General features: G+C 47.7%; 25 protein-coding genes. 10 read left to right on the top strand and 15 right to left on the bottom strand.

Going from position 1 to position 40829, the window contains the following annotated elements:
* On the bottom strand, window positions 1–680 hold a 680-nt coding region (locus NE536_RS19395), incomplete at its 3' end, for a tyrosine-type recombinase/integrase (RefSeq protein WP_483414585.1).
* 173 nt (window positions 681–853) lie between these two features.
* On the opposite strand from NE536_RS19395, the gene NE536_RS19400 reads away from it, so the two are divergent.
* Window positions 854–3943, top strand: coding sequence for an efflux RND transporter permease subunit (locus NE536_RS19400; RefSeq protein ID WP_261273718.1), 3090 nt, complete (start codon window positions 854–856; stop codon window positions 3941–3943).
* A 196-nt stretch (window positions 3944–4139) separates the two neighbouring features.
* Window positions 4140–4676, top strand: a complete 537-nt coding sequence (locus NE536_RS19405; RefSeq protein WP_063883606.1) for a hypothetical protein — start codon at window positions 4140–4142, stop codon at window positions 4674–4676.
* Window positions 4677–4801: 125 nt separating this feature from the next.
* Here the strand turns inward: NE536_RS19405 and NE536_RS19410 are convergent, their stop codons facing one another.
* Window positions 4802–5410 carry an FxsA family protein gene (locus tag NE536_RS19410; protein WP_261273719.1) on the bottom strand — a complete coding sequence of 203 codons (609 nt, stop codon included), beginning with the start codon at window positions 5408–5410 and terminating at the stop codon, window positions 4802–4804.
* A gap of 251 nt (window positions 5411–5661) precedes the next feature.
* Between NE536_RS19410 and cutA the strand changes: the two genes are divergently transcribed.
* From cutA to NE536_RS19435, 5 genes are all read left to right on the top strand, one after another.
* Window positions 5662–5985, top strand: coding sequence for a divalent-cation tolerance protein CutA (cutA, locus tag NE536_RS19415; protein WP_006086120.1), 324 nt, complete (start codon window positions 5662–5664; stop codon window positions 5983–5985).
* On the top strand, window positions 5982–7841 hold the full coding sequence (locus NE536_RS19420; RefSeq protein WP_261273720.1) for a protein-disulfide reductase DsbD: 1860 nt from the start codon (window positions 5982–5984) through the stop codon (window positions 7839–7841). The genes cutA and NE536_RS19420 overlap by 4 nt, the downstream gene beginning before the upstream one ends.
* Before the next feature lie 181 nt (window positions 7842–8022).
* Window positions 8023–9678 (top strand): cation:proton antiporter family protein, encoded by a 1656-nt coding sequence (locus NE536_RS19425; RefSeq protein ID WP_006086122.1) that lies wholly within the window; start codon window positions 8023–8025, stop codon window positions 9676–9678.
* Window positions 9679–9973: 295 nt separating this feature from the next.
* On the top strand, window positions 9974–11119 hold the full coding sequence (galK, locus tag NE536_RS19430) for a galactokinase (RefSeq protein ID WP_006086123.1): 1146 nt from the start codon (window positions 9974–9976) through the stop codon (window positions 11117–11119).
* Window positions 11120–11279: 160 nt separating this feature from the next.
* A complete protein-coding gene (locus tag NE536_RS19435; protein ID WP_261273721.1) occupies window positions 11280–12314 on the top strand; it encodes an aldose epimerase family protein in 1035 nt (344 codons plus the stop codon).
* Window positions 12315–12483: 169 nt separating this feature from the next.
* Here NE536_RS19435 and NE536_RS19440 read toward each other — a convergent pair whose 3' ends face one another.
* Window positions 12484–12888, bottom strand: a complete 405-nt coding sequence (locus NE536_RS19440) for a hypothetical protein (protein WP_220591940.1) — start codon at window positions 12886–12888, stop codon at window positions 12484–12486.
* 499 nt (window positions 12889–13387) lie between these two features.
* Complete coding sequence (locus NE536_RS19445) at window positions 13388–14389, bottom strand: NAD(P)H-quinone oxidoreductase (protein ID WP_259521114.1); 1002 nt, start codon at window positions 14387–14389, stop codon at window positions 13388–13390.
* Between the two features lie 521 nt (window positions 14390–14910).
* Here NE536_RS19445 and NE536_RS19450 point away from each other — a divergent pair.
* On the top strand, window positions 14911–18036 hold the full coding sequence (locus tag NE536_RS19450) for a M9 family metallopeptidase (RefSeq protein ID WP_261273722.1): 3126 nt from the start codon (window positions 14911–14913) through the stop codon (window positions 18034–18036).
* 165 nt (window positions 18037–18201) lie between these two features.
* Here the strand turns inward: NE536_RS19450 and NE536_RS19455 are convergent, their stop codons facing one another.
* The 4 genes from NE536_RS19455 to NE536_RS19470 all read right to left on the bottom strand — a co-directional run bounded on the left by NE536_RS19455 (window position 18202) and on the right by NE536_RS19470 (window position 26145).
* Window positions 18202–20019 (bottom strand): SEL1-like repeat protein, encoded by a 1818-nt coding sequence (locus NE536_RS19455; protein ID WP_261273723.1) that lies wholly within the window; start codon window positions 20017–20019, stop codon window positions 18202–18204.
* A gap of 184 nt (window positions 20020–20203) precedes the next feature.
* On the bottom strand, window positions 20204–23281 hold the full coding sequence (locus NE536_RS19460) for an efflux RND transporter permease subunit (protein ID WP_261273724.1): 3078 nt from the start codon (window positions 23279–23281) through the stop codon (window positions 20204–20206).
* Complete coding sequence (locus tag NE536_RS19465) at window positions 23281–24513, bottom strand: efflux RND transporter periplasmic adaptor subunit (protein WP_261273725.1); 1233 nt, start codon at window positions 24511–24513, stop codon at window positions 23281–23283. Before NE536_RS19465 ends, NE536_RS19460 begins: the two co-directional genes overlap by 1 nt.
* 294 nt (window positions 24514–24807) lie before the next feature.
* Window positions 24808–26145: a leucine-rich repeat-containing protein kinase family protein gene (locus NE536_RS19470; protein WP_261273726.1), complete on the bottom strand. Its 1338-nt coding sequence runs from the start codon at window positions 26143–26145 to the stop codon at window positions 24808–24810.
* 220 nt (window positions 26146–26365) lie between these two features.
* Here NE536_RS19470 and NE536_RS19475 point away from each other — a divergent pair, with 220 nt between their 5' ends.
* Complete coding sequence (locus NE536_RS19475; protein ID WP_261273727.1) at window positions 26366–27814, top strand: LysM peptidoglycan-binding domain-containing protein; 1449 nt, start codon at window positions 26366–26368, stop codon at window positions 27812–27814.
* A 175-nt stretch (window positions 27815–27989) separates the two neighbouring features.
* Here NE536_RS19475 and NE536_RS19480 read toward each other — a convergent pair whose 3' ends face one another.
* The gene (locus NE536_RS19480) at window positions 27990–29111 is read right to left on the bottom strand and encodes a sterol desaturase family protein (RefSeq protein ID WP_106651750.1); all 1122 of its coding nucleotides are present in this window, start codon (window positions 29109–29111) and stop codon (window positions 27990–27992) included.
* A gap of 158 nt (window positions 29112–29269) precedes the next feature.
* Window positions 29270–30643, bottom strand: coding sequence for a DUF4397 domain-containing protein (locus NE536_RS19485; RefSeq protein ID WP_242326198.1), 1374 nt, complete (start codon window positions 30641–30643; stop codon window positions 29270–29272).
* A gap of 375 nt (window positions 30644–31018) precedes the next feature.
* Between NE536_RS19485 and NE536_RS19490 the strand changes: the two genes are divergently transcribed.
* Window positions 31019–33736, top strand: a complete 2718-nt coding sequence (locus NE536_RS19490; protein WP_261273728.1) for a DEAD/DEAH box helicase — start codon at window positions 31019–31021, stop codon at window positions 33734–33736.
* Between the two features lie 17 nt (window positions 33737–33753).
* On the opposite strand, the gene yidZ is transcribed toward NE536_RS19490, so the two are convergent.
* The 5 genes from yidZ to NE536_RS19515 form a co-directional block, all read right to left on the bottom strand.
* Entirely contained in the window at window positions 33754–34719 is a 966-nt protein-coding gene (gene yidZ / locus NE536_RS19495; RefSeq protein WP_261273729.1) for an HTH-type transcriptional regulator YidZ, read from the bottom strand.
* The gene (locus NE536_RS19500; protein WP_261273730.1) at window positions 34694–35887 is read right to left on the bottom strand and encodes an MFS transporter; all 1194 of its coding nucleotides are present in this window, start codon (window positions 35885–35887) and stop codon (window positions 34694–34696) included. Before NE536_RS19500 ends, yidZ begins: the two co-directional genes overlap by 26 nt.
* A 233-nt stretch (window positions 35888–36120) precedes the next feature.
* Window positions 36121–38928 (bottom strand): M16 family metallopeptidase, encoded by a 2808-nt coding sequence (locus tag NE536_RS19505; RefSeq protein WP_261273733.1) that lies wholly within the window; start codon window positions 38926–38928, stop codon window positions 36121–36123.
* A 209-nt stretch (window positions 38929–39137) separates the two neighbouring features.
* Window positions 39138–39701 carry an imm11 family protein gene (locus tag NE536_RS19510; RefSeq protein WP_261273731.1) on the bottom strand — a complete coding sequence of 188 codons (564 nt, stop codon included), beginning with the start codon at window positions 39699–39701 and terminating at the stop codon, window positions 39138–39140.
* A gap of 686 nt (window positions 39702–40387) precedes the next feature.
* Window positions 40388–40829 (bottom strand): hypothetical protein (locus tag NE536_RS19515; protein ID WP_261273732.1); only part of this gene is annotated, 442 nt, incomplete at its 5' end.

Raw genomic sequence — 40829 nt, forward strand, 5'->3', positions numbered from 1 at the left:
AGTAACCGTAAGACCATCACCGCAACGGGTGACGCTTTTTCATGGCTATCTAAAGCCAACCATAGCCGCTTGAGTTCTTCCTCAGATAAATAACGCTCACTGTGCGTAGACTTATACCGCTTAAAGCCTTTGCAAGGGTTACTTTGCGCTGGACGATACTCATATACTTCGGCTTGCTGCATCATTACCGACAACAACGGCAACAAGCGATTAGCCATGCCTTTCGAGGCATGCATACCATCAAACCACTGCTCTATGTGTTGTCGTGTCAATGCTGCAAGTGGAACATCACCCAACACAGGGGCGATATGCCGCGTAAAACCACGCTGGCTATTGAGTAATGTTGAGGGCTTCCAATGACGGGCATATCTTGGAAAAAACTCTTCAGCGAACGCACAGAGCGTAAGAGAGGGCGCAGGTTCACGCACCACCCCATAACGTAACGCATCTATCTGCTTTCTTGCCTCAAGTCGCGCATCATCAAGCGTGATATCATTTGCATTGCCGATAACATGAAGTTGTCGCAAACCTTGATACTGGAAGCGAACGTAATAACACCGAATACCAGAGGGATAGGCTCGCATAAAAAAAGCGGGAAAATATTTATCGTAAAACACCGTTATTTTCTGTGGTGTGGGTAAATTATCAATCATTGACTGTTGTAGTTTAATACTCGGCATAGGTTTTCCTCGTTCAGTAAGGTGGCATTCAAGAGGTGTTTTCGAACCATTTTCGGGCTAAAAACACGTAAAAAACGCATTAAATTTCACTGAGCGAAAATCAATAAAACACATTTAAATCAATGCACTAAACTCAACAAACAACCACCCCCTTGGAGCGTGGGGTGTAATTGATGAACATTGCAGAGTATTCGATACGCCACAAAGTCATCAGTTGGATGTTTGTGTTGCTGCTACTCGTGGGTGGCGGAGTGAGTTTTACCGGTTTGGGGCAATTAGAATTCCCCGAATTCACCATTAAAGAAGCCCTAGTGATCACGGCTTACCCCGGCGCATCACCTGAACAAGTTGAAGAAGAAGTCACACTGCCGCTCGAAGATGCCCTGCAGCAACTCGATGCCATTAAGCATGTGACCTCGATTAACAGTGCGGGCCTGTCACAAATCCAAATTGAGATTAAAGAAAGCTACGACAAAACCACGCTGCCACAGGTGTGGGATGAAGTGCGTCGTAAGGTCAACGACACGGCGGGCAACTTGCCTCCGGGCACCACTGCGCCGCAGGTGATGGACGACTTTGGTGATGTGTATGGCATTTTATTTAATCTCTCAGGCCCTGATTACAGTAACCGCGAGTTGAGCAATTACGCCGACTATCTGCGCCGTGAACTCGTGCTCGTGCCCGGGGTTAAAAAGGTCTCGGTTGCAGGCAGCGTCACCGAGCAAGTCGTGATTGAAATCTCCCAGCAAAAGCTGTCGGCACTAGGATTAGATCAAAGCTATATCTATGGTTTAGTGAACAATCAAAACGTGGTCTCCAACGCGGGCAGCTTAGTGATTGGCGATAACCGTATTCGCATTCATCCCACGGGCGAATTTAGCAATGTGCAGGATCTGGCGCGCTTGATTGTCAGCCCACCGGGTAGCACTGAGCTAATTTACCTTGGCGACATTGCTAATATTGAAAAGGATTACGACGAAACCCCGAATGTGCTTTACCACAATAAGGGCGAAGCGGCGTTATCACTGGGGATTTCTTTCTCTAGTGGCGTGAACGTGGTCGAAGTCGGACAAAAGGTCAGTGACCGCTTAGCCGAGCTTGAATCCCAACGCCCAATCGGCATGAATTTAGCGACGGTTTACAACCAGAGTCAGGCGGTCGATGAGACAGTCAACGGCTTCTTAATCAACTTATTAGAATCCATTGCTATCGTGATCGCCGTGCTCCTGCTGTTTATGGGGCTGCGCTCAGGCATGTTGATGGGCCTGATCTTACTGCTGACGATTCTAGGTACCTTTATCGTGATGAAAGTGCTGGGGATTGAGCTACAACTTATCTCCCTCGGCGCACTCATTATCGCCCTCGGCATGTTGGTCGATAACGCGATTGTGGTCACAGAAGGTATTTTGATTGGTCTTCGCCGTGGTAAAACGCGCCTCGAAGCCGCCAAGCAAATTGTGGCTCAAACCCAATGGCCGCTCTTAGGGGCGACTGTAATTGCCATTATTGCCTTTGCGCCCATTGGCCTATCGCAAAATGCCGCCGGTGAGTTCTGCCGCTCTTTATTCCAAGTGTTGATGATTTCGCTGTTTATCAGCTGGATAACCGCCATCACCTTAACGCCATTCTTCTGCCATCTGTTATTTAAGGATGCGCCGAGCGATGAAGAAGCCCAAGACCCCTACAAGGGCTGGTTTTTCAGCTTATATCGCGCAAGTTTAACCCTAGCGCTGCGCTTTAGATTGGTGAGTATTCTGCTGGTTATAGCCATGCTGTTCAGCGCTGTGGTGGGCTTTGGTCATATCAAGAATGTGTTCTTCCCTGCCTCTAACACGCCGATTTTCTTTGTGGATATCTGGATGCCAGAAGGGACAGATATTAAAGCGACCGAACGCTTTACCGCTGATATCGAAAAGTTAATGCTCTCGCTGAACGAGCAAAAAGACGTAGGGCTAAAACACTTAACAACCGTTATTGGTCAAGGTTCGCAGCGTTTCGTCCTGCCCTATCAACCAGAAAAAGGCTATCCCGCCTTTGCGCAGTTGATAGTCGAAATGCAGGATCTCGCCGCCGTTAAAGCCTATATGCCAGAGTTAGAAACCTTGTTAAATCAACGTTTCCCACAGGCGCAATATCGCTTGAAAAACATGGAGAACGGCCCTTCGCCCGCCGCCAAAATTGAGGCACGCTTCTATGGCGATAATCCTGAAGTGCTACGCGCTTTAGGCGACCAAGCCGAAGCCATTTTCCACGCCGAACCGAGCATGGATGGCATACGCCACAACTGGCGCAACCAAGTGCCCTTGATCCGACCACAGTTAGAAAACGCCCAAGCGCGGGAAACGGGGATCAGCAAACAAGATCTGGACAATGCCCTATTGGTTAACTTTAGCGGTAAGCAAATTGGTTTATATCGAGAAACCAGCCACTTGTTGCCGATCGTCGCCAGAGCGCCCGCCGAAGAACGTTTGCAAGCAGACAGCCTATGGAAGCTGCAAATTTGGAGTAGCGAACACAATACCTTTGTACCAGCCACACAAGTGGTGAGTAACTTCAACACTGAGTGGGAAAATCCGCTGGTGATGCGCCGCGATCGCATGCGTATGCTCGCTGTGATGGCCGATCCTAAGCTTGGCAGTGATGAAACCGCCGACTCTGTGCTGCATAAAGTGAAAGACAAGGTCGAAGCGATCAGCTTGCCCGCAGGTTATCACTTGGAATGGGGCGGTGAATTTGAAACCGCAGGCGAAGCACAAACCGCAGTATTCAGCTCGATTCCTATGGGTTATCTGGCGATGTTCTTGATCACTGTATTCTTGTTCAACTCAGTGCGTCAGCCCTTAGTGATCTGGTTTACTGTGCCCTTGGCCCTGATTGGGGTGTCTGCGGGACTCTTGTTATTCGACGCCCCTTTTAGCTTTATGGCGCTACTCGGCCTGCTGAGTTTGTCGGGTATGGTGATTAAAAACGGTATCGTCTTGGTCGATCAAATCAACCTCGAACTCAGTGAAGGCAAACCCGCTTATTTCGCCTTGGTCGACTCCTGTGTCAGCCGTGTGCGCCCCGTCATGATGGCGGCGATTACCACTATGCTCGGGATGATCCCACTGATCTCTGACGCCTTTTTCGGTTCAATGGCGATTACGATTATTTTCGGTCTCGGTTTTGCGTCACTGCTAACACTCATAGTACTGCCAGTGATGTACAGCCTAGTATTCAATATTAAAGCGACAGCGATAGGAGGTGAGTCACCTAACAAATAACACTCAACGTATAGCTCCGCAATTGATCCAAAAACGCTTCCCGGCGCGGCCGGTCAGTCACTCGTGGCTGGCTGGTCATTTCTAATTACATGTCCCACCCCTAGCTATTGCGATCTGTTGCGCTTATCTGACTTGCCATTTACACTTGATGGCGAGCGACAGGCTCAAGGAAGTGATTATTAAATAAGGAAGTTATATGAAGCTCATCAAGCTAGCTGTGCTGCTCGGCCTCGTTTTTATGGCGTATCAAAAATGGTATGCAGTCAAACCCCTCGAATCCCATTTATTAACTTCTGTCCCCGTAAAAGTGCACATGTTACCTAATCCCAAGGCGCTACATAAAAACTCGGGACAGGTCAGCGTTGAAACCATCACCACTCAAAAACAACCTCAAGAACCGCTGGTATTGAGCGTTATCGCCTACAGCTCCCAGTTTGAAACCATAGACGAGGAAGACATTACCGAGCTTTCCTTCGATGACACCAACACGCTAGCGAAAAAGTTTAAAGAGATGCAGGGAACAGATGAGCTGAAATTGACGCGCGGTTATATTGAACACGGCGGGCAGCGGGGTTATGAGATCAGTATGGATATGGGTAAAGATCTTGGCACTTTAGTGCAGCATGCCTATGCCTACAATAATCACCTGCTGATTTTAACCGCCAGCTATGATGACAACGGCCAAAACCGCCGCACCGCAGAAGCCTTTCTCAACTCAGTGGAATTTTTATAACGAGTGGAAGAAGTACACCAGCGGCGCAGCTCAGAGGATTCTGAAGGCCGCTGGTATTGAAGCGAGGTTTGGGTAGAAGCTCAAACGAATAAACGCGTAAATCAAATTAGCTAGACCATAACAGACTAAGGCTTAGGATCTTTATCCTGCGCGTTATCTTGTTCTTTATTCTGATCTTTATCAGGCAGCTGATGGCTCGCCGGCTTGACATCACTCGGATCGACTTTATGTTCGAAGTCGCCCTCAAACACATTACCGTCTTTCTTCACGCTATGATCAAACGGCGCTTGGCCAAATGGGTCCTGCGGCTTAGGCCCAAAAGGACTTTGGCCCGCTTGAAAGCCACCGTGCATTCCGCCCTGTAATCCCGCCACAACCCTTAACTGCATGCGCTTGAACAGCAAGGCAGCAATGGGACGACGAGTGAATGGCGTCAGCAATAACAGGCCAATAGCATCGGTTACAAAACCGGGGATCACCAGTAAAATACCCGCCATGGCTAACATCATGCCTTCGACGATTTCTTGCCCCGGCGCTTCACCGCGAGCGAGTTTTTGTTGTACTTGCATTAAGGTGCTTAAACCTTGGCTGCGAACCAAGGAGACCCCGAGCACAGCGGTAAACAGCACTAAACCTATGGTAGTCCAAGTGCCAAGCACTTCACCCACACGGATCAGCACCGACAGCTCTATTACTGGGATCAGCACAAAGAGTAAAAATATAATGAAAAACATACCGACCTCAGGTTTATCTGACTATCTGTGTAAACTAAATGGGGACTATCCGGTCTTAATTCAAGTCAGGCTAAGCATAGCGACAGACTCAGGGGCGAATCACCACAGATTTAGCAATGGATATCACAACTGATATTTAGCTCACCCTTTTGTTAACGCGCTAATGTATGAGACCATTAAAACACGTAAAGTAGCCTAACTCAGTTGGCTTAAGCGAACTTTAAGATTCTTAAGAGACGATACCTAACACCATGCAGCATCAGTATTTAGTGGTTAGCACTACCTGCCCCGATGAAGTACAAGCCAATACCTTGGCTCGGGCTTTAGTTGAGTCGCGTATTGCCGCTTGTGTTCATATCTCCGCCCCAATACGTTCAATTTATGCTTGGGAAGGGAAAATCTGTGACGAACAAGAATTTAGTTTACAGATTAAATGTTTACAAAGTCGATATTCAGAGTTAGAACAACTTGTGCTTAGACTTCACCCTTATCAAGTACCCGAAATTATTGCCGTGCCTGTGACTCACGGGCTACCAGCCTACTTAGATTGGATAAAAGACAACACTCAGCCATGAAAAAACTACTCAGCCTTATTTTCACGTCTTTATTGCTCCTCACGCCCTTAGCGCACAGTGAAGGGGTTTTCGGTAACAAATTCGACTTCATGAAGAGTGAACCGGAATTGATGCCTGTCGATCAAGCATTTGCCTTCGATTTCAAGCAAGAAGGTAATCAGGTCAAACTCAATTGGGTGATTGCCGACGGTTACTACATGTACCGCGACAAGCTTAAGTTTACTGTCAATGGCGCCGAGCTAGGCACAGTGGCGCTGCCCAAGGGCAAGCCCCATGAAGATGAGTATTTTGGCGAGCAAGAAGTCTATTACACCTATGTGGATATTCCCGTTGCGTTAAAGCAGGCCGATGAAAATGCCACGCTTACCGTCACTTTTATGGGCTGCGCCGAAGGCAAGTTGTGTTATCCACCGACCAAACGTGACGTGGTGCTAAAAGCGATTGCCGCCAACGATGGCTTAATCGCAGGTGCCGAAGCGAGCGAATCGACCGCCGCAGCAAAGCCAACAAGCACTGAGTCAGCCAGCATTGAACCGAACACGGCCGATAAAGCCAATACCCAACCTATTACTCAGCAAGATACCCTGAGCCAAATGCTGTCAAACGACAGCCTGATTTGGACCTTAGTGATCTTCTTTGGTCTAGGTGTCGGTCTGGCATTAACGCCCTGCGTGTTCCCTATGTACCCGATTTTGTCTGGCATTATTGTTGGCCAAGGGCAAAAACTCTCAACCGCGAAAGCCTTTACCTTGTCTATGGCTTACGTCCAAGGTATGGCAATCACTTACTCTATCTTAGGGTTAGTGGTCGCATCGGCGGGACTGAAATACCAAGCGGCATTGCAACATCCCGCCGTGTTAGTGGTATTGGCGATTCTATTCTTTGTGCTCAGCTTATCTATGTTTGGCCTGTACGATTTAAAACTGCCATCGAGCTGGCAAGAAAAGATGAACTCAGTATCGAACAACCAAAAAGGCGGCAACTTAGTTGGCGTATTCTTGATGGGCGTGATTTCAGGTCTGGTCGCATCACCTTGCACTACCGCGCCACTATCGGGTGCGCTCGTTTATGTGGCCCAAACCGGCGACTTACTCCAAGGCTTCCTAGCCCTGTATGTGCTGAGTATGGGCATGGGTTTACCTCTGCTGATTATCGGCACCTCAGGCGGTAAATTATTACCCAGAGCGGGCGCTTGGATGGACATCATCAAGACCGTCTTCGGCTTCCTGTTGATCGCTGTGTCTATCGTAATGCTCGGTCGTATTTGGACGGGCGTGGTATCCGATGTGCTTTGGTCACTATGGGGCGTGAGCTTCACCGGCTACTTGATGCATCAGAACAAACTCAGTCCCTTCAACTGGAAACAAACTGTCCGTTCAGTGCTATTAACTCTGACGCTACTGGCGAGTTTCTCCTACGGATTCCAAGCTGTGATGGGCCACTTTGGTTTTAATCACAATCCCGTAGGCACTGCGGCGACGACCGAAGAAGCCCATGGCTTTAAACGGATTAAATCCATTGAAGATCTTGAGCAAGAAATCGCTGCCGCTGCCGCCCAAGGTAAGCCTGTGATGCTGGATCTCTACGCCGATTGGTGTGTTGCCTGTAAAGAGTTTGAAGCCATCACCTTTAAGGATGCCGACGTGTTAGCCCGCATGAATAAAATCGTGCTGCTGCAAGCGGATGTGACTAAGAGTGACAAGGTTGATGTGGCCTTACTCGAAAAATACAATGTGCTCGGTTTACCTACGTTGTTAATGTTTAACGAACAAGGTGAGCAAAGGGAAGATTTACGTGTGACTGGTTTTATGGGCCCTAAAGATTTTGCCGCCCATTTAGATCATCTGGTGAAATAGTCACGGTTTAGACTTAGACCACTAAAGCAATTTCACTCTCGCAGGTTTTAACCAGCAAGTGTATTTGCCGCAACACCAATAGAAAGCGGACTTTTTTCATTAAAAGTCCGCTTTTTTGTTCCAGTGTCATAGATTTCTTATACAATCACTCATAATTTTGGACTTTTTAGATTGGAGCATCATGGAACCCGGTATCCTCATTATCACACTCATCTGCGGCATGCTCGTCAGCCGTATAGGACTACCACCGCTCATCGGCTACTTAGTGGCAGGCTTTGTACTATTCGTCCTCGGGATAGATAAAGAAAGCCTGCCATTGCTGCAAGAACTCGCCAGCCTAGGCGTGACTTTGCTGCTGTTTGCTATTGGTTTGAAACTCGATATTCGTAGCCTGTTCAAGGCCGAAGTGTGGGCGGGTTCGAGTGTGCACTTAGTACTCTCAATCGTGGTTTTTGTGCCGATTCTGAAACTCTTCGGCTTACTGGGTTTAAGCCAACTCACGAGTCTTAACCTTGAGCAACTGACGTTAATCGCCTTTGCGTTAAGCTTCTCCAGTACCGTATTTGCGGTCAAAGTGTTAGAAGATAAGGGCGATGTCCAATCCCTCTACGGCCGGGTCGCCATTGGTATCTTGATTATGCAGGATATCTTCGCCGTACTGTTTTTAACAATTTCTAAGGGCGATGTACCTTCGGTATGGGCCTTCGCATTACTCTTACTGCCACTGGCTAAGCCTCTCATTTATAAAGCCTTCGACCGTGTCGGCCACGGTGAACTGTTAGTCCTTTTCGGCCTAGTGATGGCACTCGTGGTTGGCGCTTGGTTATTTGAATCTGTTGGCCTGAAACCCGATCTCGGCGCACTGATCATAGGTATCTTGTTGGCGGGCCACAAAAAGTCCTCAGAGCTGGCAAAATCCCTATTCTATTTTAAAGAACTCTTCCTCGTGGCCTTCTTCTTAACGATTGGTCTCAACGGCTTACCTACGGTATCGGATATCGTTCTCGCGGCACTGTTAGTGCTGCTAGTACCACTTAAAATCCTGCTGTTTGTTTACATTCTTACCCGCTTTAAGCTGCGTTCACGTACCTCTATGTTGGGCTCGTTCAACCTAGGTAACTTCAGTGAATTCGGTTTGATTGTCGCCGCCGTCGCCACCTATAAAGGCTGGTTACCTCCCGAGTGGCTAGTGATCATCGCCGTAGCATTAAGCTTTAGTTTTTTACTCGCCGCGCCGCTTAACGCTACCGTAGGTAACATCTATCAACGATTCCAGCAGCGTTTAATCAAGCTTGAAAAAAGCCCGTTACACCCAGAAGACAGACCGATAGCCATTGGCAATCCACGCTTCTTAATCTTAGGCATGGGCCGCATTGGTAGCGGCGCCTACGATGAACTCAGGGAACAATTTGACGGCGAAATTCTCGGCATTGAGCACAAGCAAGACTTAGTCGATTTACACAAAGCCAAGGGCCGCAACGTAGTGCAAGGTGACGCCGCGGATACCGACTTTTGGGAGAAACTCGATAGAGCCCCTAACCTTGAGTTAGTGCTGCTGGCCATGCCGCACCACGCGGGAAATATGTTTGCAGTTGAGCAACTTAAAAAACTGAATTATCAAGGCAAGATCAGTGCGATTGTGCAGTACAGTGACGATGCCGCGGCACTTCGCGAATCCGGCGTACACAGTGTTTACAACCTGTACGAAGCCGCCGGTGCCGGTTTTGTGGATCATGTGATTTATGAGCTGTTGCAAGACTCAGAGAAAAACGCCGCGCAAGCGGAAGAAACAGCGCAAGTGGCTGATCCTAAAATTAATGCAGAGTCCAATAGTTAAGTGCCTGCTAATGCTGCATTGAATTAAAATCACGCCATAATAGGCCGCACAAACGGGCAGTTACCTCCTCTGCAAGTTTGTGCGGCATCCAACTAACTACTGACTAATCTTTACAAATCAATCGACTAGATAACGCACTGAATACGTTATTTTGACTTCCTATCACAGTATCGATTTTCTCATTGCCGCCCATCGCCATTTCAGCAAAAAATCTCAGTTACATCACCGACTCAGTCGTGATATAAATCGATGACGGTAACGAAATTAGCTCAGCTTTTTTGGAATTTTTTACAGCATGTCAAACCCTGCGCAGCGCGCCACAAAGTTATTTGTCCAAACCTTTGGCACTAAAGCCGACGATTTATATCAAGCCCCTGGGCGCGTCAATCTGATCGGTGAATACACGGATTACAACGACGGTTTTGTACTCCCGGCAGCCATTAATTTTCATACAGTGATTGCGGTAAAACGCCGTGACGACACTAAGTTTCGTGCCGTTGCCGATGCCTTTCCCGGACAAATTAAAGAGTGGACCTTCGGTCAAGAAAACGACATGGACCCGCAAGATGGCTGGGTGAATTACCTCAAAGGTTTTACTGCGGCTATGGCGCAAACAGGTTTATTAGCCAAGGGTTTAGACTTAGCCATTGTGGGCGATGTACCACTTGCAGCAGGTTTATCCTCATCGGGCGCCCTCGTTGTCGCCTTCGGCACTGCCATCAGTGATACCAGCCAATTGCATTTATCGCCAATGGCGGTAGCGCAACTGGCCCAACGTGGTGAGCACAGATATGTCGAATCGGCCTGTGGCATCATGGATCAAATGTGCAGCGCCATGGGTGAGCAAGACCACGCGCTGCTGATTGACTGCTTAGATCTGGACAGCGAAGCCATTCCCATCCCAGAAAACCTAAGCCTTATCATCATAGATGCCCATATTGAGAAACAACGTTTAGCCGCCACCAATCAACAACGTCGCAACGAATGCGCCCAAGCGGCAGAATACTTTGGCTTAGATGCGCTGCGTCACCTCGATTTACGTCGATTAGAAAGCGCAAAAGCCGATTTAGATGAAGTGTTATATCGCAGAGCAAAACACGTCGTCACAGAAAATCAAAGAACCCAGAGTGCAGCCCGCGCGTTAGAGCAAAATAACATTCAAAAATTCAGCCGCTTAATGGCGGAATCCCATGCTTCACTGCGGGATGATTTTGAAGTCACACTGCCCGAATTTGATACCTTAGTTGAGATTGTCAGCCAAGTGATTGGCGAGCGTGGCGGCATCCGCATGACCGACGGCTGCGTGGTCGCTTTAGTCGATCATGAACTGACCGACGCTGTCGTGGCCGCCGTTGAACATGAGTTTTTCGACAAAACCGCAATTGATGCCACTGTCTATTTATGTTCTGCCAGCGCGGGCGCGGGCCGCATAGACAATTAGCCAGAACACGCTTAAAACAAAGAAAACCAATACAGTGACAAGGCCGTCGATAACATACGAATTCATCGCTGAACTTTATGGTGTTGATGGCAAATAATAGGGTTAACATACTCATTTAACACAATAAGCAGTGAGCATTTTCAACACAGAGGGAAGCTAAATGGTACGTTTCAGTGTTTTGGATCCTTGGACCGATCCCCGCGGCGGCGAAATCGAACGGGTGAGGATCGACAATGGCATACTCGCATTAGAAGTCATCAGCTTAGGCGGAATTATCCGTGCTCTGTGGACCCCAGATAAACACGGCGAACGTGCCAATATCGTCCTTGGTTGCGACAGCGCCGAAGACTACCTGACGCAATCGGCTCACTTAGGCGCCATTGCTGGCCGCTTTGCGAATCGTATCGCTAACGGCAAAATGCACTATCAAGGTCAAGATTATCAACTCGATGTCAACCAAGCGACTAACTGTTTGCACGGCGGCCGTGAAGGGTTTAATCGTAAAAACTGGCACTTAGGCCAACTGCCCGATGGTGTGCGCTTGACCTTAATGAGTCCAGACGGCGACATGGGTTTCCCCGGTAATTGCACGGTTCAACTAGATTATCGCCTCGCAGGGAATAATCTCTATGTGGAAATTTTAGCTTCGGTGGATAAAGCCTGTCCCGTGAGCTTAACCCAGCACAGTTATTTCAACCTCGATGGTTCAGAGACCAATCACGAGCATCTGATACAAATCGATGCCAAGCGTTATCTCACCATGAATGATGTCAGTGTTCCCACTGGGATTGCCAATACTGCAGGGTCGATTTTCGACTTGAGTCAGCCGATACGCTTAGGCGACAAACTGCATGCCGCAGAATTGGCGAGCACGCGCGGTTATGATCACTGTTATATGATGAATGACCCCGACGGTTCACTCGCCCGCTTTGGCTGTTTAAGCAGCCCAGTGAGTGGTCGCGCTATGACGGTTTATACCAATCAACCGAGCGTGCAGCTCTACTGCGCTAACTTTTTAGATGGCACTGTAGGTCGCAATCAACAGGTATTAAATCAACATCATGGCGTGTGTTTAGAGCCGCAGATGCTGCCAGACTCACCGAATCAAGGCGAGCGCTTTGGTGATGATGTTTGGTTAGTACCTGGCAAGGTTTATCACCACATCAGCCGATATCAGTTCGATGCCGATGCGTAACATTAGCTATAAATTAGCGGTATATTAGCGGGTAAATCGAGTCGCGATAAAATAGCGATGAATTGAGGTTAACACTCGGTTTCGCGGAAGGAAATAAAGCGATAAGGAATAAAATAAGCCCTATTTTATTCCTTACACTCACAGTGTTAGCCCTTAAGCCGACACTGTGTTAATCATCAAAATCATCGCCCCAATCATCGTCAAAATCCACGCCTACGGCATCGGATTCCACTTCTGGTTCAACTTCAGGCTTTGCCTTACGTACAGGCGCAGTTTCCTTCACGTTGTTTAGGTCAATACGAGCTTGATGCTTACTCATGAATTGAGCTCTAGCCGCCTTCCATGCACCACTAAACTTAGCCTCAGCAGCTTTTAACGCAGCCTCATCTAAGTCGTATAGGTTCACTTTGACTATATCTTCCACATACTCAATGATCGCATCGCGATCGGTATTGTATAGGTAGATACGTCCTGGGGAGGCATCGGGCAGCTGGTTGTCATGGACGACAATCGCGTTGCCTTTCGATGTTCTCAGCTCACCATACCAAACCTGTTTCTTTGCTGTGTTATACATATATGCTAATACCCTTAAATCAACACATACACTATGAGTTTTTTAGCCTGAATAAGCGAAGCATCGCTTGCTTTGATCCACGAATAGCGCCGGAAAGTCTCTGACGTTTTCAACTGGGTATTTTTACAGAATATTTCCGATAATCAATGCCTCATACCATGAAATTTTCACTAATTACGTATTAATTTCTGCCAAAGTACCCAAAAAGTTTAATCATTAACGACTTTAGTCTAAAAAATCGACGCGGCAAGTTTTATTCCCAATAAAAAGCAATCATATCGACTATGTTCGATGGGCTTAAACTTTGCGATTCGAAGTTGCCGTTCGAGGTTACTGCAAGGTTAAGCATCAGGTTTAACCATGACGATTTAACGACAGTCGCGCAAACGGCTATTTACCACTGCGTTACTCAGCCACGCTTTTGCCAGAAAAAAGATCGCAGACTGGCATCGAATGGTAGCGACCTAAACCAGCTCGCTGCCAAGCCAACGTGCCTAATCTAAATAACAGTCAGTACCACCTTGCCCCTGTGCTCACCCGACTCCATCAGCGCATGGGCTTTCGCGGCTTCGCCTAATGGGAAGGTCGCAAAAATATTCGGCACAATTTTATGGGCGTTTAACAGCGGCCAGACTTTCTCAAATAATTCGGCGGCAATAGCGGCTTTAGCCTCCACGCTTTGTGGTCTTAGGGTCGACCCTGTCCACATAATACGTTTTGCCATCAGGCGGAAAATCTCGACTTCGGCCTTAGGGCCACGCTGCATCGCCACCGACACCATACGGCCGTCCATCGCTAAGGCTTGTAAATCGAGATTAATAAAATCGCCACCCGCGATATCAAAGACCACGTTCACGCCCTTATCTTGGGTGAGTGCCATGACGGGCTCAACAAAGTTGTGGGTGCGATAATTGATGACTTCAGCGGCGCCAAGGCTCAAGCAATAATCGCGCTTCTCATCTTGCCCCGTCGTGGCAATGACTTTTGAGCCTAAGGCGCTGGCAAGTTGAATGGCCGTACTGCCGATACCGCCCGAGCCGCCGTGGATCAACACAGTCTCGCCCGCTTTCAGTCCCGCACGCATAAACAGGTTGCCCCATACGGTGAAGAAGGTTTCTGGCAGCGCGGCGGCCTGCACATAACTAAAGCCCGTTGGAATAGGTAAACAGTGGGCGGCATAGGTGAGCACGTACTCACCATAGCCCCCGCCCGGTACTAAGGCGCAAACCTTGTCGCCGATTTGCCATTGGCTCACGCCGTCACCGAGGGCACAAATATCACCCGCGACTTCAAGACCAATAATCGGTGATGCACCCGGTGGTGGTGGATAAGCACCCACCCTTTGTTTGACATCGGGGCCATTTACTCCTGCTGCATGCACGCGGATCAACACTTGGCCAGACGCTGGCACAGGCAAAGGCGAGCGCGATAGCTGCATCACCTCGGGCGTCCCGGGTTGCTCAACATGGATATGGGTGTATTCGCTTGGTAAAGCTGACATAAAAGCTCCTTTGGGAATGGCATCGACCTCATCGCAGATGGCTTAGCATCTCAGGGTTCGAGTGCTAACTGCGGAAAAGTGCATCTAACCTTAATGCGGCTAAGCTAGCGCGAATTCAAGCCAAATAGCCACTCTTATTCCACAAGGTATTCAATCAGGTATTTCATAAGGCATTCAATCAGGTATTTCATAAAGCATTCAATTAGGCCTTTCTAAGCTGTGGAGTCCCACAGACTCAGCTTCTGGCGCGAGTCCTTTGAGCAATAAGCTGAACCTAAGCTGAACCTAAGCTGAACCTAAGCTGAACAGAAAAGATGTATCAAACAAATTTACAGGTAAATACTAGATATATTAAAAACTTACAGCCATCATTTGAACGCATTATTTGCCAGCTGCGATGTTTGTCGCGCTATTGTTATCACGCAAATAATCCAATGAGGTTTGATGCAAGCTTAGGTTCCACGCATCAAATAACGCCCAAGGAAGATCTGCTTTGCAGACTAGATAACTACGGATACACAATGAAAAACACACTGCTCTTCGCAGCTATTAGCTTAGCTTTTGCGACTCCCGTTCTCGCCCATGACACTCATACGAGTCACCCATTAGGCAGCAACACACTCAGTAATCCACAAGCACAACCGGCACCACGACCACCCTCGGCGCCCATTAGCCAAATAGAATCCCATAGACCGCTACTGCGGGAGACGCCATTGATGGCATCCCCGAATGAGCCAACTATGACAGAACAGACAATGACAGAACCGCCTAAGATGCATTCACGCAAGAAGCGAGAAGTATCTGAGCAACCGCCACTTAAGTTACAGAGTCGCAGCGCCGCACTGCAGAGCAATGACTGCAGTGACTTTGTCGGTAAATCGGGCCAAGCCCTAGTGGATCAATTGAGCCAATCGACACCCGAGTGCGTCGGTAAGCTCTATAGCCTCAAAGGCAGTGCTGCGACCGCGCTATTTAGCGAGGCCAATGTGCTCAGTGTCGCCAACGCCATTGCCACTAAAGCCAAGGACTACACTGGGGTCGATGTTCAGCATCTTGAATCGCATATTTACTTTGTCCGCGCCGCCCTCTATGTGCAGTTTTACAGCCCAAATGATGTACCCGCTTACAGCAGCGCCGCTAAGGCCAGCTTAAAATCGGCCCTCAACGCTTTATTTGCCAACGCTGCAATTTGGACTGTTTCCGATGACAATGCTGGCGTGTTGAAAGAAGCCTTAATCCTGATTGACTCTGCCGAGCTCGGCGCCGATTTTAATCATGTCACCATAAAAGTGCTAACGGACTACGACGCTAACTGGCAAGCCAGTTTCGCCATGAACGCCGCAGCAAACTCAGTGTTTACCACCTTATTCCGCGCCCAGTGGAATGATGAGATGCAGGCGCTGTTCGCTCGTGACCAAGGCATTTTAGATGCGCTAAATAACTTCCAGCTCGAACACCGTGACTTGTTAGGCACCAATGCAGAGTATCTGTTAGTCAACTCAGTCAAAGAGTTATCTAGGCTGTATTACATTGATGCCATGCGCCCGCGAGTGACTCAGCTAGTTAAAAACATCCTCAGCAGCACCAGTAAAACCGAACCGAGCAAAGTGCTTTGGTACGCGGCGGCTGAAATGGCCGACTATTACGATCGCAGCCATTGTAACGATTACAATATCTGTGGCTTTAAGGCGCAGTTAGAAGCCGATACCCTACCGTTCAACTGGAAATGCTCCGACAGTCTCAAGATCCGCGCCCAAGATCTCTATCAAGATCAAGCCAAGTGGGCCTGTGATGTGCTGACCAGCCAAGAGAGCTATTTCCACAGCAAACTTGAAACGGGCATGCAACCTGTAGGGCAAGATAACAACGATGATTTAGAGCTAGTGATCTTTGGCAGCTCGTCTGAGTATAAATCCTTAGCCAACAGTATCTTTGGCATCAATACCGACAACGGCGGCATGTACCTTGAAGGCTCGCCCGCCGGACTCAAAAATCAGGCGCGTTTTATCGCCTATGAAGCCGAATGGCGCACGCCGGATTTCCATGTCTGGAACCTGCAACACGAATATGTGCACTACCTCGACGGGCGCTATAACCTGTTTGGTGACTTTAGCCGCGGCACGTCGGCCAATACCATTTGGTGGATTGAAGGTCTAGCGGAATACATTTCTTACCGTGATGCCAATACCGCGGCGATTGCCATGGGCGAAACCGGTGAGTTTATGTTGTCGACCATATTCAAAAACAACTATGAATCGGGCCAAGACCGTATCTACCGTTGGGGTTATCTGGCGGTGCGCTTTATGTTTGAGCATCACAGGGACGATGTAAGACAGATTCTCGCCTACCTACGTAACGACCAATACGCGGAATATCAAACCTTTATGGATGGCATCGGTACACGTTACGACAACGAGTGGCAAGGTTGGCTCGCCAGCGGCTTGAGCACGGCTGACGATGGCATAGTCGATAAAGGCCCAAGTGATGTCGATGCTGAGCCCAGTGGCCGTGAAGGTCATTGGAGTGGTCCTGCGGGCACTATCAGTAAGGATTACTCGCCTTGCCAAGTGACGAACGAAGCCTACCGTTACACAGAATCGGCCAGCCTTAAAATCGATGTGCCGATGGAATGCATCGACTCTAAACTCGGTCGCGCCAGTTTCAGTTTCACTAATACCGATCGCTCGGCCCAAGATCTGTGGATCAAGATTGGCGGCGGTTGGGGTGATGCCGACATTTATTTCAATTCTAAAGGTTGGGCAAGCCCAGAGCAAAACCAAGGCGCGGGGATCGGCAACGGTAACTATCAAGTCATTAAAGTGCAGTTAAACCCTGACGAATATTGGCATTACATTACCTTGTCGGGAGATTTTGGCGGCGTTGATATGCAAGTTAGCACCACTGAGCTGTTCGCTGATGTTGATCCCGATCTGGGAGATGGCGGCGTGGATCCTGAGCCACCAGCAAATTGCGGTGCAGTAACCTTAGACTATGGCCAGCTCACACTGGGCAAAAACGAGTGTATCAGTGGTGGACGCAACAGCTTCTACTTCTGGGTTGAGGAAGATAATACTCAGTTCACCGTCACCACTAAGGGCGGCTCTGGGGATGCCAATCTCTACTTCAATGCCAGTCAGTGGGCCGACGCCGATAATGCCGATGCCAAGAGCACTCAAGTGGGTAATCAAGAGTCGCTAAGTTTTAGTGCCAATCGCGGCTGGCGTTATATCACAGTAGATACTGCCACTGAGTTTAGCGGCGTAACACTCACCCTCAATACAGGCGCGAGCAATACGCCTACGCCAGCTCTAATCGCTAATGCCTGCACGACGCAATCGCCCTTGAGTCATGGTGAGCTGAGTTCAGGCAAAGCCATCTGCACCGCCGATGGCCGCAGCGATTACTATCTTTGGGTGCCAGAAGGTACGAGTCAGTTAAGCATCAACTCGGCCCATGGCAGTGGTGATGTGAGCCTGTTTTCGGGGACGACTTGGGCCAATGCTCAGCACTTCGATGCAGCGTCTGTCACGCCCGCCAACACGCGGGAAAGTATCACAGTCACTGCACCAAGCCTAGGTTGGTATTACATCACAGTGCAGAGTGAACCCCAGAGTTCGGGTGTCGCACTGCAAGTCGATTTACGCTAGTTGGCTGTCGTTGTTTAAGCCAGATCGTTTAAATCAGCTTTTGAACTCTAGCCACTTAACACTAAAGGCTTAAATCAAGTACTTGAATAAATAGCAAAATCCCTGCCATGGCAGGGATTTTTATTGGCTAAATGCTAACGAATACTCTTTTATATAAACATGAGGTTATAAGCGCAGCTGTTCAAGCACTTGCACTCTGTCCTTGGCCTTTGCTTCATAGTCGTTTGAAAATCGCTCTGCCATTTCAATGCTCTGCTGATAAAGCGTTAACGCTGTTTTCGCATCGACCGCGCCGCCCTCGCCTTTATCTAACAAGGTTGCGAGCTGAAAGTAAGCATTGCCTAAAATGTCCGCCTGCAAACCTTGCTTGGCACCCAGCGTCGTCACTCTTGTTAACCAGTAGCGCGCGTTAACTGCATCTCGATGGGCTTCCGATAACAAGATATTGGCAAGTTCGGCTGCGGCGTAGAGATCCCGCTCGGCGGCAATCTGCCAAAACTGCGCACCCGCCGCAAAATTATCTGCCAAATAGTAATAATCGCTGGCCGCCGCATGGGCCAGTTCAGGCTTAGCCTTCACACTTAGACGATAATTTTCCAGCGCGGCGTTAGCATCAAAATACGGTGAATAGGGTAACAGTTGATAGAAAGCCATAAGGCTGCTTGCCTCTGGCATTCCTTGGTCAACTAATTGATTTAACTGCTGCCACGCTTGCGTTTCTCTAACCTTATCTTCACCCGTATTAACGAGGCCACGCTCAATAACCGATAAAGGTAAACGGATTAACTCAAGCTTTGCCGTGTTATCACCAAAGCTTGCGGCGCGCCCGAGCCAATAGGTTTTTTCATCATTTCGCCCCGCGTAACCGGCTTGAGCACGCATCCAGTGCAAGGCTTCAATATCGCCCGCCTCTGCGGCTTCACGGTAATACTTTAGCGCCTTAGCCTCGTCCTTAGGCAAGGCGTGGCCCAACTCATAGATACGCGCCAATAAGCGCTTATCTTCGGCCTTGGCACTTTGAGCTAAGGTCTTGATTTGTGATTCAGGTTTACCATAGGCATACAGTTTCACATCACCGTTAGCATAAGCATATTGAGTGCCGTCGGGATACTTCACCTCAACCGTATCGGGCTGATACCAGACATCGACCTCGTAATGCTCGGCAATCTGTGGATTGAAGTTCACCCGCATCACCGCCTCATCGCCACGCCGAACGGCCTGAGTATACGGGCTGGCCCACAGGCTAGAAGTGCGCTGCAGGCTACTCTTCAGCCGTGCCTCGAAGGGCTTATCTTCCTCTGGATAATGAATAAAAACCGGATAGTAAACTGGGGCTAACGACAACGGCGTGGTCGCCAGCAGTGAGTTATCTGTCTCGCTGCCTGCATGAATAGGATCGATATTAAGCTCATGACTTAAATAAAAATCATCGTGGGATGACACTTGAGTCGGCAACGCCGTTTGGCTGGCAAGCTGAGCCGCAGAAGCCGAGGTGCCCTGCAACTTGGCGAGGTAATCCCGTTGCAGCGTTTTAGCTCTCTGCCACAACGGATGGTTCGGCAGTATTGTCACATCGAGCATTAAATCCTCGAGATGCCACTGGCAATCACCGCCACCATTTAAGGCTAAGGGCAGCGAAAACTCACTCGCTTCACTGCCGCTACTGATTACTTGCCGTAGCACTGAGGTTTCTTCGAGTGTGGCGCGGTAGGGATTAGCAAGATCGCCACTGGGAAAACGGATTTCCTTGCGGGTACAAATCGATGAAGCGTAATAACCGACGAGTTCTAATTGCGTATTGGCGGGCAACACACCGACAAATTCGAAACGCTGGCTGTCCGCCGGCGCCGTTACTTGATCGACTGGCAACTCACTGCGAAACAAGGACTGCCAAAAAGAGGCCATGACCGGAGAGGCAAACATCAGCCCAGCCGAGCAAGCCAGATACAGGGGCGCCCGATGAAAACACTGTAACAAACTCATAATGCCAGCTCTCCGTCGCTGATGAGGCCCACTCGCACTCAACACTCTCTCAAATACTACAATGATCACTCGACAAAAAAATTAAGCCAACGCGCTTAGCTATTGGCTTAAATCATAACGTATTTATGGGCAAGTTGAACACATATAGTGGATCTAGGCTCGATCAACCCCAACCAACCTGCGACTAAGCTTTAGCACTGCGCAGCCCAGCAAGCACATCCTTCGCTTTGAGTTCGGCCATAGCAACATAGGCCACAGGCACTACAAATAACGAGAAGAAGGTCCCCGCTAACAGGCCACCGACTAAGACTAATCCTATGTTGGCTAACCCTAATGAGCCAGGCCCAGAAGCCAGCGCTAAAGGAATGGCACTTAAAATCATGGTTAAAGAGGTCATTAGAATCGGTCTTAAGCGAGATTTAGCACTGCTTCGCGCCGCCTCAATCGCACTTAAGCCTTGGTCTTGTTGCTTATTGGCAAACTCCACCAGCAAGATGCCGTGCTTGGTCACTAGCCCCACTAAGGTTAATAACCCTATCTGCGAGTAGATATTCACGCTCTGGCCAAACAAGGTTAAGGTCAACAGCGCGCCAACAATACACAAAGGTACAGTCAGTAAGATGATCAAAGGATCAACGAAGCTTTCAAACTGCGCGGCCAAAATCAAATAGATAAACACCAGTGCCAGCAAAAATAGCGACTGGGTACCCGCCTGTGAATCCATTAAATCTTTCACTACCCCATTGTATTTAAAGCCTTGGGCATCGTTGAGCAGTGTTGGCAGTTGCTCGTCTAAGTAAGCTTTGATTTCATCGGTGGAATAGCCGGGCATAACGTCCGCCGTTAGCTCGGCGCTATCAAGGCCCATAAAGGTCTTAATATTCGACTCTGCCGTGGTCTGCTTAATCGACACAAACTGCGATAACGGCAATGCTTGCCCCGATTCTGAGGTGACGTACAGCTTATTCAATACTTTGAAATCACTGAGCTTATCTAAGTTTACTTGCACTTGAATGGGATAGGTAAAGCCATCGGTGGCATGTAAGTCCGCCGCCTTGACTGAGCCAAGGAAGGTAGAAAGCGCATTCGTCACATCGCCATAACTCACCCCCGAGAGGATAATCGCATTGCGATCGATAGATAAATCGTAACGCAGTTGATCCCTCAGTACCGAGTTACCGACGTTGTTCAGCCCAGGATAATCCTCGAGTAACTTTTGCACTTTGGCGGCTGTGTCATTGAGCTCGTCCTTGTTGCGATCTAAGGTCGTTAACTCTAAGCGTAGATTATTGGCAATGCTGAGATTATTCGCCGAGCGAATACTAAAGGACATGTTATAGGCAGAAACGCTTTCCTTTGATTTTGTCATTAAGTCGCTGATCACATCATCTATGCCCTCGCTGCGCTCACCCCAAGGTTTAAGCAGCACATGGTTCACTGGCTCGCCCTCGATGTAAGACAGGTTCGCTCCAACGGCGGGATGCTCATCCATCACGCCATTAAGCTCAGCGTTATGGTTCAGATGATACTGGCGACCCACACCGGTTGGGCCATTCGACGCCACATCGATAAAGCCTGAATCTTCCGCGGGTAAAAGCATTTTCGGCAACTGCCAGTAGGCGATGCCCGCAAGACCAATAAGCACCACTGCCGCGCCGAGCATTAAACGCTTACGACCGAACCACTTATCCAGCTCTTTGATATACAAATCGTTTAACTGCTGCAGCGCATGCTCGACTCGGCTAAACCATTTCGGCTGCTGCTCAGTGGTATTGATAAGATAGGCGCTCATCATAGGCGACAAAGTCAACGCCACCACACCAGAGATCATCACGGCAGCGGCCAAGGTGAAGGAGAATTGCCGAAACAGATCGGCGGTTAACCCCGACATGAGTCCTATCGGCAAATACACGGCGGCGAGCGTTAAGGTCATGGCAATGATAGGGAAAATGATTTCCTGACAGCCTTTAATCGCCGCGTTAAAAGGGGTTTCACCGTTTTCGATATGGCGATAACAGTTCTCCACCACCACAATAGCGTCGTCCACCACCAGACCGATAGCCAAGATTATCGCCAGAATAGTGAGCACATTGATGCTAAAACCCAGCGCCGACATCACGGCAAACACGCCGATCACACACACAGGAATGGTAATGATCGGGATTGACGCCGCCCGCAGGCTACCTAAAAATAACACCACAATTAAGGATACTAAGATCACCGCCTCAATCAGCGCGGAAAAACCTTCGTCGATGGAAGCCTCGATAAAATCGGCCTGATTGTAGGCCAAGGTCATTTCTAACCCTTGGGGCAAATGCTGCTGCATGCGCGCAATTTCGGCCTTAATGTTCGAGGCCACTGTCACAGGATTAGCATTACTCAAAGGTAAAATTTGCAGCGACATGGCACTGTGTCCGCCAATGGACAACAGACTCGGCGACAGGCTTTCTTCGCCCATCACCACATCGGCGACATCGGCCACACGGATGATCTTGCCCTCGCTGACCTTGATCACTAAGTCCTTCACATCTTCGAGCGTTTCAACTTGATTCAAAGGGTTGATCGAGAAATCCCGCGACTTACCTTTAATCGCCCCCGAGGTGAAGCTGGCATTGTAAGAACCTAAGGTGCCCACCACATCGGCGGCTTTAATGTTGAGCGCCTTCATCTGCTCGGGGTTGAGCCAGACTCTAACCGCCTTTTGTGAGCCGCCATAGGGGCCCCACACGGCGCCAACGCCTTGCACTTGCTTGAGCTGCGGCACTAGCTGCTGGCTAATGTAGTCGTACATGGCCTGCTTTTCCATGCCACCCGCGTTCACAAAGGTAATGATATTACTGGCAGCATCTGTGGCCGAGGTATCGTCGGTGACCGTTGGCTTATCTATCATGCTCTGGGGGAAATCGTTAATCCCTTCGACGCTGCTACGCAACTTATTCATTAAGTTGGTGTATTCGATATCGCTGGTATCGTCATTGAATTTAATGGTTAACGAGCAGCGACCTTCGCTACAGTCGGTCGACATAGTATCGACCTTGTCTATGCCCGAAGCCGCCGCAATTAACTTATCGGCCACATTGCTCGACATAAAATCGGCGCTCGCCCCTGCAATCGATGCATTCACAGATGCCGAGTGGGTGGTGTGCTCAGGAAAATATCGGATATCGAGTTTTTGAAAGGCAATCAAGCCCAGTAACACTGCCATGATGCTGAGCACGGAGGCGAAGATAGGATGGCGAATACAGACTTCGGGTAAACGCATTATTCGGCCCCCTCAGTGCTGGGCTCAGCGCTTAGCGCTACGGCCGCACCAGAGTTAGCACTGGAGACAGTGGCTTTATCTGCCGCGCTTTTGTCCTGAATGACTTTGATCTTGCTATCGGCCTTGAGGTTTTGCATACCCGTTTTAACCACGAGATCGCCTTCGGCTAAACCTTCGGTTACAACCGCATAGCCATCATTAGTGTTTTGCGCGAGTTTAACCACTTGTTTTACGGCGCTATCGCCGCGCACTAACCAGACAAAGCGTTCGTCATTATTGGCGATAATTGAATTTTGCGGCACTAATAAGTGTTTAATATCATTGCTGTAGAATTGCTTAATATTGGCGAACATACCGGGCGCCAGTTTGAACTCAGGGTTATCGAGGGCGGCGTGTACCTCAACTCGTCCTGAACTTTCATCCACCGCAGGGGCCACATAGTTAACTAACCCATTGAACACCTTATTACCATAGGCTTCAACGGTGACATTCACCTTCTGGCCTTTTTGTGCCTTACCTAAATCCTTCTGGCTAATGGCATAACGGACTTCGACCGGATTTAAACTATAGAGGGTGACTAAGGCGGTACCTGCGCCAATTTGGCTGCCGATGGACTGGCTAAAGCTTGTTAGCTGACCGTCGAAGGGGGCTTTGATCAAGTAGTCGTTCATGGTTGCTTGTTTCTGACGAAAATCGGCATCAGCCAGATTCACATTTTCCCGCAGTTCATCCACATCTTGCTTGGAGAGTGCAAATGGCTCTTTGATTAACAGGTCTTCAATCCGTTCAAGCTTTGTTTTTGCCAGTGCTAAGGTGCTTTTGGCCTTGTCTAAATCTGCCTTGGCCTTAGTGTTATCTTGCTCGGCAATCACTTGACCCTTCGTCACTTTGTCGCCGTTACTAAAATGGATAGCACTGATTTTTTCACTGGCATTAAAGTTGAGGATCGCCGAGTCGATGGCGTTAATTTTACCGACTTCGTTGACCACATCGGCAAAGGCAGTTTCTTGAATGGCCTCAACCGTCACAGGGATAACGTCGATCTTATCCGCCGCTGATACAGCTATAGGGGTTAAGGTGAAAAGACTCGCCAGTAGAAACGTCAAAGGCGCGATTAAGGGCGCCTTTGGGAGATGATGAGAGCTTTTTAATGAAATATCGCATGCACTGCGTGCTCGTTCAGTCACTCTTTGTATAAACAGCGTTTGTGTAAACAGCGTTCGTGTAAACATAGTATGCAAACCTATTGTTCTTACTATTCAACGGACATCCTATCCGACAACAGCAAACCGGATTGAACCCAAGACTAATACCCAGTCCTCCAAAGTGCTTATTCAGCAATTTGAGGTTATTTGGGTATACAGCCTATAGGCATAATCCCTGTCAGTGCCAGTAAAAATACTGTTACACATTCAAACAAAACAATGAGTTAACGCAAAACCTAATCGACAAAACCTAAATCACACAAAATCACATAAACCACAACAAACTAGAAACAGATGTAAAGCCAGCCTGTTAGCAAGCCACTATTTGCCTTTTAGCAGGGCTCCGATGGCCTTTTTCACGTCTGCAAAACAGGGGCGCTGAGTCACATCTAACTGCATACATTCGTCTTTAATCGCACTCAATTTTTTATAGTATTCAGGGCCAACCGAGCCACTCACATAAGCCAACAGATCTTCAATTAAGCAGCCCAGCGCCCGCACTTCAATCGCCTCCATCGCCAAGCGTTCGACTGTAGACAGATTGCGTAAATTGGATGCCGCACCAAAATCACCAAACAACAAGTTCATCTGTTGATTAACCATAATGTTATGGGCGTAGACATCGCCATGGCTCACTTGCTTAGCGTGCATGTGCGCCATTGCATCGGCCAATTGGAGTGCAACCTTAGCCACATCATCAAGGCTAAACTGAGTACCTGCGTTAAAGGTATCACGGGTGCAGGTTGCCAAGCTTGGCGGTAAACCTAAATTGCTAAACCCGGGCGGGATGAGCTCCATCACTAAGCCCAATTGATCCTTCTGGCTGATGTGCGCCACCACCTTGATAAGGCTCGGGTGATCTCCCGTTGTGAGGCAGCAATCTAACTCGTCGGCGGGATAACCATCGCTGGTCACTTCACCCTTAAAGAGTTTTACTGCAATCTGCGATGACCCAGTCGCGGCGACCATGGCCTGATTCAACCAATCACCACGGTAAATCACCCCAGAGGCGCCTTCACCCAGTTTTTCTGCCAACTTAATATCATCCAGAGTCACATTCGCCACTGTGGCCACATCGGCATGGGGATCGACTAAGGTATGGCTGAACGGATTACCCGCAAACGCGAGCCAAGTTAACTTAGGCAAACCCAATAGCCAAGCTGGCAGCGCTTGCAGTTGATTGGCCGATAGGCGCACTAATTCTAAGTTACGGCAATTAGCCATCGACTCGGGCAAAGCCGTTAACCGGTTGCCCGCTAAGGCTAATTTTTGTAGACGAGGTAAATCGCCCATAGCCGCAGGCAAGGTTTCGATTTGGTTATCGGTAAGGATAAGCCAGCGAGTTTGCAGCGGTAACGCGGCGGCAGTCACAGTACGGATTTGATTCGCCTTAAAGCCAATCATCTCTAAACTTTCACAGCGTCCTAATGCCTCGGGTAAATGCTCGAAGCGGTTATTAGAAGCAAAGATGATCTTTAAACGCGATAATCGGTACAGGTCCTCGGGCAAAGCATTCAATTGATTATTCGATAAATCGAGGATTTCGAGGGTATCGGCTAAGTCAAAAATCTCCCGCGGAAACTCGGTTAACTCCTCGACCAATTGTAAACGCGTGATCCCTTGTAACTGCCCTGCTCTTAACTGCGCTAACGTCTGCACTTTGCTACCCAAGTCAATGAAAAATCGCCGCTATGGTAGCGCATTAATAGCTAAAGCTAAACGCAAGATATGCAGCCAAAAGGCGACGCGATCGGCGCTAAACGGACGTTAAGCGGGCATTGCAAATAGGGGGAAACCGTGGGGAGCTATCCAGAAACGCGAAAACAGATTAGCATGTGCACCAATATGGAATGCCCAGTTAACTCATCACAGGACAATCATGCGGAAACATTTTCGCCAAACGCACTCTTTTACAGTGCTAATGCTAGCCATGTTTGTGGCCCAATTGAGCGGTTGCGCGACCACGTCGGCAAGCCCATCAACCACAGAATTCAATGCCCCAGCAAATGATGTGAGTAACGCTAACGAGCACTCGCCACAACACCAGCAGCAGCACACGCCACCCGCTGTGGTTGAGCAGTACAGCGACGTTTGGGAAAAGATCCAACACGCCAACACCATTGACGTACATGACGATGCCGAAGTGCGCAAACAGCGTAACTTTTTCGATGATAAACAGAAATTTATGAATCAAGTCGGCGAGCGCGCCGAGCCCTTTTTGTATTACATCGTCAGCCAGCTCGAAGCCCGTAACATGCCATTAGAATTGGCGTTATTACCCATAGTCGAGAGTGGTTACAATCCACTGGCACAGGCAAACGGCCCAGCTGGACTGTGGCAGATGATCCCCGCCACTGGGCGTAATTTTGGCTTAACGGTTAACTCAGCCTACGACGGTCGCAAAGATGCGCTGGCCTCAACCGATGCCGTGCTCGACTATCTACAGCATTTGTACGACACCTTAGACAAAGACTGGATCAACGCCGTCGCCGCCTACAATACCGGTGAATTGGTGATTAAAGCCGCCATCGACAAGAATAAAGCCAAGGGCAAACCAACGGACTTTTGGTCGCTGGGCATTCCGGCGAAACGCGTACAAACTGTGCCTAAGTGGCTGGCCTTTATTCAAATTATTCGCGCACCCAATCATTACAATCTAAAAGTGCGACCGATTGCGAACCGCCCTTTCTTGGATAGAGTCCCTGCGCCCAATGGCGTGGATATCGGCCAAATCGCCAATGCGGCAGGGCTGAGCAAGGCAGAATTTAAAACCTATAACCCGGGCTTTCGCCAAGGCGTGATCCCGAGCAAAGGCAAATATCAGATCGCCTTACCGCTGGAAAACATAGGCCAATATCAGGAAAATCACGACAAACTCTACGCCCAAAAACGCTATGACAGCCAAAGCTATATCGTTAAGTCCGGCGACAGCCTAGGCACAATCGCGGCTAAGTTTGATACATCAGTCAAGGCATTAAAACAGGCTAATAACCTGACCTCTGATCGCCTCAAAATCGGCCAAGAGCTCACACTCTTAACGCCAATGGCAGCCAATGATAATGAGCCAGAACCCGCTAAAGCCAACACTAAGTCCGATAGCAAAGCCAAGTCATCGACCAAAACAAATGCCAACGGCACTAAAACCACCAGCTCAGAATCGGCCGATATGCCAACGGCAAAAGCCAAAACCTACAAGGTAAAATCCGGCGATTCGCTGGATAAAATCGCCCGTAAGAATAAGGTCAAACTGGCTGATTTAATGAAGTGGAACCAGCTCAATAGCAAGAGCATTATTAAGCCAGGCCAAGAGCTGAAAATCAGCGAATAACACTTGCGATATTAACTGCAAAAAAGCCCAACAAAGCGCCAATTAAAAACGCTGTGTTGGGCTTTTTGCTGTCCCAGTGTCAGAGTTAACCATCACTTAAACATTGCTACTCAGTTGACCTCACATTGACTTCCAGATAATGACTCCAAAACAAACCACTCCAAATGCAGCGCCGTTATTTTGTGTCCTTCTTCGCTAAACCGAGGGGATATAATTGCTGCTTAAACATGCCAACGGGCATGTAATCACCGACGACACCATATTGCTCTGGCCACTCTTTCTGACCTCGAACTGCGGTTCCAAAGAGGTAATCTAAAAATGAAAAATGGGCGGCATAGTTACGATCTATAGCCGCCTTATCGGAAGCATGGTGCCAATGGTGGAACTGCGGGCTGACGATTAAGTAACGTAGCCAACCGAAGTTAACTTGGACATTGGCATGGTTAAATACCGCCTGTACGCCAACGATAATGACATAAATACTGATGATGTCTTTAGAGAATCCCAAGATAAAAATCGGCGTAAGTACTAGACAACGGGTGGCGATCAACTCAAACATATGTTGCCTTGATCCCGCCAACCAATCTAAATGCTTGGCGCTATGGTGTACCGAATGGAAACGCCACAGGAATGGGATCTCATGGTAAGCGCGATGCGCCGCATATTGCATTAAATCGGCGACCAATAGAATCAACAGCAGTTGCAACACAAAGGGCAGACCTGCGATAAAGCTTTGCACTGTGCTGGAAATAGCCCAAGAAAAGGTCGACTGCACAAATTGATTCGTCACCAATAATACAAATCCAATCGCTAAATGATTCACCAAAAAATGATTTAAATCCCCTTGCCATTCGGGTCTCAATATTGGCTGTTCAGGTTTATGGGGTAGCCATTTTTCGATAAAAATAAAAATTAAGGTTGAACCTAATAAGTCTAAAATAAACCAATCTAACCCCAGTGAGACCTTATGATTGGCAAAAGGCTCGACCTCGACTTGATGACCACCAAAGGCAATCGCCAAGCTCACAAATACCCAAGCGACAAAGCCAAATCGTTTATTTTTATTTCGAATAAAATTTAATAAACCTAAGCTGCCCGACACCACTAAGGCGACAAATATCAAACTGCGAATAATATCGACGTTATAACTTTGGCGTAATTCGGGGGTAGTCAGGTATTCAGGGAAATGAAACGCCAATACACCTAAAAACGATAATATGGCTAACATGCACGCTATGGTGCCGCTAATACTGCCTTCACCAATTTGGAAATGGCCGTCTTTAAATCCTTTGCTAATCACAGTGAACTCCTTTTCCTATGCTGCTCGCGTTATCCACACAACCACCACTCAGCTTAATTTTGCCGATTAGCCTACATTAACCCCACTGCCACAATCAATAAAAAGCGCTACCTAAGTAGCGCTCTTGTATTAGCTAAGTTCACTCACCTTAACGGTTAGAGCTTAATCAAGTTATAACCAAAGCTAGTGGCAGCATCTTTATTCAGCACCATAGTGACATTATCTTCATTGCTGAAATCCATTAAATCGGATGCATAGACAACGGTTTTAGTGCCGTTTTCGACTGCGATGACTTTAATAGAATATTCGCCTGCAGGTACAGTCACTGACTGAGGGCTAGCTGGGTTGACCGCAGTGATTTTATTTACCGCAGTTTCAATCGTGTCATTTGCTTTTAAGAAATATACAGTGAGATTACTTTTATCGGCAAAACTCACGATGTCAAACTTAAAGCTATAGGGACTTGGCGTCTGAGTTTGCTTCATCTCCATCGCCTTCACTTGGCTGCCCTGCTCTGTCGCCTGCTCGTAAATGAAGATGGTTTTAATATCATCTTGATTAAGGGTGATCAGCACATTGTCGAGTAATTTAGCTTGGCTTGTATGGTCAAGTACGCTCACACCAAAGTCATTAAACTCGGCGCCTTGGTAAGCTGTTACGCCGAAGGGGGCCACATTGCTAAATAGCGCTTCTTGCTTACTACTCACTACTTTTACATCAACATTATGTGTAGCCAAGCCATTGAATACCCTAAAATCTACACTGCTTTCGAGGGCGACATGGTTACGCACATTGGTGGTTGAGTCGACGCTGTCTAAACTGATTTTAGCGGCTGAAGCGCCAAAGCTTTCCCTTAAAATCAACTTATAAGGCACCTTGGTTTTAAAGTTAATGCTTGCCGTGGTGTAACTGATATTGGTCGTACCCGCCGCAGTCAGATAAATTTTATAGTCGCCCGTATCTAAAATCTGTGGTGTTGAAACCTCACCATAGGAGACGCTGCCTAGCATCACTGCATCGGCAAAGCCTTTATCCGCTTTGGCAATATAGGCATCGTAGGCAGGTGCATCAGTCGCAGTGTGTGCAATCAATAATTGCATCTTGCTCTTGTCCGCTTCGGCATTTTGTTTATCGAGCTCGGTACGCGAGTAATTGATATTCAAAAGGGCTGGCGAGGCAAAATCCCCATGCAATACAAAGAAATGGTCGGTTGCCGTTTTTAAATCGATATTCTCTTTGTAGAGTGAAATATCTTTATTTGCCGCATCCTTACCCATCACCTCTACCTCACTCACACCGGGGGTAGATGTAAATCGTGGCATCGCATCTGCGTAGCTCACGCTTTCATAGGTTTTATCGCCAATCTTCAGCGCGGTAGCAGTGCTCCCCACTGTCGCATTATAGAATTGCACATAAGTATCAGTTTTAGAGGTATCCTCATCCTTGTCATTATCAGAACCACCGCAAGCGGTCACGCCTAAACAGGCGAAGGTCAAAACCGCGAATCCCTTTAGCTTACTTTTTATCATTGTTTCCCTCATTAGCAGACAAAAATTCAGTTCAGTCTACGCAGTTATACAATGACAACAATGGCAATTTCCACTAAAAACAAAAACAAATATTTCACAAACTCAAACACTTAACAAACATTTCAATAACACGCAAAATACTGATACAAACGCCACTTTTCGGGCCCTTAATTGATACAAATGCGATTGCTGATACCTTAGTTCACATCTACAAAAACGCTTCCGCTCCAGAGCAATAAGGCTGGCATATCGAATACCTCTCTTTTAGGCTATTGCGACCATGGAGAAATCATCCACAGTTGGTGCAAACCTTGTTCGACTTATGCGATTGAGTTACTCTCGCACCGCCAATTAAGCCTTTGGGATGGATAGGGTTTGCAAGGGATTCTTAACTACTACAAACAGTGTTTTCAACACGATAGTGCTGAAATTAACCTTTGGTCTAGCCACAAACTTGCTGAGCAAGAAAAGCTATTGCTCCAAGGTGAAGACGAGTTAAGCAGTGGCTTTCTGCCTCGCTTGCCGGTGCCATTTGCTCCTGCCTCCGCATTAATGGCGCGTAGTGCCTTGTATCTACGTGAAAAAGTATTATTGCACTCTTGTCTGTTTTTCTGCGGCACTGTCGAGCTTAATGGCGAAAAACGTAAAGTCGTCACGCCATTGCTGTACCGCGAATGCCAATTGCAGGCCGATGGCGATAACATTTACCTCGAATCTAATAACAGCTTCTCTGGCGGCGGGCCATTCACCATCAATGAAGCCCTGTTAGAAAAATTAGTCGTTGAAGGACACAGCTTAAGTCAAGAGTTACGCGATAATCCAACGGATGTCAGTGGCTGGATAGCTTGGCTGCGGGCGGGCCAAGCCGATGTTGATACCAGTCATTTATTGCATTTTCCCAAGCTGATCGATGAGACTGAATTCACTGGCTTATGCCGTAAACGTGGGCGGTTTATGGTTAGTCGCAGCCAAATTATTCTTGCAGAGCGTTCGCAGGCAAGTCGCGGCATATTGCACGAACTCGACAATCTCATCACAGCGCCTTCACACTCTGCGCCGCTTCAAGCGCTGTTTGGGCAAGCGCCAACTCGAGATTCAGTTAGTCACAATGTCGATACCCAAGAGAATTACCTTCCTGGGCTATTAAGCCGCGCACAAATTCAAGCCTTAAAGGTGGCGGCCAATCAAACTTTGGGGCAAATATCGGGTCCACCGGGAACGGGTAAAAGTTACACCATAGCCACAGTGGCGGCGGAGCAGGTATTAAGGGGTAAATCTGTCCTCATCGTCGCCCACACCGATGTTGCCGTTGATGTGATTGCCGATAAGTTGCAGCAACAATTCCAGCTTGGGAGCAGCCTTATTCGCGCTGGCTCGCCGCAGTTTATTAAAGTCCTTAAAAACCAGATAGATGAAATGCTCCATGGTCAGCACCCAGCGACTGATGAAACCATTTCAGATATCTTACTACTCAATGCAAAACAGCAACTTAATACTGTGACTCGTCAGCAAGCCAAAATGGAAGCAGGTTTTATACACCATTGCCGCCATGCCATACGTCGCGGCCAAAAACTGGCGACCTTACAACAAGGACAATCGCGCTGGCGCTTAGGATTTTACAACTGGGCTTACCGTGCCGGGATCAAACAGTTTGCTCAGCAATGGGATGTGCTCGATAAATTAACCGCCCTCATCGCCCAAAAAGAAGACTTAAGCCTCAAATACTTACAATTGGCCACTCACTATCGATTAAACCAATTACTCAAACATAAGCGCAGTACACTGGTGAGTTTTGCCAGTGCACTTCGCGCTCGGCAGTCCGCTAAGCAACTCGACGGTTTCTACAAAACGGATTTTGATGCCTTAAAGCAAACCTTTCCCATTTGGTTATCTAGCCTTGCCAGCTTGCATAAAGTGCTGCCCATGGAGCAGCAAATGTTTGATCTAGTGATTATTGATGAAGCCACCCAAGCCAATATTGCCGCCTGTTTACCGGCCTTACAGCGGGCAAAAGCGGCACTGGTGGTGGGCGACAGTAAACAGCTGCGCCATTTCTCGTTTTTATCCCGCGCAAAGCAAACCCAAATCCAGACCCAACTCGGACTTGCTGCGGATTGCCGCGGCCTAATGAGCTACCGTGATGCCAGTATGCTCGACTTAGTATCACAATCCCTTGCGAGCCAATCCCAAGTGGTATTTTTAAATGAGCATTTTCGGAGTAAACCTGAGCTGATCCAATTTAGTAATCAGCAGTTTTATCAAGGCATGCTGAAAATTATGCAGCACAGACCCTGCACGAGTTCAGGACACTTACATAGAATACAAGTGACAGGCGCGCGGGATAGCAAGGGAGTTAACAGACTAGAAGCGGAGGCATTAATTCAAAAGTTATCACAACTGATTGATGACCAAATGAATACATTAGTGCCCGCCAGCATTGGTGTGCTCTCCTGTTTTCGCAATCAGACAGAGTATTTATCCCAGCAGATCCTCGCACGTTTTAGCACGCAGCAAATAGAACGTCATCAATTACGGATTGCCACCCCCTTTGGTTTTCAAGGGGAAGAGCGCGATATCATGCTGATATCTTTTAGCATTACTGCCAACGACAGCCGAGCTGCGGTGTATTTAAATCGAGCCGATATGTTCAACGTCGCGATTACCCGAGCCAAACAGGCGCAATGGCTATTTTTATCGGTACAAGAGCATGAACTCCCCAACAATAATTTACTGGCAACTTACTTAGCATCGGCGGGCCAATTTCAAGCGGCGCACAATTATGTCGATTCCCTCGATAGCTTCGGCCAGTCGGTGGCACTCGCGATTGAAGCAAAAGGCATAACAGTCTGGCGCGCCTACCATATGGCGGGGCTAGAACTGGATATTCTGTGCCGCTATGGTAACCAATATTTAGCAATAGATTTAATCGGTTACCCAGGGCCATGGGCGGACTTTTTCGATATTGAACTGTATAAACTGTTACAACGCGCCGGGATTAAACTTATCCCCGTCAGCTATGGGCTATGGTGTCAGCAGCGAGAACTTTGTATCCAACATATTTGTCAGCAATTGGGTATAAAACAACCGAGTTAATGCCGCAAATAACAGCCTTAATCACACCCACGCGGCTGATAAATCGCTTTTATCTTGTTTCGCAGCCAAGTGATTTTGGGGTTGTGGCTGTTTCTCTTATGCCAAATCAAGGTGAAAGGAATGGCGAGTTTATTAAGATATTCGCCACTTATCGGGATAGGACGACTGACTAAGTCAGGGTGTAATTGGTGGGCATACTGCTCACAATATTGCGGCGCGATTGCCATCATACTGTGGTGAGGCTCTGCCGCGACAAACAGTGACTGCTCAAAACTGGCCAAGGTGAGCACTATATTGCGACTTAAACCAAGCTCAATAAGTACATCATCTAAGGCCCAGGCTTCGCTCTTTTCCCACAAGATATTGATATGCGAGTATTTTAAGAAAGTGTCTATATTCCACTCTTCCTGCAAGGCGGGATGATCGCGGCGTAAATACACCTGAGGAAGATCGGTAAATAAAACCTCAAAATCGATAAAATACGGCAATAAATCAAGGGATTCCTTGGAACGAGGATGACTTTCTCGGCCAGTAAAACCTATGTCAGCCTCACCGCGAATAATGGCTTCTAGTGAATCATAATCCCAATTTCGTACTTTCACTTTTGCATCAGGGTAGTGTTGGTAAATAGCCTGCGTTAATTGATTAAGCATAATGAGCGACAAAGGTGACTCAAGCATCAGCTCAAAACTGAGCCCTTTAGCCATATCGTCCCCGCGCTTGCCCATAAGCTGTTTGCCCATTTGTAACCAATCGGCTAAGTCTTGCTCCATGCTTTGAGCTAATGGCGTTAACTGGAATCCATGCGGTGTTTTGACAAACAGAGGATCGTCAAACCAATCACGCAATTTCGCCAAGGATTTACTCACGGTCGATGGCGTAACATTGAGCTTTTTAGCGGCCTTAGTCACACTCCGCTCTTGTAAGAGAAGTTGTAGAGTAAACAATAGATTAAGGTCAAGACGTGCGAGTGATTTCTTCATCTAGATAAACGCTCGGTGCTAAAGGCACGCATAATATGAGTAAGGTACTGATAACAGAGCCCAAGGCTAATATCAGCAACAATATGTTAAGTGGACTAATACCTATTAACCCCATCAGCCAAATATACAGTGCTGAAGTACAAACCTGTGCAATACCTAACAATGAACTTGCCACCCCAGCACGCGATGCAAAGGGGCTCAGTGCTTGGCTCATAGTCACACCAAATCCAATCGCGAATCCGCTACAGACAAAACCAAAGCCTAATAAATTCACATTAAGACTAAAATATTGCACCTGAGTTAGCACAAACACTAGCGCGGCAGCTGCAAATAACAGCTGTGAAATCAACATCAAACTTTTTTCTTTAAGCACAGCAAGTGCAAAAGGAGTCGAGAACGATACCAGCATACTCACTAACGCTGTCAATGCCATAACATTAGAATATTGACCACGGTCAAACCCCATCTGCCCCATGATCAGCATGGGAGACACATTGACATAACTGAGAATCGTAGTCACACCTAGAGTCGTCATAACAAGCCGGCTGAGGAAAAAAGACTGACGAAAAGATTCTTGCGGCGCCAACTGACGATTAACATCCTCAATCCTACTCTGCGCAGGCTTAGTCTCCCGTAATATAAAAATACATAACAAACAGACTAATAGTCCCATGCCTGCCATAGTGCTAAACAGACTCTGCCAAGGGAACTTGAGCATAATTACATGCCCAATAACAGGTGCAATGACCGGGATAATGCACGTAATACCATTGATCATTGAGAGCACTTTAGCTCGGCGCTTATCGTCTAAGGTGTCGCGTAAAATAGCAAAGGCAACAACGTAACAGGAACCAGCACCAATTCCCTGCATAAAACGTATGAGTAAGAACTGATTGCTTGTCTCTGCCATACCACCTAAATACGAAGCTAAAGCAAAAATGATAGCGCCGAATAGAGTGACAGGCTTGCGCCCTAATCGGTCCGCTACGCTGCCAGCAAAAAGCATAGTTGCCGCCATTCCGCCAAGATACACAGAAAAAGCGATATGCAACTGTGCTTCACTCGCGCCTAAATCCTGCGCGATTTGCGGTAAACCAACCAAGTACATATCTATCCCAGTTGGATACAGAAGCACTAAACAAAAACTACACAAAAGATATCGCAACATATACCTCACCCATCTCCTCGCAAATAAGTTGCGCCTAGAGTAGTGGGGCGAGCGCAGTTAAGTGAGTGGCTTTTTCGACAACAGGTATTTCCGTTTGCGACCAAGGGATATAGGCCGTGGAATTGGCCCTAAATTGAAGGAACAGAAGGAATAAAAACAAAATATCCCCTGCACTGGCTAGCACAGGGGATATGGCGGCGAATGGTCAATCTTCTATTCTATGAACCCAACACTCATTGCTGAGATGTTAAGGGTGCAGGAAGGACTTGGATGGTTAAACTGCCCTCTGCTGGCAAATATTGCTGTGCCAGTTTACTAAGCTCTGCCGGTGTCATCTTCTGCGCCAACGCTTGCCTTTGTTTGAAAGCAGCAAAGCGTCCAGGATAACTCTGGGCATTTGACGCTAAATCTAACCAAAAACCATTGCTCTGCGGCGCGGCTTGCATCCATTCAAGCACAGGTTGGCGGGCTCGGTTAAGTAAGTCTTCGCTAATCCCCTGCGGCTGCTTGACTTGGTTAACTGCAGCGGTGAAATACTCGGCCACCGTTGGCAACATGGCTTGAGTCGTCACGCTAAACAAACCTAAGTAACCATAACCGCTGGCATTGAAATCACTATAAGAAAAGGCCGATGGCGAATAACTCGCGCCCGCTTTTTCTCTCACATTTTCCGTTAATAGGATGCTGAGCACTTGCTCCAACAATCCCAGTCCAGCGTGTTGGCTTAGGTGAGTCATATCCGTTGTTGGCCACACCATGGCCAGCGCCGCTGAATCTGGATGACCATAGTGTGTTAACGTCATCTTAGCAGGCACTTTCGGGAACATAGGCACTAACGATTGGACATGTTCAGTGGGGCTGCGTTTGATTGCCCCGAGAGTTTCGGCCACAGCAGTAATGGCGCTGGCTTCGTCGAAATCCCCTACTATGGCGATTTCAATTGCCCCTTGCTCGACGGCTGAATGGAAACTCGGCGCCAGCTCTGCAAACTGACGTTTTAAAATTTCTTCTGGTTCCCCATAACCATAACGTTTATCACCACTGTGGGAGATACGGTCAAACTGATTAGAAAACTCAGTTTGCGGGTTGCTATGGAGACTTTGCTGCTCGGCAATCACTTGCTCGCGGAACAATTGCTCGGCCTGCTTATTCATGCCGGGTTCAATCAAAAAGGCCGTCATTAAGCTAAGCTGCGTGCGCAGTTCTGCGGCATTGGTACTAATCTCACCGCCAAAACTCTGCTCACGCACACCTAGGTTAATGGAAATATCTTGCCCAGCAAAAATATCCTGCAGACTGCCATAGTCATGGGCCTTAAGCCCTCCCTGCACAAAGGCACTGTTAAACAGATAGGATAAGCCATCTAACTCAGGAAATGGTACTTCACCAAAGCCTATGTTGAGGCTGACCAAAGTAGTGCCTTTATTAAAGTCAGTAGGCTTAAGATTAAGCCGCACACCATTGGCAAACTGCAACTGACGAATGCCCGTTTCGGCATCGCGATTATCGGCGTTTAACTTGCCCTGATCGCCAAATTCAGTGTATGCGAACTCATCAATCGCCTTCGCTGCTGGTGCACTCACAGCTTGTTTGCGGCTTTTCTCATAGCTAGCAACAAGCTGTTTTTCAACATTTTCGATGGGCTTATTGCTGGTTAGATACAGATACGGCGTGGCGTTCCAAGTCTGATTAAACACTTGCTTTAGCTTTTGCGGCGTCACTGTTGGCATTATTTTTTCAAAAAATGCCAGCTGCCATTCAGGCTCTACAGGCACGCGCTTTTCTGCGACCGAGTAGACTAACCCATCAGCAATATTCACACTGTGGATAGTACTGCTACCCGCAGCGCTGAGCTGATATCCTTTGTGCATACGTTTGATTTGTTGGTCAATTTCCTGCTGACTAAAACCAAATTCTTTTGCTTGGCGCAAGGTTTGCTCCAATATTGCTATGCCCTCTTGCCAGTTATTTTCCTGCGTACCTAAGCTCATTTGAGTGCCATAGGCGAGATCAAATTGCTCCCCAACCTGCAGGCTAACGCCAGATAAACCTTGGCTATGCAGTAACTGCGACTCCATTCGGCGATACAAGATGCCGTGGGCGAGTTCGAGCAGTATTTCCTGCTCGCGCACGGCAGGGCTGTCGGTAGGGTATGCCATAGGTTTGAGCATGCCGAGTGAAACCGAGGTCGATAGGCTAGGATCGAAAAATGCCGCTGCCTCGACGCGTTGACGCTCAGCGACAGTGCCAATCGCTTGCGGCTTCACCTTCGCCGCTAAAGGCGCCGCCTGCCAACTGGTAAACTGTTGTTTTATCTTTTGTTCAACTGCGGCCACCTCGATATCACCGACCACAATTAAAGTAGTACGTGAGGGCGTGTAAAAACCTTGGTATAAGGACAGTAAAGCCTCACGAGTAGCATTCTTTATGCTGTTGGCCTCGCCCACAGGGAAGCGCTTTGACAGCAATGTTTGCGGCATCAAGAACTGTAATTGATTGCGGTAATTCTCCAGATCCGCACCGCTACGCTCACGCAGCTCAGCCAAGACCACCGCTTTTTCACGCTCGATAAGCGCCGGGTCGAGTAATAAATTACTGCCAATTTCGCGCATTAAAAACAAAGCGGTATCGACTTTATCTTGGCTATTACTAGGTAAGTTGAATTGATAAACCGTCTGCTGAAACTCAGTCACAGCATTGGTATCGGCGCCAAAACTCAGACCAAGACGCTGCAATGTCGGGATCATCTCCCCCGCAGCCAAACCCGTCGAGCCATTAAAGGCCATGTGCTCAAGAAAATGCACTAACCCCTGCTCGGTATCGGACTCCACCACTGAGCCTACGTCCACCCGCATGCGTACTATGACAGCCTGCTCTGGCGTCTTATTGCTCACTAATAAATAGCGCATGCCATTGGCAAGTTCACCGGTATGGATTCGCCCACTCATGGGCAAGTCAGGCGTTCCCATCCACAGCGGCTCTTCGCTCGCCTGTAGCGGTAATGCCACAGTTAACAATGTCAGCAGTAGCCACTGGCGCATCAGGCTAATCGCCTTGAAATTATTCATTAAAATTCGCACTTTTCCCCCAAAATCAAACAAGAAACCTAAGAAGCGCATACCTAAGTTTCAGATAAAATAAGCAGTCACTATAGTACCTAAAGCACTTTAAGTCACAAAATCAATACCTTATGGCGTACTAAAAATAGTTTATAGCCTTGATATTTAGCAAAATATCTTTAGAAATAATCTCACCAAAATCTCGATCCAAATGCCTCATCCAGCGGCAAACACTCTACGCCCCGAAGCGGCTGACACAGATCGCGAATAGTTTGATTCACTATGATATAAGCCAGTTTTTCCTGTAGCGAAAATATCGACGCTCCCTCCACCTTGCTGGCATCAATCACTAAAGTCTGGATTTGGAGTGACTGACATTCACCATAGCGGCGATAACTGACTTGCGAGCGATTCATATCGATACAGGCGAAACGCTTAAGCACCTTCATCGCATAAAATTGATGATTGATATCTCCGCTGTTATCACGTATTTGAGCAGGGATAAACTGGACTTCTTTGTCGCTAACTGCACGAAATTGCTCGACAAATAATGAACTGACAAGGGGAAGGCCTATGGTAGGCAAAATGTCGTACTGGGTAATCGCCTCATCAAGCACATCCACCTCATAGTAAAGGGGCGTTACACCATTCAAAGGCTTAGTAAAACTATCAATATAGGGCTGCTCATTCTGCTCCGAATACACAAAATAAACATCCCTGTGATAGAAAGCATCCAACTCAAAAAATGGTTCCATCTCTACATCCTGTAAATGGTTTGAAAGCAACTCAACGATTTGCTATCGACGGAAAATTGCAATTAAAACAAAGCCCCGTAAACGGGGCCTTGTGTTTGAATCTTAGAACTATGCTAGATAATCAAGCTAGAACGGTAATACCCACTAAAACACCACGACAAAAAGTGAGTGAGTGAGTTAAAACCCCTTTTAAACATGAATATTTAACAAAAACAAATCTAAAGTTACAATACACTTAATTGCAATTTGTATAGTTAAACCATTGATAAACGACTATAGACTCGGTTTTATACACTTTTAGCTAATTACTTAGAGATTAATCACGAGTGACCCTTCATCATGTGCAGTGTGAGTATTGCATGTTCATAACTGCTCTCTCTAGCGGTCAGATTATATAATTTTGGCTATCCAATTGGATGTTGTTAAGCGCTTCTATTAACGATTTATCTCACTGACTGTTGACTTGTGGAAACTGTTCTCCGCTAGAGCGAATAATGAACAGGAAAATGATTGCAAGCACCAAAAGCGGCCTCATCAGTTTTACAGCCAACTGGTAGAATAAGGATGACTTTATTGATTTTATGGCCATAAATCGCTGCTATTTAGAATGGTACTTTAATCCTTAGTATGATTCTTTATTACTTGGCATGAGACTTTGTTCCTCTCCTACAGCCACTACACATAGCCTAGCGCTCAAGCAGAGGCATAAAAAGGTCTCGAAGAGCTAAGTTGTCAAACTTATCGGCTTCTCGGCTATTTGACGAAGAGAAGCTAGGAGTAGAATCAGGACAACTCTGTTCTTCAATTTCCATTATCCGATCCTCAATTTCTAAAACCGCACGATTCAACTCAAGGTCCGACACGCCGAACCGCAGTGCAAACTTTTTCAGTTCATCAATTCGTTCTAATAAGTCGGACTCACTATCATCATTTACCATGCGGCTGTTGTTCTCTGTAAATTCTTCAAGAACAGCTTGATGCAATGTATCCCAAATGCTGTCAGGCAATCCACTCGCGGAATCCACTGCATCAATCAATTGGGAAAGCGTTTCACTTGAACTCCAGCGTATCGTCTCCAAGAGCTTATTTTCCAGAACTTCTAATAATTCGACTTCGTAAACAAAGCGC

Source organism: Shewanella septentrionalis (genome assembly GCF_025370265.1).
Lineage (GTDB): Bacteria > Pseudomonadota > Gammaproteobacteria > Enterobacterales > Shewanellaceae > Shewanella > Shewanella hafniensis.

Coding starts and splice junctions, on each gene's coding strand:
- NE536_RS19500 (WP_261273730.1), bottom strand. CDS start 35,887: ATGTTGCGATATCTTTTGTGTAGTTTTTGTTTAGTGCTTCTGTATCCA.
- NE536_RS19455 (WP_261273723.1), bottom strand. CDS start 20,019: ATGAGTTTGTTACAGTGTTTTCATCGGGCGCCCCTGTATCTGGCTTGC.
- galK (WP_006086123.1), top strand. CDS start 9,974: ATGTCAAACCCTGCGCAGCGCGCCACAAAGTTATTTGTCCAAACCTTT.
- NE536_RS19485 (WP_242326198.1), bottom strand. CDS start 30,643: ATGATAAAAAGTAAGCTAAAGGGATTCGCGGTTTTGACCTTCGCCTGT.
- NE536_RS19435 (WP_261273721.1), top strand. CDS start 11,280: ATGGTACGTTTCAGTGTTTTGGATCCTTGGACCGATCCCCGCGGCGGC.
- NE536_RS19425 (WP_006086122.1), top strand. CDS start 8,023: ATGGAACCCGGTATCCTCATTATCACACTCATCTGCGGCATGCTCGTC.
- cutA (WP_006086120.1), top strand. CDS start 5,662: ATGCAGCATCAGTATTTAGTGGTTAGCACTACCTGCCCCGATGAAGTA.
- NE536_RS19400 (WP_261273718.1), top strand. CDS start 854: ATGAACATTGCAGAGTATTCGATACGCCACAAAGTCATCAGTTGGATG.
- NE536_RS19475 (WP_261273727.1), top strand. CDS start 26,366: ATGCGGAAACATTTTCGCCAAACGCACTCTTTTACAGTGCTAATGCTA.
- NE536_RS19465 (WP_261273725.1), bottom strand. CDS start 24,513: ATGTTTACACGAACGCTGTTTACACAAACGCTGTTTATACAAAGAGTG.
- NE536_RS19505 (WP_261273733.1), bottom strand. CDS start 38,928: ATGCGCCAGTGGCTACTGCTGACATTGTTAACTGTGGCATTACCGCTA.
- NE536_RS19510 (WP_261273731.1), bottom strand. CDS start 39,701: ATGGAACCATTTTTTGAGTTGGATGCTTTCTATCACAGGGATGTTTAT.
- NE536_RS19460 (WP_261273724.1), bottom strand. CDS start 23,281: ATGCGTTTACCCGAAGTCTGTATTCGCCATCCTATCTTCGCCTCCGTG.
- NE536_RS19450 (WP_261273722.1), top strand. CDS start 14,911: ATGAAAAACACACTGCTCTTCGCAGCTATTAGCTTAGCTTTTGCGACT.
- NE536_RS19445 (WP_259521114.1), bottom strand. CDS start 14,389: ATGTCAGCTTTACCAAGCGAATACACCCATATCCATGTTGAGCAACCC.
- yidZ (WP_261273729.1), bottom strand. CDS start 34,719: ATGAAGAAATCACTCGCACGTCTTGACCTTAATCTATTGTTTACTCTA.
- NE536_RS19420 (WP_261273720.1), top strand. CDS start 5,982: ATGAAAAAACTACTCAGCCTTATTTTCACGTCTTTATTGCTCCTCACG.
- NE536_RS19410 (WP_261273719.1), bottom strand. CDS start 5,410: ATGTTTTTCATTATATTTTTACTCTTTGTGCTGATCCCAGTAATAGAG.
- NE536_RS19405 (WP_063883606.1), top strand. CDS start 4,140: ATGAAGCTCATCAAGCTAGCTGTGCTGCTCGGCCTCGTTTTTATGGCG.
- NE536_RS19440 (WP_220591940.1), bottom strand. CDS start 12,888: ATGTATAACACAGCAAAGAAACAGGTTTGGTATGGTGAGCTGAGAACA.